This is a genomic window from Methylobacterium sp. 37f, from assembly GCF_023093475.1.
Classification (GTDB): Bacteria; Pseudomonadota; Alphaproteobacteria; order Rhizobiales; family Beijerinckiaceae; genus Methylobacterium.
On sequence record NZ_JAGHKN010000007.1, the window covers coordinates 57,672 to 114,683 of the forward strand.

The window sequence follows — 57,012 nt, forward strand, 5'->3', positions numbered from 1 at the left end:
GGCGTGAAGGGCGAGAACTCGGTCAAGATCTACGGCAACGACCTCAACGACCTGACGAAGACGGCGGAGGCGATCAAGGCCAGCCTGGCGAAGGTCCCCGGCATCACCGACCTCGCGGTGTTCGCCTCCCTGGGGCAGCCCACGGTGCGGATCGACATCGACCGGCGCAAGGCCGCGCGCTACGGCCTCTCGCCGGGAGACGTCAACACCACCGTGCAGGCGGCGATCGGCGGGCAGACGGCGGGCGACCTCTACGAATACGGCTCGGACCGTCACTTCCCGATGCGTATTCGCCTCGCCCCGCAATACCGGCGCAGCCTGGAGACCATCCGCAACATCACCGTCGGGGCGGCGAACCCGGCCGGCGGCGTGATCCAGGTGCCGCTGTCCGAGATCGCCACGGTCGAGCTCGTCTCGGGCGCCGCCTTCATCTACCGCGAGAACCAGGAGCGCTACATTCCGGTGAAGTTCTCCGTGCGCGGCCGCGATCTCGGCGGCGCGGTGCTGGAGGCCCAGGCCCGGATCGTCCAGGACGTGACCCTGCCGGCCGGGTTCCACCTCGAATGGGTCGGACAGTTCACCAACCTGCAGGACGCCGTGCAGCGCCTGACCCTCGTGGTTCCGGTGACGATCGGGCTGATCGCCCTGCTGCTCTACGTCAACTTCAGCTCCGTCACCGACATGGCGCTGACGCTCAGCGTGATCCCGATGGCAATGATCGGCGGCATCTTCGCGCTGGTCCTCACGCTGACGCCGTTCTCGATCTCGGCGGCGATCGGCTTCATCGCGCTCTTCGGCATCTCGACCATGGAGGGCGTCATCCTGCTGTCCTATTACAACCAGCTTCTCGAGGACGGCTGGGGGCGGGCCGAGGCGGTGTGGCAGGCCGCCAACGTGCGCATGCGGCCGGTGATGATGACCTGCGTGGCCGCCTGCGTCGGCCTGCTGCCGGCGGCGATCTCCACCGGCATCGGTTCGCAGGTGCAGAAGCCTCTGGCCCTGGTGGTGGTCGGCGGCATCCTGCTCGCCCCGATCCTCATCCTGGTGGTGGTGCCGATCCTGATCGCGCTGTTCTCGCGCCGGGTCCCGGCCGCGACCCTGTCGCCGACGGCCGCCCGCGCGGCCGCCCGGGTCGAGTCCGCATGAGGACGCGATCACGCTTCTCCGGGCCGGCGAAGGCCCGCGTTGACTTCGGTGCCGGCCCGGCACCTCTACCGCCTCGGACGGCGACAGGAATCTCCGACACCATGGCGGCATCCCCCGAGATCAAGCTCCGGCCAAGCCGGGCGCCGAGCCTGCGCCCGATGGTCCGCACCGGCCTCGCCGCCCTGGCCCTGAGTGCGGTCGGCGGCTGCATGGTCGGGCCGGACTACGTGCCGCCCGCCGATCCGCCCGCCATCCGCTACACCCGCGAGCCGCTCGGCAACCCCACCGCCGCCGACGCCGTCCGCACCGTCCACGGCGGCTCGGCCGACCAGACCTTCGTGTCCGGCGCCGACGTGCCCGGGCAGTGGTGGACCCTGTTCCGTTCGCCCGCCCTCGACCGCCTCGTGGCCGAAGCCCTGGCCAACAACCCGAACCTCGACGCCGCGCAGGCGTCGCTCCGGATCGCCCAGGAGAACGTGGAGGCGCAGCGCGGCACGTTGTTTCCGGTGGTCGGTGCCAACGGCCTCGGCTCGCGCCAGAAGGCGCCCGGCGGCGCCCTGCAGGGGCCGCTCAACGACACGCGGCAGCTCTTCTACAGTCTCTACACGCCGCAGGTGACGGTCTCGTTCACCCCCGACGTGTTCGGCGGCAACCAGCGCCAGATCGAGTCGCTGGAGGCCCAGGCCGAGAACCAGCGCTTCCAGCTCGAGGCGACCTACCTCACCCTGACCACGAACGTGGTGCTGGCGGCGATCCAGGAGGCGTCGCTGCGGGCGCAGATCGACGCCACCCGCAAGGTGATCCAGGCCCAGACCGAAGTCCTCACCCTCTACAACAAGCAGCTCTCCCTCGGGCAGATCGCCGGGGCCGACGTGGTGGTGCAGCAGGCCGCCCTCTCGGTCTCGATGCAGCTGCTGCCGCCGCTGGAGAAGCAGCTCGCCCAGCAGCGCAACCTGCTCACCGCGCTGGTCGGGCGCCTGCCGAGCGAGGAGATCGCCGCCACCTTCACCCTGGCCTCCCTGCGCCTGCCGACCCGCCTGCCCGTCAGTCTGCCCTCGCGCCTCGTTCAGCAGCGTCCGGACGTGAAGGCGGCGGAGGCCAACGTCCAGCAGGCCAGCGCCGCAATCGGCGTCGCGGTGGCCAACCGCCTGCCGCAATTCAACATCACCGCCAATGGCGGGGCCAGCGCGGTGCGGATCGCCCAGCTCGCGGCCTCGACGGCCTCGTTCTACGGCATCGTCGGCACCGTGGCCCAGCCGATCTTCGATGCCGGAACCCTGTTCCGGCGCCAGCGCGCGGCGGAGGAAACGCTGGCTCAGGCCCAGGCCCAGTACCGCGCCGTGGTGATCGGCGCCTTCCAGAACGTCGCCGACACCCTGCGCGCGCTCCAGTCCGATGCCCAGGCGGTGGCGGCCGCCTCGGCCGCCGAGCGGGCGACGGGCCAGAGCCTGGGGCTGATCCGCAAGCAATACGCCGCCGGCGCCCTCAACAGCACGCAGGTGCTGATCGCGCAGCAATCCTACCTCTCGGCCCTGGTGACGTCGGCCGGCGCCCGGGCCAATCAGTATGCCGACACCGCCGCCCTGTTCCAGGCCCTCGGCGGCGGCTGGTGGAACCGGTCGGACGTGAAGCCGGCCCCGTCGAACCCCGATCCCGCCAAGTTCCTCTGAGACCGCGGAGGGGCGTCCGGTCCCGGCCCGTCGCGGACCCGGAATTCTCCGGCCCTTCGCCCTGCGGCAGGTCCGCCCGCCCGGGAACACCGGTGGCGGTCACCGGTTCGGGTTTCCGGGGAATGTCTCCCCGGAGCATCCGTCCCTTGCCAGCATCGCCATCAGGGCTCCGCTTCCTCGTCGCCGAGAGCGAGCCGCCGGAGGCCCGCGAAGAGCGTCGCGACAGCGTCGGGCGCTCCTCCGGCGAGACCTACGTGGCGATGCTGAACCAGCTCGCCCCGGGGGCGACCTGCCACAGGATCAAGCCGGCCGATGCCGACGGCGCCCTGCCGTTCGGCGAGAGCCTAGCCGGCTACGATGCGGTCTTCCTGTCCGGCTCGCCGCTGCATCTCTATGAGGAGACGCCCGAGGTCCGACGGTCCCTGGCCTTCATGAGCGCGACCTTCGCGGCGGGAACACCCGCCTTCGGCTCCTGTGCCGGGCTGCAACTGGCGACGGTGGCGGCGGGGGGCACGGTCCGGCAGAACCGCAACGGCCCCGAGGCGGGGTTCGCGCGCCGCATCACGCCGACCGAGGCGGGACGGTCCCATCCGCTCCTGAAGGGGCGGCCCGCCGCCTACGATGCGCCCAGCATCCATACTGACGAGGTCGAGACGCTTCCGGACGGCGCCGTCCTGCTCGCGGTCAACCGCAGCACCGTGGTTCAGGCGGCCGAAATCCGGCACGATGGCGGGACGTTCTGGGGCGTGCAGTACCACCCCGAGATCGGCCTCGACGAGGTCGGCGGAGCCCTGCGCCGGCAGGCCGACGGGTTGGTCGAGGCCGGGCTGGCGCGCGACCGAAGCGCGATCGAGGCCCAGGCCGACTTGGTGGAGGCGCTGCATCGCGAACCCAACCGGCGGGACCTGGCCTGGAGGCTCGGCCTTGACGATCAGGTCACCGACGCCGCGCAGCGCCAAACCGAGCTGCGCAACGTCATCGAAGCATTGGTCCTTCCCACCCGCAGCCGGCGCCGCTGAGGGCCGGGGCGCGGGCTGCGGGTTTCAGGAGCCGGACCGCGCCGCGCCGGTGTCGTGATGCTGCAGGCGATTCGTCCGCTCCCGAGCCCGCCGGCGCTGGGCCGAGAAGCCGATCCAGCGGGTGACGAGCGGTCCGCGGCGACGGAGCGCCTGGGGTGCGTCCTCCCGCCCGGTGAACGTCGCGGACGCGTCGTCCCGGCCCGGGGCATCCGAGCGCGCATCGTCGTCGCTCGTCATGCCCATGTCGGCCTCGTCCATGTCCAGATCGTCCATATCCGCATCATACGGGCTCGCCTCGTTGGAGGACGTCTCCAGAGACCGGGTGTCCTGGGATAGGGAGTGGCGGGCGAATGCCTCGGGATGAGTCTGTTCCGTCACGATCGTAAGCCTTCTCCGAGCCTGCTGAAGGGTGCGAGACATGGCCGTGCCTGTGGGGGGCGTCGCGGGACGCAGTTGGGCGACGGCCCGATCCGACGCATGCGCCGCCGCTGGGGCCGCATCGGTGCCCGTCTTGCCGCCGCGCATCGGGATCGTGTGGATGTCCGCGCTCATGACGCCTTTTGCCATCTGCCGAGACCCAGCGTGATGCGCCACGCGCATCCATGATCTCGTCTTGCCGCGGGGACCCCGTTGCGGGACCGCCAGCCTCTGCAGCAACATAGACGATTGCGCGGCCAGGTTGAGTCGGCCGGCTGGTCTGGGAGTCCAAATCTGTTGTCTCGGCGTCCCAAACCGGTACCCGGACGTGCCGCGCCGAGCCCGGAGCGGAACCGGACCCGGCCGGGCGGGTCCGCCTCGGACGTCCCGCACGCTGGGAATCCGAGGCGGTGAATCCGAGACGGTGCATCGGGGTTCGGCGCCCGGCCGAATCCTCGCCCGGGCCGGACATCCCGCCGTCTCAGGCCGCGGCGGGCGCCTCGCCGGAGGCCCGCTCGTGGGCGAGCTTGACCACGCTGACCTGATCGACCTTGCCGGTGCCCAGCATGGGCACGCGATCGAGCACCACCACTTCGGCGGGGATCGCGATCTCAGGCGCGCCCTTGCCCTTGGCGAAAGTCTGGTAGGCGGCGCGGGTGGCGTCCTTGCGCTCGGTGAACAGCACCAGCCGCTCGCCCTTGCGGGCATCCGGCACGGCGGCGACGGCGCTCGGAGTGTCGGGCCAGAGTTCGGCCGCGATGGCCTCGACGCCGGCCAGGGACACCATCTCGCCGGCGATCTTGGCGAAGCGCTTGGCGCGGCCCTTGATCGTCACGAAGCCCTGGGCGTCGATGGCGACGATGTCGCCGGTGTCGTGCCAGCCTCCGGGCGGTGCCTCGATGGTGCCGGGGCGCTCGGGCCGGAGATAGCCCAGCATGATGTTGGGGCCGCGCAGCGACAGGCGCCCGCCCTCCTCGATGCCCGGCACCGGCTCCAGGCGCCAGTCCTGGCCGGGCAGCAGGCGCCCGACCGTGCCGAAGCGGTTGAACATCGGGGTGTTGAGGGCGACCACCGGGCCGCACTCGGTGACGCCGTAGCCCTCCAGGATGCGCAGGCCGAACTTCTCGCCCCAGGTCTTGCGGGTGGAATCCTTCACGGCCTCGGCCCCGGCCACGACGTAGCGCAGCGAGCGCAGATCGTAGGAATGGGCGGTCTTGGCGTAGCCGGCCAGGAAGGTGTCGGTGCCGAACAGGACGGTGGCGTTCGAGCCGTAGATGAGTTCGGGCACGATCCGGTAATGCAGCGGCGAGGGGTAGAGGTAGACCGGAACCCCGGAGACCAGCGGCAGCACCAGTCCCGCCGTCAGCCCGAAGGCGTGGAAGACCGGGAGCACGTTGAACACCTTGTCGCTCGGTCCGAAATCGATCCGGGCCGCCACCTGCGCGGTGTTGGCCAGCATGTTGCGGTTGGCCAGCGCCACGCCCTTGGGCGCCCCCTCCGAGCCGGAGGTGAACAGGATCGCGGCCGGGTCGTCGCCGGCCCTCGCCACCAGGGGGGCGCGCTTGGCGAGGAAGCCCCGGAGCTTGTCGCCCGTGCTGATCCCGGCCCGGATCTCCTCCAGGTAGACGAGGGTGACGGCGCCCTTGATCGCCTCGACGAGAGGGCCTAGGCGGCCCTTCTCGATGAAGGCGCGCGAGGTCAGGATGGTGTCGACCTCCGCGGTCCGGCAGGCCGACAGGATGTTGGCGGCCCCCGCCGAGAAGTTGATCATGGCCGGCACCCGCCCGGCCGAGGCCAGGGCGAACAGCGTCACCGCCGCGCCGTTGGCGTTCGGCAGCATCACGCCCAGCGGCTTGCCCGGGGCGCCGAGGCCCTGGAGCTTTCGCCCCAGGATGTTGGCGCCCATCACCAGGCGCGAATAGCTCAGGCGCCCCATGGGGTCCTCCACGGCGATGCGGCGCCAGCCGTGGCGGTCGCCCGCGTCGATGAGGGCCTGCATCAGGCCGCGATCGATGTCGGCGGTGCGGAAGACGAGGTCGGACATGATTCCGTACAAGGCGGCGCCCGCCGCCTGCCGGCGGGCCTTGCCCTTGAGGGCCGGGTCCACACTCAGGGCCACCGGCGACAGGATCGTGACGGTGACCTTCGGCCACCAGCGCCGCTTCACCTGGGTCTTCGACAGGCGCGAGAAGATCGTCTTCTCCAGGCCTTCGATCTTCACCGGCACCACCATGGCGCCGGACTTGTCGGCGATCAGCCCGGCGCCGTCATAGACCTTCATCAGGCTCCCGGTGACGGTGAGGCGCCCCTCGGGGAAGATGATCAGCGTCTCGCCGTTCTTGACCGCGTTGATCAGCGTGCGGGTGGCGAGCGGCCGGGTCGGATCCAGCGGCATCGCCTTCGTCATCGCCAGGAACGGCTTCACCCACCAGCGCTGCGCGATGCCGTGATCGACGGCGAAGACGGGTTCCTGGTCAAGGAGCGAGAGCGCCAGCGGCGCGTCAAGGAAGGAGACGTGGTTGAGGGCGACGATGGCGTTGGGGCCGGCCTTCTCGACATTCTCCAGGCCGCGCACCTCCAGGCGGTAGAAGGCCCGGAACAGGATCGACAGGAAATCGCGGAAGGGGCTCGTCGGCAGCACGGCCAGGATGACCGCGCCCGCCACGAGGTTGAGCACCCCGAGCAGGGCCAGCAGCGTGGCCATCGACCAGCCGGCGCCCTGCAGGGCGGCGAGACCCAGCGCCCCCGCCACCATGAAGGCGGCGGTGAGCACGTTGACGGCGCCGATGACGCGGGCGCGCTTGTCCTTGTCGGTCCAGGCCTGCACGGCGGCGAAGGACGGCACGATGTAGAGCCCGCCCGCCACGGCCAGCCCGAACAGGTCGAGGGTGACGCGCAGGCCCGTGCCCGTGGTGAGGAAGTCCCAGGCCCCCAGGGGAGCGCCGGAGACCGGGGGCAGGTGCGCCACCGTCCAGGCGAGGTCGAGGCCGAACAGGCCCATGAACAGGGCGCCGATCGGGGTCGGCAGCAGCACGATGCGGCCGCTGGCGAGCCAGGAGGCGAGGCCCGACCCCACCGCGATGCCGATGGAGAAGACCGCCAGCAGGGTGGTCACCACGGTCTCCGAGCCATTGAGGCTCTGGCGCACCAGGACGGGGAGCAGCGACAGGATCACGGCGCCCACGAGCCAGAACCAGCTCACGATCAGCGAGCCGCGCCACAGCCGCGTGTCGCCCCACAGGTCGCGCAGGAGACCGCCGGTGGAACGCGCGACATTGGGATCGATGCGCAGCGTCGGGGCGGCCTCGCCGGTGGAGGGGATCGCCCGGGCCGAGAGCCAGCACAGGATCGCGAACACCATGATCATGGTGCTGAAGGCCAGGGCTCCGCCGCCCATGGCGGTGGCGAGGCCCGCCACGATGGTGCCGAGCAGGATGGCCAGGAAGGTCGCGGCTTCCACCAGGGCGTTGCCGGCGGTGAGTTCGTCCCGGCGCAGATGGTCCGGCAGGATGCCGTACTTGATCGGCCCGAACAGGGCCGCGATCGTCCCGAACAGGCCGAGGGCCACGAACAGCACCGGCACCGAGTGCATCCAGAAGCCGAGGGCGGCGGCGGCGGCGGCGAAGATCTCGGCGAACTTCAGCCGCTTGGCGATCAGCGCCTTGTCGTAGCGGTCGGCCATCTGGCCACCGAGACCCGACAGGATGAAGAACGGGCCGATGAACACGGCGCCCGCCAGGGTCACCAGCATCGGCGAACCGCCGCCGGCGCCGCCCACCTGGAACAGGATGAGGAACACGAGCGCGTTCTTGAGGAAGTTGTCGTTGAAGGCCGAGAAGAACTGGCACCAGAACAGCGGTGCGAACCGGCGCGTCGTCATCAAGGTACGAAACATGGAGGTCTCCTCGGACGACGCAACGTTGAGACGAGGCGCGAGCGACGCGGCGCTGATCGAAACGAGGCATGACTGCCTGCCCGGCGCCATACCGTCAAATGCTGAACCGGACATTCTTTGTACGGTGTTCAAAACATATCTCGGTCACGGCCGGCGTTCAATCTGCGGATTGCACACCGTGCAATGCTGCGCGATGGTCCGGTGCGGAGACGCACGCGGTCCGGGATCGGCAGGGATCGGCGCAGATTGGAAGAGGAGGGCGAGCCGCGATGGCACGCGCAGAGAAGCGGGGGACCGGCCCGCGCGGTGAGCACAACCGGGAGGAATTCCTGGGGCTGGTGACGAAGGCGGCGGAATCCCTCGTGCGGCACGAGGGCCTGCGCGGGCTCGGCATGCGGCGGCTCGCCGGCGCCATCGGCTACGCGCCGAATTCGATCTACAACGCGGTGGGCGACCTCGACACGGTGGTGATGCGGGTCAATGCCCGCACCCTGGCGCGTCTGCATGCGACCCTGGAGGCGGCCGTCGCGCCCGAGGCGCCGCCGCTCGACGCGGCCCTGGGCCTGGCCGACGCCTACCTGGCCTTCGTGGCCGCCGATCCGCAGGTCTGGAGCCTCGTCTTCGAGCACCAGCTGGCCCCCGACAGCCGCTTCCCGGACTGGTACGCCGAGGCCCTGGGGCAGACCACCGACCTCGTCGACCGCGTGCTCGCTCCGCTGATCACCGACCCCGTGGAACGGCGCCAGGCCGTGGCCACCTTGTGGGCCGCCTTGCACGGCCTCGCCTCGCTCTCGACCTCGCGCAAGCTCGCGGTGCTGACGCCCGAAGCCCCGCGCGACCTCGCCCGCCTCCTGGTCCGGCGCTTCCTGGCGGATTCGGCGGGCCCGAGCCCGCACGACGTCTGAACGAGACCCGCAGGATCAGCGGGAAGACCCGCTGCGTCGCACGTGCAGGCCCTTGAACAGGGCCGGATGGGGATCGTTCAGGCCGCGCGGCGGCGGAAGTCTCAGCAGGGCATCGTCCGGGGCGATGCGCGTGAAGGTCTCCCGCTCCGCGTGCGCCACGACGCTGCGCCGCCCCTTGCGCGGGCGGATCAGCGTCCGGCGCGGCTCGGCCTGATCCGGGCCGAGGGCGGAAAGCAGCGACAGCCCCCCGAAGGCCAGGAGGCAGGCGAGGCCGATGCCCACCGAATGCCAGCTCGGCTCGGGGGCGGCCATCATGGTGATCACCCCCCCGAGGGCGACGGCCGAGGCGAGGACGCGCGGCGTGAGGATGTCGATGGCCATGGCGCCGATCCTCGTCCGCAGGCCATCACGAAGGCGTGAAGGGGACCGTTCCAATTGTCGGGATCGGCGGCGCCCCTGCGATCCGGGACGTCTCGTTGCATCACCGCCGGATACAGGCCTCGACAACATTCATCAGACCCTTCGGCGCGGATGCGCCTCGCGGGCAGCGACATCGGTCGTCACCGGCCACGCTCCGAGCCGATGTAACCTGAGCGATGATTTGGTTTGATTTGTAGTTTCCCAGAATGCAACCGATAGTAGAAAGTATCCATCTGCAAAAGCAATGTTTTAAGCTTTGCATGTCAGTTGTTCTCGGCCGCGCATGCAGATTCGAGCTGATCTGCCGTCGGGATGAGGTGGGTCGTGTCCTTCAAGAATATGTCCATTCGGGTCCGCCTGATCGCGGCGTTCTCCCTGCTGACAGTTTTCGTCGTCGGCGTGGGCGTCCTCGGACTTCTGGGAACCGAGCGCATGCGCGCGCGCGGCGTGGAGATCGAGACCAACTGGCTTCCGAGCATCCGGACGCTCGGCGAGATCGACACGCTGACGGCCCGGACCAGCGCCGTCATCCTGCGGCACGCGCAGGCCACCGAACCGCAGCTGGTCGCCTCGATCGAGGCGGATCTCGAGCGCTTCGACAAGAAGGTCGCCGAGAAGCGGGCCGCCTACGAGCCGATGATCAGCTCTCCGGAGGAGCGGGCGCTCTACGATGCGTATGTCCGCGCGTCGGCGAACTTCCTGGTGGTGCGTCAGGCCATCCTGGATCTCTCCCGCAAGGGGCAGAAGACCGAGGCCGTCACGTTATACGAGACCCAGGGCCTGCAGATCCGCCGGGCCGCCTCGAGCGCACTGGAGAAACTCACCACCCTGAACAATGACGGCGCCGATCAGGCCCAGGCCCGCAGCAAGGACGTCTTCGAGCAGACGCGGACGCTGGGCCTCGCCGCCGTCCTGCTCGCCGTCGTTCTGTCGGCTGTGTCCGCCTTCCTCATCATCCGCGGCGTGACGGGAGGCATCGGCTCCGTCGTCCAGCCGATGCAGGCGCTGGCGGCGGGCGACCTCGTCGTGACCATCCCGCATCAGGGGGCCCCGACCGAGATCGGCCGCATCGCCGACGCCGTGCAGGTGTTCAAGGACGGGCTGATCCGCATGCGGGTGTTGGAGGAGGAGACCGTCCTGGCCCGCGCCGGCGCCGAGGCCCAGCGCAAGGCCGCCATGCGGTCGATGGCCGATGGCTTCGAGGGCGCTGTCGGCGGCATCATCACCATGGTCACCAGCGCGGCCACCGAGCTGCAGGCGACGGCCCAGAGCATGGCCGGCACCGCGACCCAGACCGCCAACCAATCCACCAGCGTCGCGGCGGCTGCGGAGGAGGCGGCCTCCAACGTCAACACCGTGGCGGCGGCGGCCGAGGAACTCGGGTCGTCTGTGGAGGAGATCGGGCGTCAGGTCGGCAGTTCGGCGGCGATGGCCCAGACGGCCGTGGCGGAGGCGGCCCAGACGGCGGCCTTCGTGCAGAACCTGAATGCGGCCGTGGGCCGGATCGGCGACGTGGTCACGATGATCACCTCGATCGCCGGCCAGACCAACCTGCTGGCGCTCAACGCCACCATCGAGGCGGCGCGGGCGGGCGAGGCGGGCCGCGGCTTCGCCGTGGTGGCGGCGGAAGTGAAGGAGCTCGCCAACCAGACCGCCCGGGCCACCGAGGAGATCGGCGGCCACATCAGCCAGATCCAGGGCTCCACCGCCCAGGCGGTTCAGGCGATCAGCGGCATCGCGGCCCGCATCCAGGAAATCAGCGGCGTCGCGACCTCGATCTCGGCCTCGGTCGAACAGCAGGGGGCGGCCACCCAGGAGATCGTCCGCAACGTGGCCCAGGCGGCCATGGGCACCGGAGCCGTGACCTCTAATATCGCGGGTGTCGCCGGGGCCGCCGAGGAGACCGGGGCGGCGGCGAGCCAGGTCCTCGGGGCAGCCTCGGAGCTGTCGCGCCAGTCCGAACACCTCAACACCGAGGTGCACCGCTTCCTCGCCACCGTGCGGGCCGCCTAACAGGCGCCACCGTGCGGGCCGCCTGAAGGAAACTCCACGGATGGCGGCAACAGCGACGCGAAGGCCCGGAGCGATCCGGGCCCTCGCGTCGTATCGGCTCAGCGGTTGCCGCTGCCGGACTTCGTGCTGGCGGCGCCCGGCGCCGAGGTCGACCCCGTCTCGGACATGCCGGAGCGGCCGGTCGAACCGGTGGTCGTGCCCTTCTCCTGGCCCGGCGCGTAGCCGGAGGCTCCGGGGGAGCCGTACTGCGACCCGTTCTGCTGCATCTCCTGGCCGGGTGCATTGTTGGCGGAACCCGGACCGCTACCGGCGGCGAGGGCGGCCGTGCTGAGGGCGATCGTGCTGGCGAGGGCGAGCGTGACGGCTTTCATGAAGAACTCCTTGCACCACTGCATGCGACACCGAGATATCTGGTACCCAAAACCTCTCGTATCCGAGGTCTCTGATATCCGAGACATCTGGCATCTCTGCTTTCAGGGCCGGAAAACGTCCGCCTGACCGGAAGCGTTCCCGAAAGAAGCGGGTTGCCGCGCCGCGTTCGTTGCTGTGCTGCAAACAGAAAAGGCGGTCTCCGGTCTTGCGGAGACGCCGCCTACAGCGTGGCAATACCTTCGGCGCAGGGGGCGCGATCGCAGGACGTTACGGCAAGACGTTACGGCAGCGCGGCTTCCGCCTGGCGGTAGGCGACCCCGTGGGCGACATAGCCCTCGACCACGCGGGCCATCATCGTGCGCTTCTCGGCGTCGAGGGCACCGAGGATGCGGGCGGGCCGCCCGCCCCAGAGATGGCCGCCCTCGAGCAGCTGGCCCGGGTCGGTGGTGGCGCCGGCCGCCAGCAGCACGTCGTCCGCCACCACCGTGCCGGGGGCGACGACGCAGCCGATGCCGATGAGGCTGCGGGCGCCGATCCGGCAATCCGAGAGCCGGACGTTGTGCCCGATGGTGGTGTCGCGCCCGAGGACGACGCCCTCGCCCCGTGTCCGGATGACGGTGTTGTCCTGGATGTTGGTGTTGGCGCCGACCACGATGGGGCCGACCTCGGCATGGAGGTCGCAGGAGAACAGCACGCTGGACCCGGTCCCGAGGGCGATGCGGCCGCGCAGGCGTGCGGTGCGGGCGACGTAGACGCTGGGCTCCAGCTCGGCCGCGTCGGCGGGGAGCAGCGCGGGCAGGTCGCCGGAGGCCTCGCGCAGGCGCTCGGCCTGCTCGGCGATCTCCGGCAGGGTGATCGGACGCACCGGCTTGGCGGGGCTGCCCGCATAGGCGAAGCCGGCGGCGAGATGCGCCCGGGGAAACACGGTGGCGCCCGCCTCGATCAGCACGCCGCTCTCGACGCTCGCCCCGTCGAGCACGATGACGTCGTCCTCGATCACCACGTCCGAGCCGACCGTGCAGGCATGCACCACCGCGTTGCGGCCCACCGTCACCCGGTCGCCGACAACGGTGGGGTAGGTGTTGGTGGCGATGTGCACGGTGGAGCGGTGGCCGAGCCAGAAGCGCTCGCCGATGGTGATGCGGTCGCCGTCCGCCCGGATGACGCTGTTGTCGCCGAGCCAGGCCTGGGCCCCGAGGGTGGCGTCGCCGATCACCGTGCTGGCCCGGCCGCACCAGACCGGACGGGCCGAGAAGACCGGCAGGAGGCCGTCATGAGGCAGGATCAGCTCTGGCGTCACGGCGAAAATGTCCTTCGCATCCCGGTGGTGTCGCCGGGCATTCGGGGGCATAGAGCGCCCCTGCCCGTGAGGGCAGGTTCGTCGCCGTCCGTCAAGGGTTCCGTTTTCGCGCGCGGGTCCACCCGAACGACGGCCCGACGGGTCCGAAGCCTGCACGGAGGCGGGCGAACCGGTTTCGTCCCGCGGTCACGCGCGTTCAACGGGGAGGGTCCATGCCCGACGTCAGCATCCAGAGCGCGCCCTTCGATGCGAGCGCCGAGATCGCCCGCCTCACCCGCGACCTCGGGGGCCGGGCGGGCGCCATCGTCACCTTCACGGGCCTGTGCCGCGACGAGGGCGGACGCCTGACCGGGCTCGAACTCGAGCATTACCCCGGCATGGCCGAGGCCGAGATCGCCCGCGTGGTCGAGACGGCCCGGGCGCGCTGGCCGCTCCAGGGCGTGTGCGTGATCCACCGGCACGGCCTCGTCGCCCCCGGGGAGGGGATCGTCCTGGTGGTCACCGCATCGAGCCATCGGGTCGCGGCCTTCGAGGCGGCGAGCTTCCTGATGGATTACCTCAAGACGCGCGCCCCGTTCTGGAAGCGCGAGCACCTGGCCGACGGCACCACGGGCGGCTGGGTCGAGGCGACCGAGGCCGACGACGCGGCCGCCGCGCGCTGGGTGTAGAAACGCCAGTGCGGCGATCGGCCGATGCGGCCGCCGGCCGAGACTGCCGCTGGGCGAGACTCCCTCTGGGCAAGACTGCCGCTGGGCGAGACTGCCGCTGGGCAAGACTCGGGCGATCGTCGAAAGCCGGCGCTCGCCCGATCCGGGAGCGGAACTCAAGCGTGGCTGGCGACATCCCCCCGCCTGGGGATCCTCCACGGGTCCTCCACGAACACGCGTGCCCCAGGCACCCCAGGAGCCCGACCCGCCCATGGCCATCCCCTTCCTGCGACCGGATTCCGCCGGTCCGCGTCCGCAATCCTGGTCGCCCGCCGTGTCCGGCATCGCCGTCGTGGCTTTCGTCGCCGTGCTGGCCCTGGCCTGGATGGCGGCCTCGACCCTGCTCCTGGTCTTCGCCGGCATCCTCCTCGGGGTCTTTCTCGACGGCCTGACCCGTCTCCTCGGGCAGGTGCTGCCGGCGAGCCGGGGCCTGCGCCTCAGCCTCGTCAGCCTCGTGCTGGCGGGCCTGACCCTCGCCCTCATCGCCTTCGGCGGCGCCACGATCGTGCAGCAGGGCCGGGATCTCGGGCAGACGGTGGCGGCCCAGGCCGGCACGGTGCGGGATCGCCTCAAGGAATACGGCATCGACGTGCCCCAGATCGCACCCGGCAAGGGTAGTGGCGATGCCAAAGCCAGCGACGTCAAGGCTGGCGACCTGAAGGCCGATGGCGGCGACAAGGCGGCCGGCGACTCGGAGGCCCCGGAGGAGGCCGATGCCGGCGCGCCGGACCGGAAGCCCGGCGGCCTCGCCGGCCTTGCCTCGGGAGCGATGAAGAGCCCCGGTTCCCTGCTGTCGGATGCCGGCAGCGTGCTCGGACCGGCGGCCACCGTGGTGATCGGCCTGTTCAACGCGCTGGGCAACGCCCTGGTCATCGTCTTCCTGGGGCTCTCGGTGGCGGCCGATCCGGGCGCCTATCGCGACGGTCTCGTGCGCTTCGTGCCGCCGGCCCACCGGGAGCGGGCCACCGCTCTCCTCGACGGCATGGGCGAGACCCTGCGGCACTGGTTGTTCGGCCAGCTCATCACCATGGCGGTGATCTTCGTCTGCACCTGGGCCGGCCTCGCTTTTCTCGGCATCGGCGGTGCCCTCATCCTCGGCCTCCAGGCCGGTCTCCTGGCCTTCATCCCCACCATCGGCCCGCTGATCGCCGGCGTGGTGATCCTGCTCGCCTCGCTCGCTTCCGGCACCACGGCGCTCTTCGGAGCGCTCGGCGTCTATCTCGCGGTGCAGACCCTGGAGAGCTACGGCCTCACGCCCTTCATCCAGAAGCAGGCCCTCGACATCCCGCCGGCCACGATCTTCGCTGGCCAGCTCGTGCTCGGCGTGATCTTCGGCCTCTGGGGCATCGCGCTGGCCCTGCCGCTGATGGCGGTGGCCAAGGTGCTGCTGGCCCAGCTCTACATCGAGGATACCCTGCACGAGGAGGCGGAGGCCTGAGCGCCCGGCCTCACTCGTCCATCAGGGGGTGCAGGTCGCGGACCATGCTCTTCAGCCGCTCGTCGAGGACGTGGGTGTAGATCTGCGTCGTCGAGATGTCGGCGTGGCCGAGGAGTTCCTGGACGATGCGGAGATCCGCGCCGTTCTGGAGGAGGTGACTGGCGAAGGCGTGGCGCAGCACGTGCGGGCTGATCCGGTCGGCCCGGAGGCCGGCGGCGCTCGCCACGGCCTTCAGGTCCCGGGCGAAGGATTGCCGCGTCAGGTGCCCGCTCTCGCTGTCGGCGGGAAACAGCCAGGGGCCGTCGCCGGCGAGGTGGGCGAGGTGGTCGCGCATGGCGCCGCGGGCGATCTCGGTGAGCGGCACCAGCCGCTCGCGGCCTCCCTTGCCCTTGACCACCAGGTAGCGCTCCGTCGTGGAAGCGGCCGCGCGGGGTAGGGCGATCAGCTCGGAGACGCGCAGGCCGGTCGCGTAGAGCAATTCGATCAGGCACAGCATGCGGGTGCCGCGCGCATCCCCGGCCGCGGCCTCGCGCGCCACGGAGAGCAGCCGGTCGACCTCCGCCACCGACAGCACCTTCGGCAGGGCCCGCACCCGGCGCGGCCCACCGATCGGTGCGCTCGGGTCGTCCTCGGCGAGGCCCTCGGCATAAAGGAAGCGGTGGAAGCCCCGGATGCAGGACAGGCGCCGCGCCGCGGAGGCCGCCGACAGGCCGCGCGTCTCCAGGTCGGCGAGATAGGCGCGGAGGGGGGCGGCCTCCATCGCGACGGGGTCGTGGCCGCCGCGCGCCAGGGCGGCGAGATAGTCCGAGAGGTCGCGCCGGTAGGCCGCGAGGGTGTTGGCGGCCGCCCCGCGCTCGGCGGCGAGCATGTCGAGGTAGTCGCGGATGAGGCGTTCGCCGGGATCGGGCGTCGTGTCGGGCGTCGTGTCGGGACTGGCCCCGGATTCGGACGGGATGGCCCGGGTCACCGGTTCGGCGGCTGAAGCTTCGAGGCGGGAATGGTCACGCTCATCTCGCGCGGTGTCGGCACCACGAAGGTCGCCAGCGCGAACATCGCCGCGAAGGCGAGCCCGCCCAGGATGGCGAGGATGGCGAGGAAGCGGAACAGGGTCGGCACTCGGACGAACCTCGATCGTGCGGCGCTGAAGACGAAGGGCGCGCCTCGGGGGGCAGGTGGCTTCTACTGGCTTCAGCGGCCGCATGCCCGTGCAGGCCATGGGCGGCTGACGACGTGCGGCGGACGGCCAGCTTGGGGTTGCATCACGCGCGGGCGCCGATGGCAATGACTTCGCGGCCACAGGCGGCGCGGCATTCCCGTGCGCGACCGGCGCCAGACGCTTCGCCCCCACCGGAAAACGCGCTAAGACCCGCCCAACGATGTGCAGATGTCCGTGATGACCGAAGTCCCTTCTCAGGGCGGCGACCCGCCCCCGGGCGACCCGCCGGATGCCGCAACCGGCGGCGAGCCGATCGAACTGCGCCTGCGCCGGGCCCTCGGTCACCGGTCGATCGTGCTCGTCGGTCTCATGGGCGCGGGCAAGAGCACCGTCGGCCGGCGCCTCGCCACGCGCCTCGGCCTGATGTTCAAGGATGCCGACAACGAGATCGAGACGGCGGCCAAGCTGACGATCCCCGATATCTTCGCGATCTACGGCGAGCCGAGCTTTCGCGATGGCGAGGAACGGGTCATCGCCCGGCTGATGCGCGAGGGCCCGCTGGTGCTCGCCACCGGCGGGGGCGCCTTCATGCGCGAGACCACCCGCGCCCGCATCGCCGAGGGCGGCGTCTCGATCTGGCTCAAGGCCGAGCTCGACGTGCTGATGCGCCGGGTGCGCAAGCGCGGCGGGCGCCCGCTGCTCCAGACCGAGGACCCGGAGGAGACCCTGCGCCAGCTCATGGCCCAGCGCCATCCGGTCTACGCCACCGCCGACGTGGAGGTGATCTCCCGGGACGTCGCCCACGACCGAGTGGTGCAGGACGTCATGGAAGCCCTCGACGCCTATCTGAACCGACCCTCCCAGCCAGGAATCGCCGCCCAGTGACCGACCGCCTCACCGTCGGCGTGCCCCTCGACCAGGGGCGCGCCTACGACATTCTGATCGGGCGCGGCCTCCTCGACGAAGCCGGCCGCCACGTCGCGGCCCTCGGGGCCAGGGCGGCCGTGATCGTGTCCGACACCAATGTGGCCGCCCTCTACGGCGATAGGCTGCGGGGAAGCCTGGAGGCGGCGGGCCTGCGCTCCGGGCTCGTCACCGTGGCGCCGGGCGAGGCCTCGAAATGTTACGCCACCTACGCGGCGGTGTGCGACGGGCTGCTCGCCCATCGGGTCGAGCGCAACGATCTCGTGGTGGCGCTCGGCGGCGGGGTCGTGGGCGATCTCGCGGGGTTCGCGGCGGCCACGCTCCGGCGCGGCGTGCGCTTCGTCCAGGCGCCCACCTCCCTGCTCGCCCAGGTCGATTCCTCCGTAGGCGGCAAGACCGGCATCAATTCGCCCCACGGCAAGAACCTCATCGGCGCCTTCCACCAGCCCCGCCTGGTGCTGGCCGATACCGCCACCCTCGACACCCTGTCGGAGCGCGAGATGCGGGCCGGCTACGCCGAGGTGGCGAAGTACGGCCTCATCAACGACGCCGCCTTCTTCGATTGGTGCGAGGCGCACTGGGCCGGAATCTTCGCGGGCGGGCCGGAGCGCGACGAGGCGGTGGCGATCTGCTGCCGCTCCAAGGCCGGCGTGGTGGTGCGCGACGAGCGCGAGGACGGCGAGCGTGCCCTGCTCAATCTCGGCCACACCTTCGCGCACGCCCTTGAGCGCCTGACGCATTACGAATCCGCCCGCCTCGTCCACGGCGAGGCGGTGGCGATCGGGCTGGCGCTCGCCTTCCGCTTCTCCGCCCGCCTCGGCCTGTGCCCGGGCCAGGATGCCGGCCGCGTCGCCAACCACCTGGCGCTGGCCGGCCTGCCGACCCGGCTCCAGGCGGTGCCGGGTGGCTGCGGCGATGCCGACGCGCTCGTCGAGGCCATGGCGCAGGACAAGAAGGTCCGCGATGGGGCGCTCACCTTCATTCTGGCCCGCGGCATCGGACGGAGCTTCATCGCCCCCGGCATCGACGGCGCGGCGGTCCGCGCCTTCCTCGACGACGAATTGAGCGCCGCTTGAGCGCCGCCGACGTCGAGACCCTGCGCCGCCGCGTCGCGACGCTGGAGGCCGAGATCGGCCGGCTGCGCGAGCCGCCGCAGGCACAGGGCAAGCCGCCGAAGGCCCCCACCGAACCGGAACTGCGCTTCATCACCGACGCGCTGCCGGTGCTCGTGGCCTCGATCGACCGTGCGTACGTCTACCGCTTCAACAATCGCCACTACGAGGCCTGGTTCGGGCGCGACCGCGCGGACCTGACCGGCCGCCACGTGCGCGACGTGCTCGGGCCGGAAGCCTTCGCGGAGCGGCGCCCGTTCATGGACCGGGCGCTCGCCGGCGAGGCGATCATCGTCGACGGGTTCCTTCCGACCCGCGACGGCCGGCGCCGCGCCTGCACCATCCAGTACATTCCGCGCCGGACCGAGACCGGGATCGTGGAGGGGTTCTTTGTCCTCGCCATCGACATGGACGAGCGCCGGGCGGCGGAAGCCCGGCGGATCGCCGTGGCCGAACTCGGCGCTCGCCTGCGCGACCTCGACGACACCGCCGAGATCGCCTTCGCGGCCTCGGAGATCCTCGGCACCACCCTGGGGGTCAGCCGGGCCGGCTACGGCACCATCGACCCGGTGGCCGAGACCATCGTGATCGAGCGCGACTGGAACGCTCCCGGCATCCGGAGTCTGGCCGGAACCCTGCAGTTTCGCGATTACGGCTCGTATATCGAGGACCTCAAGCGCGGCGAGACCGTGATCTGCGTCGATGCCGATCACGACCCGCGTACCGCCGCCGGCGCCGAGGCCCTGAAGGCGATCAGCGCGCAGTCCTTCGTCAACATGCCGCTGACCGAGCACGGCGGCTTCGTGGCGCTCCTCTACCTCAATCACGCCACCGCCCGGTCGTGGTCGCCGGACGAACTCGCCTTCATACGCAACGTGGCCGAGCGCACCCGGGCCGCCACCGAGCGCAGCCGCGCCACCGCCGCGCGCCGGGCCAGCGACGCCCAGTTCCGCGCCTTCGCGCAGGCGGTGCCGATCCACGTCTGGGCCGCCTCGGCGGCGGGTGACCTCGACTGGTTCAACGCTCAGGTCTACGCCTATAGCGGCGTGGCGGAGGGGGGCCTCGACGGCGCCGCCTGGGCCGGGCTCGTCCATCCCGAGGACCGCGCCGCGGTGATCGCCACCTGGGGCGCGGCCCTGGCCGAAAGCCGGCCCTACGAGACCGAGTTCCGCATCCGGCGCAGCGACGGCGCCTATCGCTGGTTCCTGGTTCGGGCCGAGCCGATCCGGGCGCCGGACGGGACCATCCAGCGCTGGGTCGGCACCAACACCGACATCGAGGACCGCAAGGCCGCCGCGGCCGAACTCGCGCGCCTCAACACCAGCCTGGAGCGCCAAGTCGAGCGCCGCACCCGCGAGCGCGACCGCATCTGGGACACCACCACCGACCTGATGGGGACCGCCGGGCTCGACGGCTACCTCAAGACCGTGAACCCGGCCTGGGAGCTCACCCTCGGCTGGAGCGAGGCGGAGCTGCTCAGCCGGCCCTTCGCCGTGTTGATCGATCCCGCCGACCATGCCGAGACGGCCGAGGTGGTCGGGCGCCTCGCCCGCGGCGAGACCGTGACGGGCTTCGTCGACCGCGTCTTCACCAAGGCGGGCGAGCGCCGCATCGTGATGTGGACGGCGGCCCCCGACGGCGAGATCTTCACCCTCATCGGGCGCGACATCACCGACCAGCGCCGCACCGAGGATGCCCTGCGCCAGGCGCAGAAGATGGAGGCCGTGGGCCAGCTCACCGGCGGCCTCGCCCATGATTTCAACAACCTGCTCACCGGCATCTCGGGCAGCCTGGAGCTGCTCCAGACCCGGATGGCGCAGGGGCGGGTCACCGACCTCGACCGCTACATCAACGCCGCGCAGGGCGCGGCCAAGCGGGCCGCCGCCCTGACCCATCGCCTGCTCGCCTTCTCGCGGCGCCAGACCCTCGATCCGAAGCCCACCAACGTGAACGGCCTCATCGCGGGCATGGAGGATCTGGTGCGCCGCACGGTCGGCCCCCAGGTGACCATCGAGGTGGTGGGAGCGGCCGGGCTGTGGACCGCCCTGGTCGATCCGAACCAGCTCGAGAACGCCCTGCTCAACCTCTGCATCAACGCCCGCGACGCGATGCCGGAGGGTGGGCGCATCACCATCGAGACGGCCAATAAGTGGCTCGATGCCCGGGCGGCCCGCGAGCGCGAGTTGGAGCCCGGCCAGTTCCTGTCCCTGTGCGTGACCGATACCGGCACCGGCATGACCCGCGAGGTGATCGGCCGGGCCTTCGATCCGTTCTTCACGACGAAGCCCCTCGGCGAGGGCACCGGCCTCGGCCTGTCGATGATCTACGGATTCGCCCGCCAGTCGGGTGGCCAGGTGCGGATCTACTCGGAAATCGGCCAGGGCACGACGGTCTGCCTCTACCTGCCCCGCCATTACGGGGTGGCCGAGACCCGGGACGGGGAGGCCGATCTCGCCCATGCACCCCGGGCCGAGCAGGGCCAGACCGTGCTCATCGTCGATGACGAGCCCACCGTGCGCATGCTGGTCACCGAGGTGCTGGAGGATCTCGGCTACACCGCCATCGAGGCGGCGGACGGGGCGGCCGGGCTCAAGGTGCTCGAATCCGACGTGCGCCTCGATCTCCTCGTCACCGATGTCGGCCTGCCGGGCGGCATGAACGGGCGCCAGATGGCCGATGCCGGCCGCGTCGTGCGCCCCGGCCTGAAGGTGCTGTTCATCACCGGCTACGCCGAGAACGCGGTGCTGGGCAACGGCTACCTCGATCCCGGCATGCAGGTGCTGACGAAGCCTTTCGTGATGGAGGCGCTGGCCGGGCGTATCCGGGAGCTGATCGCCGAGGGGTGAGGGCGCCGAACCGCCGGCCCGCGCCGTCGTCGCGGGCGGCTCCGGCGCCGGCGGTCATCGCCCTTGGTTGTCCCTGTTGTGGTCGTCGACGGTTCCGGTCATCGATTCTGGTCATCGGTTCTTCTGGCTCAAACATCCTCCGGCATCGGCGCGCATGGAACCCCATACCGACCTCTGGCTGGCCGCGAGCATCGTGGTCATCTCGCTCCTGCTCTCGGCCTTCTTCGCGGGGGCCGAGACCGCCTTCACGGCCGCGTCCCGGGCCCGGATGCTGGCCCTGGAGAATGCCGGCGACGTCCGCGCCCGCCTCGTCAACACCATCCTGGCGAGCCGCGAGCGCTTCATCGGCGCCATGCTGATCGGCTACAATATCGTGGCGATCGGCGCTTCCGCCTTCACCACCAGCGTGCTCACCACCCTGTTCGGCAAGAGCGGCGTGCTCTACGCCACCTGCGTGATGTCGGTCCTGGTCATCATCTTCGCCGAGGTGCTGCCCAAGACCCTCGCCATCAACAAGCCGGACAACGCCGCGCTGGTCATGGCCCGGCCGGTGGCCTTCGCGGTGGCGGTGCTGGGGCCGGCGGCCCTGGCCATCGAGGCGCTGGTACGCGCCATGCTGCGGCCCTTCGGCATCCGGATCGGCGAGCGCCAGACCATCCTGTCGGCCACCGACGAGATCCGGGGCCAGCTGGCCCTGCTCCACCGCGAGGGCGGCGTCGCCAAGGCCGAGCGCGACATGCTCGGCGGCCTGCTCGACCTGTCCGACCTCACGGTCTCGGAGGTGATGGTCCACCGCACCAAGATGCGGACCATCGATGCCGATCTGCCCTCGCAGGAGATCGTGCGCGCGGTCCTGGCCTCGCCCTACACGCGCATGCCCCTCTGGCGCGGCACGACGGAGAACATCGTCGGCGTGCTGCACGCCAAGGACCTGCTGCGTGCCCTGGATGCCGCCGGCGGCGACGCCTCCGGCCTGCAGGTCGAGGCCCTGGCGCTGGAGACCTGGTTCGTGCCGGACACCACCTCCCTGCGCGACCAGCTCAAGGCCTTCCTCACCAAGAAGACCCACTTCGCCCTGGTGGTCGACGAGTACGGCGAGGTGATGGGCCTCGTCACCCTCGAGGACATCCTCGAGGAGATCGTCGGCGACATCGCCGACGAGCACGACGTGACGGTGTCCGGCGTCCGGCCGCAGGGCGACGGCTCGGTCCATGCCGACGGCAGCGTGCCGATCCGCGACCTCAACCGGGCCATGGACTGGGACCTGCCCGACGACGAGGCCACCACCATCGCGGGCCTCGTCATCCATGAGGCGAGGGCGATTCCCGACACCGGGACCGCCTTCAACTTTCACGGATTCCGCTTCCAGGTGCTGCGCAAGGCCCGCAACCGGATCACCGCCCTGCGCATCACGCCGCTGGGACCCGCCCCGCGCAAGCCGGAGCCGTAAAGCCCGAATCCTGACGCCGGAAATTTGCAACATCCGAAAGGTTTCACGGTCGGGGACCAGGATGTGGGCCGCCCGAAATCCAACGGACCGGGGCCGGCGTCTGGTCCTGCGGACCCTCCCGGATGTAAGGTGGAGCGCAACGGCCGGATTGTCGGCCCTATCGACGGCGCGATCGGCGCTCGTATCAGGAAACGGGCTGGGAACGAGACCGATCGATGCTGCTCGATGCCTCGACCCTGCTGCTGGTGACCGTGATCCTGACCTTCATGGTCGGGAGCCTGTTCCTGCTGTCGTGGAGCCAGGCACGCCACGTCCACGCCCTGGCGATCTGGGGCGTCGCCCACATCACCGGCGCGGTGGCGTCGGCCCTGCTCGCCCTGCGGGGAATCATTCCGGACGGGATCTCGATCGGCGTCGCCAACGGGGTGATGATCGGCGCCTACGGGCTGATCTGGAGCGGCACCCGCGCCTTCGAGGGACGACGGGCGCGGCCGGTGCCGGTGGCGGTCGCGGTGGCGCTCTGGAGCGGCGCCTGCCTGATCCCGGCCTTCTACGCCTCGCTGCCCGCCCGGGTCATCCTGGCCTCCAGCCTCGCCGCCGGGTTCTGCTTCCTGGCGGCGCGGGAGCTGTGGCGGGCGAGGGCCGAACCGCTGGTGTCGCGCTATCCCGGCATCGGCCTGCTGCTGCTCTACGCCATCGCCTACGGGATCCGGGTGCCGCTCGCCCTGGTCGCCCCGCCGCAGGTGGGGCCGAATTCGCTGCAATCGCCCTGGCTGACGATCCTGTGCCTGATCGGCATGCTGTTCACCCTGGCGATCGCCTTCGTGTTCATGTCGCTGACCAAGGAGCGGGCGGAGCACCTCCAGCGGCAGGCGGCGGATACCGACGCCCTTACGGGCGTCCTGAGCCGGCGCGCCTTCGTGGCCCGGGCCGAGGCCGCCCTCATCGAGAGGGGGCCCGCCGTCACCCTGCTGCTGTTCGACCTCGATCACTTCAAGCGCATCAACGACCGGCACGGCCACGCGGTCGGGGACGGCGTCCTCGTCGGGTTCTGCCACGCAGTGACGGCCCTGCTGCCGGATTCCGCCCTGTTCGGCCGGATGGGCGGCGAGGAATTCGCCTGCCTCCTGCGCAACCTCTCGCCGGAGGAGGCCCTGGCCAAGGCCGAGTTCCTGCGCCGCGCCACGGCCCGCATCGCCGTGCCGGAACTGCCGCAGCTCGCCATCAGCGTCAGCATCGGGCTGGCGACGGCGGAGGGGCCGTCCCCCCGCCGAAGCGCCGGGCGTCGGCTCGACGCCCTGCTCAGCCGGGCCGATGCGGCCCTCTACCGGGCCAAGCGCAACGGGCGGGGACGGACCGAGCCCGCCCCGCCCACCTTACGCCGGGTTGCCTGAGGCCCGGGGCCCGCGAGGACCCTTACGGAGCCTTCGGGGCGGGGGCCGGCGGCGCGGGCGCGACGGCCGGGGCGGCGGCGGTGCGCTCGATCTTGGCGCCCTCGCGCAGCTTCAGGATCAGGTCCTGCTGGGCCTTGCGGGTGAGATACTGGTCCACCTGCTCCTTCATCTCGTCGAAGGTCGGGACCGGCTTGGTGCGCTTCTCCTCGAGCTTGATCACGTGCCAGCCGAACTGGGTCTTGACCGGCTCGGACACCTGTCCGGGGCTCATCTTGAAGGCGGCCTCGGCGAAGGGCGCGACCATGCGCTCCCTGGTGAACCAGCCGAGATCGCCGCCCTCGGTCTTCGAGCCGGGGTCCTTCGACACCTCGGCCGCGACCTTGGCGAAGTCCTCGCCGCCCTTGATGCGCGCGGCGATCTTCTTGGCGTCGTCCTCGTTCTCCATGAGGATATGGCGGGCATGCACCTCCTCCTCGGGCTTCATCGCCTTCACGGTCTGGTCGTAGAGGGCCTTGGCCGCCTCCGGCGTCGCCGCCTTCTTGGCCTCGCGCTCCAGGTACTCGTCGAGCAGGAGCTTGTCCTTGAAGTAGGCGAGCTTGCGCTGGAAGTCCGGCGAATCGCCCACCTTGGCGGCGCTCGCCGCCTGGGCGCCGACCTTGAGGTCGATCATGTAGTCGACCAGGAGGTTCTTCTTCTGGGCGTCGTCCACGCCCGGCAGCGACAGGGCCGGGTCCTCGGACGCGATGGCGAGATCGCCCGCCGTGATCGGCGCCCCGTTGACCTTCGCCACCACCGTCTCGGGGGCCACGGGAGCGGCCGGCGCCGCTGACGGCGTCGCTGCGGGCGTCTGTGCTTGTGCCTGGGCCTGGGCCTGGGCGGAGGCCAGGGGCAGGCCGAGGGCGAGGGCCACGGCCCCCGTGCGCAGGAGGCCGGAACGCGAGAGGAACTTGGTCATCGTCATGGAGGCGTCCTTGGGAGCGCCGCCCGCGTCCCGGCAGGCCGGAGGTCGTCGCAGAGGCGGTCGGAGAAAGTCGGTCGCGAAGGTGTCGCGATGGTGAAGTGCGGCGGCAGGCCGCCGCGGTTCTGCCGCGACATCAGGTGGCGCGCGATCCCCGCGATGGCAAGCGCGGTCGTCGCGATGGGAAATCGCGGGCCCGGGGCCGGCCTGACGAATCCGGGCGCACCGGCCCGTCGATCGTCAAGGCACCACGCTCCCCAAGGCTTTTGCCGCGAGGGCGGAAGGCTCCGCCGCGAGGGCGGCCCGGACCGGCCATCACGATGCCGGGAGATCGCCGCACCGGTGACCCGCGCGGATCGAACGGGCCGGTTGCGGCGTTGGGGCCGCTGCCGGTGGCCGAGCGGCGCCGTGGGTGACGGACGGCGCGGGCGGGTCTGCACACGGCCCGGCTCTTTCGGATGCGCCGGTCCGTATTTACCTCTATAAGCCCGGCCAACATTCGCCTTCAGACTTATTCGATCGACCGTAGGTTCACGATGCTCGGTGCCCTCGCCAAGAAGATTTTCGGCTCGTCCAACGACCGGCGCGTGAAGGGCTATCGTCCCCGTGTGGCCGAGATCAACGCCCTGGAGCCGCAGGTCGCGGCGCTCTCGGACGACCAGCTCCGCGCCCGCACTGACATGCTGAAGGCCGAACTCGCCGCCGGCAAGAGCCTCGACGACATCCTCGTGCCCGCCTTCGCCACCGTGCGCGAGGCGGCCAAGCGCGTGCTCGGCCAGCGCCACTTCGACGTGCAGCTCATCGGCGGCATGGTGCTGCACGAGAGCGGCATCGCCGAGATGCGGACCGGCGAGGGCAAGACCCTGGTGGCGACCCTGCCGGTCTACCTCAACGCCCTGTCGGGGCTCGGCGTCCACGTGGTCACGGTGAACGACTATCTCGCCGCCCGCGATGCGGAGTGGATGGGCCGGGTCTACCGCTTCCTCGGTCTCACCGTCGGCACCATCGTGCACGGGCTCGACGACGGCCAGCGGAAGGAGGCCTACGCGGCCGACATCACCTACGGCACCAACAACGAGTTCGGGTTCGACTACCTGCGCGACAACATGAAGTACGAGCTCGGCCAGCTCTCGCAGCGCGGGCACAACTTCGCGATCGTCGACGAGGTCGATTCGATCCTGATCGACGAGGCCCGCACCCCGCTCATCATCTCCGGCCCGGTCGACGACCGCTCCGAGCTCTACGTCTCGGTCGACGCGCTGATGCCCCACCTGGAGCGCGAGCATTACGACCTCGACGAGAAGCAGCGCACCGTCTCGCTGACCGAGAGCGGCAACGAATTCGTCGAGGACCTCCTGCGCGGGGCCGACCTGCTCAAGGAGGGCGACCTCTACGACGCGCACAACGTCAGCCTCGTCCACCACGTGAACCTGGCGCTTCGCGCCCACACCCTGTTCACCCTGGACAAGGACTACATCGTCAAGAACGACGAGGTGGTGATCATCGACGAGTTCACCGGCCGCATGATGCAGGGCCGGCGCTACTCGGAAGGCCTGCACCAGGCCCTCGAGGCCAAGGAGCGGGTGACGATCCAGCCCGAGAACCAGACGCTGGCCTCGATCACGTTCCAGAACTACTTCCGTCTCTATTCGAAGCTCGCCGGCATGACCGGTACGGCCTCGACCGAGGCCGACGAGTTCGCCGAGATCTACAAGCTCGAGGTGGTCGACATCCCGACCAACAAGGAGGTCGAGCGCGTCGACGAGGACGACGAGGTCTACCGGACCGTCGATGAGAAGTACCAGGGCATCATCGCCGAGATCGGCAAGGCGCATGAGCGCCACCAGCCGATCCTGGTCGGCACCGGGTCGATCGAGAAATCGCAGCACCTCGCCGAGATGCTGGTCAAGGCCGGTTTCCGCCAGCTCGACTACTCGGACCCCAACGCCCTGACGGATGTCTACGCCGCTGCCCGCGAAGGCCGGGTGACCAAGCGCTTCGCCGTGCTCAACGCCCGCTTCCACGAGCAGGAGGCCTATATCGTCGCCGAGGCCGGCGTGCCCGGCGCCATCACCATCGCCACCAACATGGCCGGGCGCGGCACCGACATCAAGCTCGGCGGCAACGTCGAGATGCGGGTCGAGAAGGAACTGGCGGGCCTGCCCGAGGGTCCTGAGCGCGACGCGAAGATCGAGGCGATCAACGCCGAGATCGCCGAGAACCGCGCCAAGGTGCTGGCCTCCGGCGAGGCGGCCGACCCGGCCGCCGGCCGTAAGACCGCCCTGCCGGGCGGCCTCTACATCATCGGCACCGAGCGCCACGAATCCCGCCGCATCGACAACCAGCTGCGCGGCCGCTCCGGCCGCCAGGGCGATCCGGGCCGCTCGAAGTTCTACCTGTCGCTCCAGGACGACCTGATGCGGATCTTCGGGTCCGACCGCATGGACGGCATGCTGACCCGCCTGGGGCTCGAGCAGGGCGAGGCGATCATTCACCCCTGGATCAACAAGGCGATCGAGAAGGCGCAGCAGAAGGTCGAGGCGCGCAACTTCGACATGCGCAAGAACGTGCTCAAGTACGACAACGTCATGAACGACCAGCGCAAGGTCGTGTTCGAGCAGCGCCGCGACTTCATGGGCCAGGACAGCGTGCGCGACACCGTGGACGAGATGCGCCACGGCGTCGTCGACGACCTCGTGGCCGTGCACGTGCCCGAGAACGCCTATGCCGAGCAGTGGGACATCGAGGGCCTGCGCGAGCGGGTGCAGTCCCTGCTCAACCTCGACGTGCCGGTCGAGGACTGGGCCAAGGAGGAGGGCATCGCCGACGAGGAGATGCGCGACCGCCTGCGCCAGGCCGCCGACGAGGCCTATGCCCTGCGCACCGAGAAGAACACGCCCGAGGTGATGACCTATGTCGAGAAGCAGGTGCTCCTGCAGACCCTCGACCATCTCTGGCGCGAGCACCTCGTCACCCTCGACCACCTTCGCCAGGTGGTGGGCTGGCGCGGCGTCGCCCAGCGCGATCCCCTCAACGAGTACAAGTCCGAGGCCTTCGAGCTGTTCAACGGCCTGGTCGCCGCCCTGCGCGAGCAGGTCACCCAGCAGCTCTCGCGCATCGAGATCATGTACGAGGGCGCGGAGGGTGGCGCGGCGGAGGATCCCTTCGCCCAGCCCGCCCTGCCGCCGATGTTCGGCCAGCATCTCGATCCGGTCACCGGCGAGAACGAGATGGCCTCGTACGGCACCGGCAGCGACGGCGGTGCGGGACCGGCCTACGGCTACGCCGCCCGCGAGCTGTCCGCCGAGGGCGCCGTGCTGGAGCGGGACCCGCAGGATGCCTCCACCTGGGGGCGCGTCGGCCGCAACGAGCCGTGCCCCTGCGGCTCGGGCAAGAAGTACAAGCACTGCCACGGCACGCTGTCGGCCTGAACCATGTCTGACGCCGACACGTCCCAGCGCGACCCCTCCCGGCGCCACCCCTCCGGCGTCGTCTACGGCATCGAACCGAACCTCGACGCGGCGGAATTCCGCCGCGTCCTCGTCGAGTCGGGCCTCGCGCCCCGGCGCCCGTCCGACGACCTGCCGCGCCTCGCCCTGATGCTGGAGCGGGCCGATCTCGTGGTCACCGCCCGGCGCGACGGCGCACTGGTGGGGATCGCGCGCACGCTCACGGATTTCGAGTTCTGCGCCTACCTGTCGGACCTGGCGGTGAGCCGCTCGGTGCAGGGGCTCAAGATCGGCCAGGGCCTCATCGCCGCCACCCGTGCGGCCGTCGGCCCGCGGGCGTCGCTGCTGCTGACGGCGGCCCCGGACGCCATCACCTTCTACGATCACATCGGCATGCCGCGCGTGGCCGACGCCTTCCGCTACGACCGCGAGGCCTGACCCCACCCGCTCCGTTCTCCGCTTGCCCGAAAACGAACCCATTTGGCAGCCAAGCCACATGGACAAGCTTGAGGGAGCGAACGGACCGGCATGCAGGGATTCCAATCGGCGAAGACGTTGCCTGTTCTTGGGCTCATCCTGGCGGTCCCGGGTCTCGGCGGGTGTAATACCTACGGGCCGACTTCCGGAGGGACGGGTACGACCCTCGCCGCCAAGCCGGTTGCCGTCACCGACGAGGAGCGCGACTGCCTCGGCCGCGCCATGTACTTCGAGTCGAACCGCAGCGATTCCGAGGGGTTGCTCGCGGTCGGAACGGTGGTGATGAACCGGCTCGAAGCGGCGGCTTTCCCGAATGGCGGCATCTGCTCGGTGGTCGGCCAGCCCCGGCAGTTCGCTCCCGGCGTGCTGACGAAGAAGATGGACGAGCGGAGCCTGCAGAAGGTCGCCGAGGTGACCGATGCGGTGCTGGACGGCAAGCGCCACCCCAAGGTCGGCCGGGCGATGTACTTCCACACCGCCGGTCTGCGCTTCCCCTACAACAACATGCACTACGTGGCGGTGGCCGGCGGCAACGCCTTCTACGAGAAGCGCAAGCCCGGCGCCGTGGCGCAGGCCGCCCCTCCGACCGCCCTGGCCTTCGCCGCCGCCGAGCCGCCCGCGACGCCGGTGGCGACCTCCCCGACCCTGGTCGTACCGCCGGCCATCGCCCCCTCGGCCGCCGCCAGCCCTGCGCTGTCCGCGAGCCCTGCTGGAGCACCCAATCCTGCCGAGGCCATGAGTTCTGCTGGAGCCATGAATTCTGCTGGAGCCATGAGTTCTGCCGAAGCCATGAGTTCTGCCGCCGTTGCCGGTCCTGCGTCGGCGAGCCCAGAGGCCGGCGCCAAGACCGGGCACACGACTGCCGCGTCCAAGACTACCAACTCCAAAACCACCAACTCCAAGACCACCAACTCCAAGACCACCAACTCCAAGACTCCCAACTCCAAGATCGCCAACTCCAAGATGGTCGCCTCGAAGACGGCCGCCTCCAAGGACACCCCGTCCAGGACGCCCGAGCCCAAGGCCGTTGCGAAGGCGCATGGCGCGCGAAACCGGCTCGCCCTGACCCCGGCCGCCCTGGCGCCCGAGCCACCCCCGCCGCCGGTCCTCAACCTGCCCCGGCCGTAATCGGGGTCTCGCCCGCCCGAGGACGCATGGCGAAGCCGACCGGGGCCTGAAACCGCGCCGGTTCCGGCGCGCCCGTGCTGCTTTCGGTCGCGGGGATCGGCGGGGGCCTGCACCCTATCTGAGATCAGGCTTCTCCCTCTCCGCAGGCCTATCCCAGCAGGTCCCGATGAACATGCTTCAGCCGGTCGCCAACCTCGCAACGGCGTGCACGCGCGTGGTTGTCCGTGCCCTCACTCGGGGCTTCGATGCACTGACAGGCTTGGTCGGCCGCCTGAACGATCGCGTCGAGGCACGACTGCGCGATCGGACACCGCTGCTCAGGGCCTATTACGCGCGTCCGGCCCATCGGCTGGCCGCGCCGCTGCCCGACCTCGGCGGGCCGATCGACTTGGCGCTGCGGGGTGGCATTCGCGAGACCGGTCCGGGCCGAACGACGCAAGCCTCGGCGCCGTAATCCTCTGCCGTGACCTCGGCCCGGTGCCGCGACCGGGGCCAACGCTTTCGCGCAGCCCGGTCGACGCTTCGTCCGGATGCCCGGAACCCGCCCGGCGCGGCCCCCCGGACTTGGAAGCCCCGGTCGGCGCGTTCCCTAGACCGTCACCTGCGTTCCCACCTCGACCACGCGGCCGGTGGGGATCTGGAAGAAGTCCGTGGCGTCGTTGGCGTTCTTGGCCAGCGTGATGAAAATCCGGTCCTGCCACAGGGGCATGCCCGAATGGGCGGCCGGCCGGATCGAGCGGCGGGACAGGAAGAACGACGTCGCCATGATGTCGAACTTGAAGCCCTGCTTGCGCAGCAGCGTCAGGGTCCGGGGGATGTTCGGCGTCTCCATGTAGCCGAACTTCATCACCACCTTGTGGAAGTGCGGGCCGATCGGCTCGATGTGGATGCGGTCGGATTCGGCGGCGCGGGGCGTGTCCACGGTCTCCACGGTGAGCACCACGTTCTTCTCGTGCAGCACCTTGTTGTGCTTCAGGTTGTGCAGCAGGGCGGCCGGGGCGATGTAGGGATCGCTGGTGAGGAACACCGCGGTGCCGCGCACGTGATGCGGCGGGCTCTTCTCCAGCATGCTGACGAGTTCGGTCAGCGGCACGTCGGTCTTGCGCGTCTTGTTGATCAGGATGCCGACGCCGCGCACCCAGGTCCACATCATGACCATCAGGGCGCCGGCGAACAGCAGGGGCACGTAGCCGCCCTCGAACACCTTCAGCATGTTCGACAGCAGGAACAGGAACTCCACCGCCGCGAAGGGCAGGATCGCGAGGCCGGCGGCCCAGGGCGACCATTTCCAGGTCTTCCACAGCACCAGGAAGGCGAGGCTCGCGGTGATCAGCATCGTGCCCGTCACGGCGATGCCGTAGGCGGAGGCCAGGGCCGCCGAGGAGCGGAACAGGATCGCCAGGATCACCACGCCGACCATCAGCAGCGCGTTGATCTGCGGCAGGTAGATCTGGCCCGAATGCGATTCGGAGGTGTGGCGGATCTCCAGGCGCGGCAGCAGGCCGAGCTGGATCGCCTGGCGCGACAGCGAGAAGGCGCCGGTGATCACGGCCTGGCTCGCCGTGACGGTGGCGGCGGTGGCGAGCAGCACCATCGGCAGCAGGCCCCATTCGGGCACCAGCTGGAAGAACGGATCGGTGGTGTCGGGCTTCGACAGCACCAGGGCGGCCTGACCGAAATAATTCAGCACGAGGCAGGGGCCGACGAGGCCGAGCCAGGCGATCTGGATCGGGCGGCGCCCGAAATGGCCGAGATCGGCGAACAGGGCCTCGGCTCCCGTCACGGCCAGGAACACTGCGCCGAGCGCCACCAGGGCGCCGGTGCCGTGCCCAAGGAGATAATGCACCGCGTAATACGGGTTGAGGGCCCAGAACACGTCGGTGTTCGCCAGGATGTGGGGCACGGCGGCGAGCGCCATCGCGGCGAACCACACCACCATCACGGGGCCGAAGAACGAGGCCACCTTGCTGGTGCCGCGCACCTGGATGAGGAACAGCGGCACGATGATCGCGATCGTGATCGGCAGCACGTAGGAATCGAAGGCCGGGGTGACGAGCTTCAGGCCCTCCACCGCCGAGAGCACCGAGATCGCCGGCGTGATGATGGCGTCGCCGTAGAACAGCGAGGCGCCGAGCAGGCCGAACATGAACACCACGCGGGAGCCGCCGAGCGCACTGCGGGCCAAAGCCATCAGCGAGAGGATGCCGCCCTCGCCGTTGTTGTCCATCCGCAGCAGGATGACGACGTACTTGATGGTGACGATGAGGACGAGCGCCCACAGGATCAGCGAGGCGACGCCCAGCACCTCCTCGCGCAGGAGGATGCCGTCGGCCCGCGCCGAGACCAGGGCCTCGCGGAAAGCGTAGAGCGGGCTGGTCCCGATGTCGCCGTAGACCACCCCGACGGACCCGAGGACCAGCGTCCACAGGCCCGCCGGGCCGTGGGCCCGTGCGGTCTCGGGCGAGGCCTCACCGGCAGGCGAAGCCTCGCCGGCGGGAGAAGGCCCGGCGGCCGGAGGTGCTCCGGCGCCATCGGGTTTGGCGGCGGGCGCGCTCGAAGGGGCGGTTTGCGTCATTCGGCTCGATCGAGGCTCATGGCGAGCCCAACGTCCCGCGGCGCGGGTTGGGTCGCGCGCGGGAACGCCGGGGCCGGCCCGACGGGGTCGGGCGGCGGGGGACGGTCGCGTTCACGCTATCATGCGGCGCAGTACGCGAGAACGGCAACCTGGGACCGGTTGCCGTTCGTCGGAGTTCGGTCCGGACAGTGTCCGGGGATCTTTGCGCGTCCGGCCGCTACTCGGCGGCGGTGCGGGCCCCGTTGCCGAAGCGCCGCTCGATGTAATCGGTCACCACGGTCTCGAAATCCTTGGCCAGGGTTGGCCCGCGCAGGGTCATGGCCTTCTTGCCGTCGATGAAGACCGGCGCCGTCGGGGTCTCGCCGGTGCCCGGCAGGGAGATGCCGATATCGGCGTGCTTCGATTCGCCGGGGCCGTTGACGATGCAGCCCATCACCGCGACGTTGAGACCCTCGACGCCCGGATAGGCCTTCTTCCATTCCGGCATCGAGGTGACGATCCAGTTCTGGATGTCGCGGGCGAGCTCCTGGAACGTGGTCGAGGTGGTGCGGCCGCAGCCCGGGCAGGCGGCGACGAGGGGCACGAAGGTGCGGAAGCCCATGGTCTGCAGCAATTCCTGCGCGGCCTTGACCTCCACCGTGCGGTCACCGCCCGGCTCGGGGGTGAGCGAGTAGCGGATGGTGTCGCCGATGCCTTCCTGCAGCAGCACGCCGATGGCGGCGGACGCCGCCACCAGGCCCTTCGAGCCCATGCCGGCCTCGGTCAGGCCGAGATGGATGGCGAAGTCCGAGCGGCGCGCCACCTCGCGGTAGACCGCGATCAGGTCCTGCACCGCCGAGACCTTGGCCGACAGGATGATCTTGTCCTGCGGCAGGCCGAGTTCCACCGCACGCTCGGCCGAGCCGAGGGCCGACTGGACCATGGCCTCGCGCATCACCGCGCGGGCGTCGATCGGCCGGGGCGAGCGGGCATTCTCGTCCATCAGGTGCGTGAGCAGCGCCTCGTCGAGGGAGCCCCAATTGGCGCCGATGCGCACGGTCTTGTTGTAGCGGATCGCCTGCTCGATGATGGTCGAGAACTGCGTGTCCTTCTTCTCCTTGAAGCCGACATTGCCCGGGTTGATCCGGTACTTGGCCAGCGCCTCGGCGCAGGCCGGATGGTCGGACAGGAGCTTGTGGCCGATATAGTGGAAGTCGCCCACCAGCGGCACGTGCACGCCGATGCGGTCGAGGCGCTCGCGGATCTTCGGCACGGCGGCGGCGGCCTCGTCGCGATCGACGGTGATGCGCACGAGTTCCGAGCCGGCCCGGGCGAGCTGGGCCACCTGGGCCACGGTGCCGTCGATGTCGGCGGTGTCGGTGTTGGTCATCGACTGGACGACGATCGGCGCGCCGCCGCCCACCGTCACGGCGCCCTCGCCGGCCCCGATGGTGACGCCGACCGTGCGGTGCCGGGGGCTCGGTCCTGCGATCTCGGGGCCGGTGCCGCTGATCGGGTTGGCGGGGGTGGCGTCCATGATGTCCATCGTTGACTGTGCGCTCCGAGGAACGTCCGCCGGCGACCGGAGGCCGTCGACCGGGCCGGGCCGGGCGGCGGCCCGACGCCGCTGACAATACGCCCTCGATCGTTTAGCTGAGATGACGGCGGGCGGGCGTCAAGTCCGCTGCGTCACCCGAAGACCGGACGGCGCAGCGAACGCGCTGATCGTATTCGGCTTCTCCCATGTCCCATCCCGGCGGCGATGTCGAGGTTCGGGGTCGGTGTCGGGCAGCAGGCCTGCGCGCCGGACAGGGAACCGCCGCGTGTTCCAACGTGTTTGTGGCCTTGCGGCATCATATATTGCGGTGCAACATTCACGTCTGGAGTTCGCCATGCTCGATCCGCACCAGGAGCCGTCGATCGATTCGCTTCCCGATGTTCCGGTCGCGAGCGATCTGCCGATGCAGCCGGCCGTCGCCACCCGGGTGATGGCGGGGCCGCGCGCGGAGAAGACGGTGGCGCTGGCGCTGCAGGGCGGCGGGGCGCATGGGGCCTTCACCTGGGGCGTGCTCGACGCGCTGATCGAGGATGGGCGGCTCGGCTTCGAGGCGATCACGGGGGCCAGCGCCGGGGCCATGAACGCGGTCGTGATGGTCGACGGCTGGCTCGAGGACGGGCCGGACGGCGCCCGCCGCGCCCTGGAGCGGTTCTGGCGCGAGGTCAGCCTCGACGGCGACCTGTGGCCGGCCCAGCGCCGCGCCTTCAGCGGCCTGTTCGAGTTCTGGTCGAACAGCCCCGTCGCCGAATTCTGGGCCCGGGTGCTGAAGACCAGCCCCTACACGTCGAACCCGCTCAACTACAATCCGCTGCGCAAGGTCCTGGCCGCCCAGGTCGATTTCGAGCGTCTGCGCGCGGCCGAGACCGCGGCCGTGTTCGTGTCGGCCACCAACGTGTGGACCGGCAAACTCGCGGTGTTCGAGCGCGCATCGCTCAACGTCGACCATCTCATGGCCTCCGCCTGCCTGCCCACGGTGTTCCAGGCGGTGGAGATCGACGGCGTCCCGTACTGGGATGGCGGCTACCTCGGCAATCCGCCGCTCTATCCCCTCTATCGCGGCGCCGAGACCCGCGACATCGTCCTGGTGCAGATCAACCCGGTGGAGCGCCGCGAGACCCCGCGCACCCCGCAGGAGATCCAGGACCGCCTCAACGAGATCACCTTCAACGCCAACCTGATGCGCGAATTGCGGGCCATCGACTTCGTCGACCACCTGATCGCAGAGGGCGTGCTCGGGCGGGGCGAGTACCAGTCGCAATACGTCCACCGCATCGACGGCACCGGCGCCCTCGACGAGTACCAGGCCTCCTCGCGCCTCGATGCCCGCTGGCGGGTGTTCGAGCGCCTGCGCGACAAGGGTCGGGGCGCGGCCCAGGCCTGGATCGCCGAGAACTACGAGCAGATCGGCCGGACCTGCACCCTCGACCTCGAGGCGACCTATCGCTGAGGCCCTGAGGCTGGGGCTGAGGCGCCTTGCGCCTCGGGCGTGAGGATTTCGTCCCGCCCCGGTACGCCGGGCGGGATTAAAACGGCCTTCGCGCGCGTTATCCCCTCATGACGACCGAACCGAACCGGCCCGGCCCGACCGCCATCGTCGATCTGCTCGTTCCGCTCAGGCGCTACGCCCGCGCCCTGACGCGCGACACCCTGCGGGCCGACGACCTCGTGCACGATGCCCTGGTGCGCGCCCTCGAATCGGGGCAGGCGGCCCGGCCGAACACCAATCTGCGGACCTGGATGATGACGGTCCTGCACAACGTCTTCATCGACGACCAGCGCCGGAAGCGGGTCGAGGCCCGCCACGCCGACACGCTGGTCCAGATGAGCGAGGACATGGCGCCCCCGGCGCAGGAGGCGCAGGTCCGCCTCGCCCAGATCCGCCGCGCCTTCCTCACCCTGCCGGAAGAGCAGCGCGCCGCCCTCCACCTGGTCACCCTGGAAGGCATGGCCTATGCCGACGCGGCGGCCGTCCTCGGGATTCCGATCGGAACGCTGATGTCGCGCCTTGGCCGGGGCCGCGCCGCCCTGCGGGCCTTCGAGGAGGGCGAGCGCCAGACCAGCGGGGTCGCCGAGCGGCGCCAGCGCTTGGCCGCCGAGCGTCCGCGCCTCCGCCTCGTTGCGCAGGACGACGCGGACGAGACCGATTTTCGCCGGACCGGCCGGGCCGTCGGCGACACCTGACCTTCGAAGCGAATCGGGAGGAGCGGCCAGACGGTGCCGTGTCCGCCCCCAGCGTGGCCGGGACGTCTTGTCCAGGGACGCGCCCCCTGTATCTGACCGGAGTCGACGCCATGAACCAGACCGCGATGATCGATCCGATTACCGACGACGACCTCACCGCCTTCGTCGACGGACAGCTCGACGGATTGCGCCGCCTCGACGTGGAGGCGCATCTGGCGCGCAATCCCGAGACCGCCGCGCAGATCATGGCCGAGCTGCATGACCGCGACGCCCTGCGGCAGGCCTTCTCCGTCCAGCCCGGCCCGGGCCCCGAGCGGAACCGGGCAGCCGCGCGCCGCCTCGACCGGTCCCTGGCGTGGCGCCGGTTCGGCGACCGCCTGCGCCGGGCGGCCGTGATCGCGCTCCTGGTCGGCACCGGCTGGCTCGCCCATTCCGATGGCCCCTTCCTCGGCGTGCCGGACACCTTCGCCTCCCCGGTCGATCCGGCCCTGATGGCGGATGCGCGCCACGCCCGCGAGGCGGCGCAGGTGCGCGCCCGGATCGCCGCGCAGCGGGCCGATCAGGCCCCGGCCTACGATCGCGCCGGCATCGCGGCCGCCACCGGCATCGCCCTGCCGGACCTGCCCGCCGGCTGGACCGTGCGCGACGTGCAGATCGTGCCTGCCCGCAACGGAACCGGCGTCGAGGTAATGATTGACGCGGGCGCCCTCGGCGAGGTTTCCCTGTTCGCCACCCGCGGTTCCGACCGCGGCGTCGCCCCGAGCGAGATCACCAGCCCGGGTGACGGCGAGACCGCCTACTGGACCGCCGGCCACTCGGCCTATGCGCTCAGCGGTGGCCACGATCATGCCGGCCTGGAGAGCGCAGCCCGCAGCCTCGCGGATCGCACCGCCACCAAGCTCTGAACCCGGGGCGGTCACCCAAGACGATCCGTCACCCAAGTCTGTCCGTCAGCCAAGACGATCTGTCAGCCAAGACGATCCGTGGAGGCCGGCACCGGAGGCCGGCCGATCGCCCCCGGGGTTTCGTCGCGGGCGCGGGACCCTACCAGCCTTCGAGACAGCCCGCCGACACGGTCCCGGGGATCGGCCTTGGCCGCCGCCGCGCCGATGTCGCCGCACGGCGAGATTGTTCAGGAAACAGGGCGCGGTTCGGTCGACGTTCAGGTCAGGAATGCCACATGCCTGTTGTCTGGGAACCCTATAGGCCCGTGGCACTTGCTGTGTTCTGACCTCCGACCCGAGATGCCGATGGCCCGCCTGTCTCTTCTCCTGACATTTGCCGCGGCCATGCCTGCGGCCATGCTCGCCACGCTGCCGGTGGGCGTTCTGGCCCAGACCGCACCGGGTCAGCCTGCTCCTCCTCAGACCTCTCCTGTCCCCACTTTTCCCGCCACCACTGCTCCTGCGCCGAACAAGCCGGCCGAGGCTGCCCAGAAGCCCACCTCGGCCCCGGCCGTTTCCGCCGCTCCCCTGACGCCGGGCAAGCCCGCGCGGGCGCCCTACCTGTCGGATGCGCAGGCCCCCGACACCGTGGCGATCCTCGGCGCCCCGCCCCGGGGGCAGTCGGCGGCCGAGGCGGCCGACAAGGCCGCCTTCGTCGCCACCCGCGCCCTCAAGGGCACCCCACGCTGGGCCCTCGCCACCACGGATGTGGCCGATGGGGCCTCCGCGATCCTCGACGATTTCGCCTGCGTGATCGGCCAGCGCATCGAGCAGTCGCGCGCCCCGGCCCTCATGACCCTGATGGAGCGTGCGCGCCTCGACATCGCCCATGCCACCCGGGCGCCGAAGCTGCATTACCGCCGGCTGCGCCCCTTCGTCGGCAACGATGCCGAGATCTGCGTGGTCCGCACCTCCGAGCTGGGCAACGCCTTCAGCTTCCCGTCCAGCCACGCGACGCAATCCTGGACCTATGCGGCGATCATGGCGGCGCTGATGCCCGAGAAGGCGACGCAGTTCTTCGTCCGCGCCCGCTCGTACGGCGAGAGCCGCATCGTCTGCGGCCTGCACTGGGCCAGCGACATCGAGGCCGGCCGCACCGCCGGCAGCGCGGTCTTCGCCGCGCTCCAGGGCGATGCGACGTTCCGGGCCGATCTCGAGAAGGCGCGGGTGGAACTCGGCAAGCTCCTGGCCTCGGGCGGTGCCGCTCCGGATCAGGCGGTCTGCGCCCGCGAAGATGCCGCGGCGCGCGAGCCCATCCTGTAGTCCGCGATTCCATCCTGTAGGGCAAAAACCCAGGTCAGGACCTTTCCGACTGGGTTGCGGCGGGCGTGCGATCTCGGCGATCCCACCGTGTCGGACGTCGACTCACCCTCGATAGGCTCTGTCGTAAACGCCGAAGGGCCCGGCCGGTTTTCCGGTCGGGCCCTTCGAGTTTTCCCGTGAAACGTTAACCACGTTCGATCAGGCTTGGCCCCCGTCCCGCTTGAGGGGGCGGCCTGCCGGCGAGCTGGAGGTCGTGGTCGAAGATGGGCCGCGTCGCCGCCGCCGGGCCAGCATGTTCAATCCCTCCACGCCGGCCGAGAACGCCATGGCGGTGTAGATGTAGCCCTTGGGCACATGGGCGCCGAAGCCTTCCGCGATCAGCGTCATGCCGATCATGATGAGGAAGCCCAGGGCCAGCATCACCACGGTCGGGTTGGCGGCGATGAAGCGCGACAGCGGATCGGCGGCCAGCAGCATCACCGTCACGGCGGCGAGCACGGCCACCACCATGATGGGAACATGCTCGGTCATGCCCACCGCGGTGATGATGCTGTCGATGGAGAACACCAGGTCGAGGACCAGGATCTGTCCGATGGCTGCCGTGAAGCCGATGGCGGCCTTGCCCCCGAGGGTGTCATGCCCCTCCGGCTCCGGATCGACGGTGTGGTGGATCTCCTTGGTGGCCTTCCACAGCAGGAACAGGCCGCCCGCGATGAGGATGAGATCCCGCCAGGAGAAGCCCTTGCCGAAGACCTTGAAGACCGGCTGCGTCAGGGCGACGATGTACGCGATGGTGGCGAGCAGGCCGAGGCGCAGGATGAGGGCGAGGCCGATGCCGATGCGCCGCGCCTTCTGCTGATGCTCGGGCGGCAGCTTGTTGGTGAGGATCGAGATGAAGATGAGGTTGTCGATGCCGAGCACGATCTCCATCACCACCAGGGTGGCGAGGGCCGCCCAGGCGGTGGGATCGTTGGCGAGTTGAAGCAGGCTGTCCACGTTGGCCTCGTCGAGTCGGTCGGGCATGGCCGCGGATCGGTTCGCGTCGCGGAATGCCCCGGGAGAGGGGAGGGGCCGGCTCGGCCCCCGGAAGATTTCGAGAAGGGGCCATCGGCCCCGGGACGCCCTCCGCAGGTCTGCGCGATCAGGCCGGGAGGTCGGCGTGGTCCGCCGGCACGCCGGGTCGCTCGGCCGGCGCCGGGCTGAAGATCCGCACCGCCCTCGGCACTACCTTGAAATGGGCCGGCGTGTAGGTCGACAATTCGCCGTCGGTGTTCACTGGGCGCGGCTTCTTGGTCTTGACCACGATCTCGGTGGTGCTGAAGGCCCGCACGTCGGCCGCCTTGCCCTGGGTGCCCTTGCGCAGGGCCGGCAGCAGCATCAGCAGCCGCCACCAATGGGCGACCTCGAGGCTGTAGAAGTCGAGCTTGCCGTCATCGACGGTGGCCGTCTCCTCCACGGTCATGCCGCCGCCGTAGTGCCGGCCGTTGCCAACCGAGACCTGGATGGTGCGTACCGTCTCGGTCTGGCCGTCATGCTCGATATAGACCGTGAAGGGCCGCATCCGCCGCAGCACGCGGATCGCCGCGATGCCGTAGCCGAGGGTGCCCCAGGTCTTCTTCGATTCGGCCGTGAGGTCGCCGGCGAGATCCGCCGAGAAGCCGATGCTGGCGACGTTGAAGTAGTAATGCCCGTTGACGCAGCCGAGATCGGCGGGCCGCGCCTCCGCCTCCGTGATCAGGCGGGCCGCCTCGACGGGATCGACCGGCAGTCCGAGCGAGCGGGCGAGATCGTTGGCGGTGCCGAGGGGCAGGATGCCGAGGGGCAGGCCCGTCTCCACCAGGGCGGGAGCGGCCGCGTTGAGGGTGCCGTCGCCGCCGCCCAGGATGACGAGGTCGCAGCCGGCGGCGTGGCGCTTGATCACCGCGGAGCAATCGGCGTCGCCCGGCGGCTCGTAGGGCTCGATTCCCCCGGCACGCAGCACGTCGCGCACCGCGTCCAGGGAGAAGCCGCCGTTGCGAGCCTTCGGGTTGACGAGAAGAAGCGCCTTGCGGGACGGCGCGCTCATCGGAGCGCTCCCATCCGGCGCGACTGGGCTCGGCCCGGCAAGGTTCGGCCCGGCAAGGTTCTGCCCGGCTCAGGATCGTGGGGAAGACCGGGACCTTGAAGACAACGATGAACCATGAGGTCTGAAACCCTCCGGTGCGTTCGCGCCGCGTCAGCGCAAAAGCATGGAAGGGTCCGACATCACGGTCAACGCCTCGACCGCCAGAGGGGCCCGGACCCGCACCACAAGTTGGGCGCAGGCTTGGCAATGACAAGAGCCCCGGGCGATCACAAGAGTCCCTGCCGTCACAAGAGCCCCCGCCATCACAAGCCCCCCATCACAAGAGCCCCGGCGATCGCCAGAGCCCGCCGATGCCGCGTGCCCCCAGGCCGATCGGACGCCGGTGCGGGCCGGTCCGGTGGAAGCGGGACCGGATCGCCGGTCGATCGATGCCCGCAATCCCCGCACCCTTCCACAGGGACTGATGGAAACGGGGGCCAACCGGCGGCATGTGGCGCCGGGTTCAGGGAAACTTAGCGGGCGCACCCGACGTTTCATTTCGGTCGACCGGTCCGACACCCGCCTTTCCGAAATCCAGGCCGCGACCCCGGTGATGATGCCATGCGCCACGGTCCACGCTTCCACGGAATCGGCTTCGGCCGACGCGACGTTCCCGGACTCGATTCGGGCCGGCATGATCTTTTCGGTCGGCATGATCTTTTGGGTCGGCATGATCTTGTGAGTCGACTCGGCCTGCTGTCGTCGGCCGTGCTGATGAGCGCTGCCTTTTCCCTCGGACCTGCCCAGGCCCAGAGCCGTCCGGGCTGGGTCGATCCGCCGGCACGCCAGCCGGCACAGGCCGAGACGCCGGTCGCCGACAAGCCTGCATCCGGGAAAGCGGGAGTCGGAACCTCCTCGGCCGGGACCTCCTCGGCCGAGACACCGACCCTCGCCGACACCCCGCCCTCGGCGCGGGCGCAGGCGGCGGCACCCGCCCGGGACGGCACCCGGTCCGAGCGGACGCCGATGGCCTCGCCGCGCCGCCGCCTCGCCGCGCCCGCGCCCGAGGGCCGGCGCGCGCCCCGGATGCGCGAGAGCCGATCCGCCTCCGATCGCCTGCACATTCGCCCGCGCCTCGCCGAGACGCCGATGGCGTCTCCGGCCATCGATTCCGAGGCCCGCTTCCCCGAATGGGCGATCGCGGCGACCCGCCTGACCGAGCGCTACCTCGACACCGTCTCGGCACCGGGTGACGCGATGGTGTCCGCCGCGCCCCGCTTCTACGCGGAGCGCGTCCGCTTCCATGGCCGCACCGTCTCGCTGGCGGCCCTGATGGCGGAGAAGCGGCGCTTCGTCCGGCGCTGGCCGGAGCGGCATTACGCGACGCAGGGCGGCACCACCCGGACGGCCTGCCACGCGGCCAGCGCCACCTGCGTCGTCCGCACCACCTTCGATTTCCGCGCCGACAATCCGGCGCGCGGCGTGCGCTCGCAGGGCGTGTCCGAACTGACCCTCACCATCAGCTTCGCCGGCGAGCGCCCCCTCATCGTCGCCGAATCGAGCCGGGTCGTGCGCCGCTATGGTGCCGGGCCGCAGAGCGCTATAGCGGGGGCTCCGCGCGGTGCCTGAAGCCGGCTCGCCGCGGGCGATGCGTCATGTCCGGAGTTGTTCGCGTCTTGGATGAACGAAATCCACCCTCGCCGGTGTCGAGCGACGCCCGACGGGATGCGACGAATCCGGACCGCGCGGCCCTGCGCGCCGGGATCGCGGACGAGATCGCGCGCCAGGGCGTCCATCCGGTGGCCGAACGGACGCTGGCCCTGCTGGCGGAAGCGGCGCTCGTCGCGACCCCGGCGCCCCCGGGCTACCGGGTGATCGACCGGACCGGTGCCCCGCGCCACATCACCGACCCCGACGGCAATCCGGTGCCGATGGATGTCGCGGCCCTGTTCGCGGAATTCCGGGAGCGTCATCCCGCCCTGTTCCGACCCGTTCCCGAACCGGAGCCGGAGCCGGAGCCCGTCGTGGTTCCGCCCCCGGATGTCCGGGCCGCGACCGCGCGATTCGTGGCGGCGCAATCGGTGCGCGTCCGCGCCCTGGCGGATGGGGCGGCCCGGCGCGGTCGCACCCTCGGCGCCGCGTTCGGCGGTCGGCTGGCGACGCTGCGGCGTGATCGGGCGGCGCGTTTCGCGTCGGGTGACGCGACCTCGGCGTATACCAGCGCGTCGGATTCCGAGGTCGATGCCCCGGTCCCAGTCCCGGTCCCTACCCTTGCGCCGGGCCGGGCCGGCCTCGTCGCGGACCGGGTCCGGGACGGCGCGCGCCGCGCCGGCGGCTACGCCCGCGGCCGGATCGCCGACAACGCGTCCCGCCTGCGCGAAGTCACCCGCGACCGCAACGTCCTGCGGGACGCCCTGTCCCGCCCCGCCCTGCTGCTCGGCATCGGCGCCATCGCCCTGGTGAGCCTGGCCGCCCTGCTCGGTGGACGAATCACGGCCCCCGATACCGCGCCCTCCGACGCCCCGCCCGTCGAGGCTGGAAGCTCCGCGCAGCCTCCCTCCCAGACCTCCGCCGCGACGCCGTCGCCCAGTGCGCCGGACATGAGCCCGGCCCCGGCCGAGGAGGCCCCTCCGAAGCGGACCGCCACCAACGAGATCAGCGGTCCGGTGGAGGTCATCGACACCGCCACCCTTCGGGTCGGCGGCAAGCTGGTGCGGCTGTTCGGGGTCGAGTGGGTGCGCGGCGGACAGGCCGACGAACTCATCCGATATCTCGCCGGGCGCACCGTGACCTGCCAGCCGGTGGCCGGCAGCGAGGCCCGGCTCTGCGCGGTGGACGGGCGCGACCTTTCGGAGGTGGTGCTGTTCAACGGCGGTGGCCGCGCCTCCCCCGAGGCGACCCCCGACCTCGTGGCGGCCGAGGATCACGCCCGGGCCGAACGTCTGGGCGTCTGGGCGCGCTGACCGCGATCCCCGACGGCGTGCGACGAACCGGCTGGTTCGTTCGCCACCAGCGTTTGCTTCCGCTTGCGTCCACCGATCCCGGCGGTCTCAATGTCGGCGGGAATCGGGGGCTTGAAGAATGGATCTGTCAGTGGGGGTGAGCATCGCGGCGGTGGTGCTGGTGGCGCTTGTCGTCGTCACGCTCGCCATCGGCATCAACATCGTGCCGCAGGGCCACGTCTACACCGTGGAGCGGTTCGGCAAATATCATCGCAGCCTGGAGTCCGGGCTCGGGCTGATCGCGCCCTACGTCGAGCGCATCGGTCGGCGGGTCAACGTGATGGAGCAGGTCATCGACGTGCCGAGCCAGGAGGCCTTCACCCGCGACAATGCCGGGGTACGGATCGACGCGGTGGTCTTCTATCAGGTGCTCGATGCGGCGCGGGCCTCCTACGAGGTCTCGAATCTCGAAGTCGCCATGATGACCCTGACCATGACCAACATCCGGACGGTGGTCGGTTCGATGGACCTCGACCAGTTGCTCTCCCACCGCGACGAGATCAACGAGCGCCTGTTGCGGGTGATGGATGCGGCGGCCTCGCCCTGGGGGGTGAAGATGACCCGCATCGAGATCAAGGACATCGTGCCCCCCGCCGACCTGGCCGGCGCCATGGCCCGCCAGATGAAGGCCGAGCGCGAGAAGCGCGCCTCGGTTCTGGAAGCGGAAGGCCACCGGCAGGCGGATATCCTGCGCGCCGAGGGACGCAAGCAATCGGCGATCCTGGAGGCGGAGGGCCGCAAGGAGGCGGCGTTCCGCGATGCGGAGGCGCGCGAGCGCGGCGCCGAGGCCGAGGCGCGGGCGACGCAGCTCGTCAGCGAGGCCATCGCCAAGGGCGACATCGCGGCGGCGAACTTCCTGGTGGCCGAGAAGTACGTGGAGGCGGTGAAGGCGATCGCCACGGCCCCGAACCAGCGCGTCGTGGTGGTCCCGATCGAGGCGGCAGCCCTGGCCGGCACCCTCGGCGGCATCGCAGAAATCACCCGCAGCGTCTTCGGCGAGGGCGCCCAGGCCCGAAAGAGCACCGGCTTGCCTCCGAATGTCGGGGGGGCCGGCCGATGATCGCCGCGTTCGTGGCAGCGATCGGGCCAGCCTGGACCTGGATCCTCATCGGCCTCGTGCTGATGGGAGCCGAGCTCATCGCATCCGGCGTGTTCCTGCTCTGGCTCGGCCTCGCAGCCCTCGTCACGGGCCTGCAGATCCTCCTCGTGCCGTTGCCCTGGCAGGGCCAGCTCCTGCTGTTCGCCGCATTGTCGGTGGCTTTCGCCGTGGTTGCGAGCCGCCGCACCCAGGCCGGCGCCAATGCCTTGAATCAGGGCGCTCAGGGCCTCCTCGGGCGCGACTACCCGCTCGCCGCCGCCATCGTCGATGGCGAGGGGCATATCCGCGTCAACGACACGCTCTGGCGCGTCGCGGGGCCCGACGCGCCCCTCGGCACGCGGGTCCGGGTGACGGGGGTCGAAGGCACCCTGCTCACGGTGGTGGCTCTCCCGGCCCCCGTGTGACGCGGCTGTGCTTTGCGCCGGCTGACGGGGGCGTTCCGGCGTGTTCCGGTTTGCCTCGGGGTTGCCTTTCGTCGGCCAGCCCACTCATGAAGCCGAAGCTGGCGTCGGTCGGGCGCAAGAGCCGCGATGGCTGCCCGGCGCAGCCCGATACCTAAAGGAACCCGAGCAATGCAGAGTTTCGTCCGCGCCAAGCTGCACGGCATCAGGGTCACGGGGGCCGACCTCAACTATCACGGCTCGATCACGCTGGACGCGGATCTCTGCCGGGAGGTCGGGCTCGATCCCCTCGAGTTCGTCGAGATCTGGAATAAGATGTCGGGCGCACGGATCAGCACCTACGTCATCTACGGACCGGCCGGCTCGGGCTGCTGCATCCTCAACGGCGCGGCCGCCCGGACCTGCCAGGTCGGCGACGAAATCATCATCGCCTCCTCGACCTATGGCACCGTCGACGACGTGATGGCGCGCAAGCCGCAGGTCCTGATCTTCGGAGACGGCAACACCGTCACCGATCGCGTGGTCTACGACGTCTTCCGCGACGCGGAGGGACGCATCGACATGCGGATCATCGAACCGTCACAGGACGCCTCAGCGAAGCCGCAGATCGCGCATCGTATCCGGTTCACCTGAGGGCCGCGGAGCCCGCGCCTCAGCGCCCCGCATAGGCAAAGTGCTCGCGCCGGCGCTCGATCGAGGAGGGAATTCGCAGAGATTCCCGGTATTTCGCCACGGTACGGCGAGCGATGTCGATGCCTTCGTCACGGAGCTTCTGGACCAGGGCATCGTCCGACAGCACGTCGCTCGGGGCCTCGCCGTCGACGAGTTGCTTGATGCGATGGCGCACCGCCTCCGAGGAATGAGACGCGGTGCCGGCCGCGCCCGGAATCGCCGCGGTGAAGAAGTACTTCATCTCCAGCGTGCCCCGGCTGGTGCCGATCGACTTGTTGGAGGTCACCCGCGAGACGGTGGATTCGTGCATGCCGATGGCCTCGGCCACGGTCTTCAGGTTGAGCGGGCGCAGGTGCGCGACGCCGTGCAGGAAGAAGGCATCCTGCTGGCGCACGATCTCGGAGGCGACCTTGAGAATGGTGCGGGCCCGCTGCTCCAGGCTACGGGTCAGCCAGTTGGCGGTCTGAAGGCATTCCGACAGGAAGGCCTTGTCGCCCTCGGCGGCCGCTCCGCGTGAGACGCGGGCATAGTAGCTCTGGTTGACCAGGACCCGCGGCAGCGCCTCGGCATTGAGTTCCACGAGCCAGGAGCCGTCCGGCGCGGCGCGCACGAACACGTCCGGGATCAGCACCTCGACGGCGCGGGCCCCGAAGGCGCGGCCGGGCTTGGGATCGAGCCGGCGCAGCTCCGCCAGCATGTCGACGAGATCCTCGTCATCGACGCCACAGAGCCGACGAAGCGCCGCGAAATCGCGTTTGGCCACGAGGTCGAGGCGCGAGACCAGCGCCTGCATGGCGGGATCGAAACGGTCGCGGTCGCGCAACTGGAGTGCGAGGCATTCGGCGAGATCGCGCGCAGCGATCCCCGCCGGCTCGAAGCTCTGGACGAGCTTCAGCACGCGGGCGACCCGGTCAAGCGAGGCGCCGAGGCGCTCGGCCACCGCGTCGATCGATTCGCGCAGGTATCCGGCATCGTCGACGGCGTCGATGAGAAATCCGCCGATCAGGCGGTCCATCGGATCGCGGGTGGCGAGGTCGAGCTGGGCGCCGAGATGTTCGCGAAGAGAGACCTCGGCGGTCAGCGTCGCCTCGAAGTCGGGGGCCTCCCCCTCGAAGCTTCCGCCGGTGTTGCCGTAGGGAGCCGGCGTCAGCGAGAGCATGTCACCGGAGGCCGCTTCGCGCGCATGGCTCGGATTCTCGTCCGAGAAGACATTGTCGAGGCGGGTGTCGAGGGCACTTTCCATGTCGGCGCCGCTCGCCGTCAGCGTCGTGGCGATCCATGGCTCGTCGCCACCGTCGTAATCGCCATCCTCGCCATCTCCGGCCCGATCGACGGAGGATTCGGAAGGTGTCTCACCGGGGGGACGTTCGATCTCGGCTTCGCCCTCGGCGCGTTCGAGGAGAGGATTGCGCTCCAGTTCGGCATCCACATAGGCGGCGAGATCGAGCTGGGACAGTTGGAGGAGCTTGATCGCCTGGAGAAGCTGAGGCGTCATCACCAGGGCTTGGCCCTGGCGCATTTCCAGCCGTTGCAGCAGACTCATGGTTGTGGCCCCGGAGTGAGTCGCGCCTTAGGCCAGCCGCGCACGTCGCCGTGAGCCCCGCCTCGGCACAGATCTTGCTTCCTTTTCGCAGTTCCCAGGTGTAGCGCCAACCCGAGCACACGTCAAAGCGTGCCGGGGAACATTTGCTCGCAAATTAGGCACGTCACCGAAACACCACAGGCGTCCGACGCTCCGGCGAGGGCTGAACCTCGCATTGTGCACGCTAACAAAAGCTTGTTGCGATAGGGAAAGTCGGCGTCGCGCCAGACCCGGGCCGAATTGGTCCCGCCACGGGATCGGGTGAAAAAATCTGCGGGAGATGCCGGCGGCATCTTGTTCTGCCGGCCAATCGCGAAGGGCTCACCCGGAGCGAGGGCGTGCCTAGAGGCGAAAGTCTTCGCCGAGATAGAGGCGGCGCGCTTCGGGGTTAGCCACGATCTCTTCCGGCGTCCCCTCGGTCAGAATACGGCCGGAATGGGCAATGTAGGCCCGGTCGATCAACCCGAGGGTTTCGCGCACGTTATGGTCGGTGATCAGCACACCGATGCCGCGCTGCTTCAGGTGTTTTACCAGATCCTGGATATCGCCCACCGCAATGGGATCGATGCCCGCGAAAGGCTCGTCGAGAAGCATGAAGCTCGGTGAGGAGGCCAGCGCCCGCGCAATCTCGCAGCGCCGTCGCTCGCCCCCCGAGAGCGCGATCGACGGCGACTTGCGCAGGCGCGCGATGTCGAACTCCTCAAGCAGCGATTCGAGCTTGCGACCGCGCTCCTTGCGGTCGGGCTCGACCACTTCGAGCACGGCGCGGATATTGTCCTCCACCGTCAGGCCGCGGAAGATCGAAGCCTCCTGCGGGAGATAGCCGATGCCGAGGCGGGCGCGCTGATACATCGGCAGCCGGGTGATCGGCAGTCCATCGAGGGTGATCGTGCCGCGATCCGCCGTGACGAGACCGGTGATCATGTAGAAGATCGTGGTCTTGCCGGCGCCGTTGGGGCCAAGCAGGCCCACCGCCTCGCCGTTGCGGACGGTCAGGCCAGCCTCGTGCACGACGGTGCGGGCGCCATAGCTCTTGCGCAGCCCGCGCACGCAGAGGATGCCGGGGCCGCCCCCCTCCTCGGCAATGGCGGCGGCCTCCGCTGCACGGCGGCGCGCGCGTCCACCGAAGAGGCGACCGAACAAGGACGTCGGGCGCCGTGCGTCCGCACCTTCAGAGGAGCGCTCCGCCAGGGCGGGCGCCGGTGCTGCGGCACTCAATTCGTCTGAGCCCGGGGCTTGCCGGCGGGCTTCTCGGCGGATGCTTCCGTGGGCTTGTCAGCGGAGGCTTTATCGGCAGACGGCCTATCAACCGGCGGCTTCGCGACGCGCCCGGCGATGGGAGCCTGCGAGCATCCTTTGCCCTTGGCGCCGTCCTCCTTCTGCGGAACCAGCAGCGCCGAAACGCGCCCGCCCGCCACAGGGTCCATGTTTGCCCGGCCGGTGGCCATGTCATAGACGAGGCGCGAACCCCGGGTGACGTTCTGGCACTGGCTCAGGATGACGTTTCCGGTAACCACGATGCGCTTGGCCTCCTGATCGAACACGGCGTTGTCGCCGGTGGCGATCTGGTCCTTCTGCACCACCGTGACCGGGCCGGCGCATTCCACGCGCTGGATGCCGTTCTCGTTCAGGCCGGCGGCGCGCTCGGCCTGGCTCGCGGTCTCGGCCGCAGCCTGTGCCGGCTCCTTCTTGTCCTTGCCGCGCTTGTAGCGCACCGTCATGCTGGAACAGCGGATGGTGCTGTCGCCCTGGACCGCCACGACGTTGCCGGCGAAGATCGCCTTGTTCTCGCGGTCGAACACGTCGAGACGGTCCGCGTCGATCTTGATCGGCTCCTTGCCGCCGCCCCCGAGACTGCCCAGGGGAGAGGCGGTCTTCTCCTTGCGGGGAGAAGCGGGCGCCGTTTGCGCGGAGGCGCTGCTTGCGAGCATGACGGTCACGACGGACAGGGCAAGGAGGCTTGCGCGCCGGGGCAGGCCGGCTCGGGTCGCCGCAGACTGCGTCACGGACGACGCCCCCCGTCTTCCGGCTCGGCCGACGTCGTGCGGACGCGCGCCGCCCGATCGTTCAAGCGCGCGACCTGCAACGCATCGCCGGAGGCTTCGGACTTGTCCTGCTGATGCAGGACCGTATGCACGTTGCCGACGAAGGAGATCACGTGCCCGCTGTCGATCACCTCGAGGGAATCGGCCACGATGGTGCCGCTCGGCATTGAGACCTTGACCGTGTCACTCGACTTGACGCTGCCGGCCTTGAAGTCGACGGCGGCGGTCTTCAGACGAACTTCCTCGCCCTTGTCGGTCCAGAGGCGGATATCGCGATCGAGGTTCAGCGACTCGCGCGACGAATCGAACACGCCGGCGGCGGCTTCGAGGTGGAGGAGGCCCCCCTTGTCGTCGGTGTTGAGCTGGCCCTTCATCGCCTGAAGCTCGATCACGCTGGGCTTGCGCACATCCTGAAAGGCGGCGGTGGCGGTCACCTCGTAGCCCCGGTCACCCTTGCGGAAGCCCGACAGCCGGGGGTTCTCCATCTTCACCTTGCTGCCCGACAGGCTGACCTGACCCATCGACACGTCCGGCAGGCTGGAACCGAACGGATTGAACAGGGTGACGACCGCGAGCGCCAGAACGGCGGTTCCAGCGGCCAGGGGGATGATTCGGCGCAGGGCGAGCACATGGCTGCTGTGGCTGCGCGCACGCGCATGGGCGCGAGTCCGGCGCGCATCCGCGCGACCCTCGTTCGTCCGCCCCGTCTCGATCGCCGCGCCCACCTGCATGACATTCCCAACATCGTGCCCCGGCGGCGTCGGCACTCGCGAGGGGCGCGCCGCGGCTGGGTCGGCCGCCGGATGCCCGGGGGCGGTGGCGAAGTTATGACGGGAAGCTTGCCAAAGCATCAAGCCTCCGGCCGATCGATCGTCGGAATGAAGCCGGGTGCCACCGCGAAGATGTGCGGCGGCGCACGACCACCGTCACACGGGCACTCAGACAGGCATTCAGGTATGCGCGAAGATGTCGGCCTCGGCCCAGCCGGCCAGATCGAGGCGAGCACGGGTCGGCAGGAAGTCGAAGCAGCTTCTGGCGATCTCGGTGCGCCCCTCCCGCTCCAGCATCGCGTCGAGGCGCGACCGTGCGGCGTGCAGGTAGAGCACGTCGGACGCGGCATAATCCACTTGCGCCTGGCTGAGGGTGTCTGCCCCCCAATCGGAGGATTGCTGCTGCTTGGAGAGATCAACGCCCACGAGTTCCCGGACGACGTCCTTCAGCCCGTGTCGGTCGGTGTAGGTGCGGGCCAGCTTCGAGGCGACCTTGGTGCAGTAGACCGGCGCGGGCATGACCCCGAGACCATGGAACAGCACGGCGAGGTCGAAGCGTGCGAAATGGAAGATCTTCAGGGTGGCGGGATCAGCGAGGACGCGCAGGAGCGTCTCGGCCGCCGGGTCTCCGGGAATGATCTGGACCACATCGGCGGTGCCATCGCCGCGCGAGATCTGAACCACGCACAGCCGGTCGCGATGCGGGTTGAGGCCCAGCGTCTCGGTGTCGATGGCGATGGCCGGGCCGGCGACGTAATCGGCTGGCAGGTCGCCGCGATGCAGGCGGATGGCGGGATGCGGCGGCATGGCGGACGGGCTTCTGCGCTGGGATCTGTGGCGGGCCAAGAACGGCGTTTTCGAGCGGTGTTTTCGCGTGTGATCCCCGGCGCCTACCACCCGCTCCCGCCCCCGACAAGGGAGGCCCACAGGGGTGAGACGGACAAACAATCCAGGATGTGCACGCGGCGCGCGACACGAGGCGCGCCGCGCCGGCCGCTACTTCTGTTTGGCGATGACCTTGTCCTTGATGCCGTCATAGGCGTTCTGCGGGATGATCTTCTTGGACAGCAACTCATCCTTGCCGCGATAGGGACGGCCCTTGATGATGGCGGCGGAACGGGCCGCGCCGATGCCCGGCAAGGCGTCGAGTTCGGCGGCGGTGGCGCTGTTGATGTCGATCAGGGCGGCCTTGTGCGCGGCAGCGGGGCTCTCGACGGTAGGCGCCTTCGGAGCGGTGGGCGCGGTCGGCGCCATCGTCTTTGGCGAGGGCGAGGGCGAGGGCGAGGGCATGGTCGGGCTCGGCGTTTGGGCCAGAGCAGGGCCGGCGGCCAAGCACGTCAGCACAGCGAGGGTACGTAGCAGGGATGAGGACATGGACGTCTCCCGAAAGCATCGCTCTCCGCGCGATGCGGCAGCGACCCTGCTTCCGGAATAGAAGTCCCAAGTTGAACCGCAGCTTAAAGTCCTCGCGCGCGTTCAGGCTCGGATCGAACTCGGATCGAAGGGGCGACCGGGCAGAAATCCCGACCGGGTCAGGCTGTATAGCGGCTTGTCTTGGCGAACGCTTGAGAGCTTCACCGTGCGGATGTCGGTCAGGAGGTTCGGCACGCGCGGTCGCCGTCGAACCGGGGTCGGTCTCTTGCGCCGGACCGCTCTAGCCAGAAGCGGCGTCTGGCGTTATAGAGCCGCCAGCGAATCTCCGTTTGACCACGGTGCCGAGGCGGCTTTCCCCAGGAAGTCGCGCCAGCGGTGCCTTTTTTGCCGTACAGGACTCTTCCGATGGCCGTTCCGAAGCGAAAGACCTCCCCCTCGCGTCGCGGCATGCGCCGCTCCGCCGACGCCCTCAAGGCCCCGACCTACGTCACCGACAAGGATTCGGGCGAGCTGCGCCGTCCCCATCACATCGATCTGAAGACGGGCATGTACCGGGGCCGTCAGGTCCTCAAAGTGAAGTCCGCAGAGGCCTGAGCTTCGCGGGACGCCAGACGGGCGCCCGACGGACGGCGATCGATTGCGACGCTTAAAAGCCGAGACCCCTATCAGCGGGTCCGGCTTTTTTCGTTGCGCGGGCCACCTTCGGCCGTGTGCCCGATTCGGAAGAACCTGTCAGGCGCGGCGTGCCGCCTCGGCGTAACGGGCTGCGGCCGAGCGCGTGCGCTCGATGCGGGAAGGGCGCAGGGTCGGCTCCGTGCTCACGATCAACTGAGCGAGGAACCCTGCCATGGGGCGGGCAGGGATGGGACGCAGGCTCAACGGGGCCGAATCGTCACGGCCGGCAATCACGAGGAGATCCCGGCGCGTAAGCGTTCCGTCGTCGGGGGGCGACTTTGATTCGGGGCGCTCCATGGCATCCATTCCCCGCGCCCGCGCGGCGCCTGGGAACAGAAATGGTCGACGTTAAGGGTTCGTCAACCTTCCCTCCGGCCGAAGCGGCGCGGAAGACTACGCGCCACGGCCGACACGGGAATCGGGAATTCGCGAAACCAGGCGTGATGGCAGGCGTGGAGGGCGTCTCCGGCGCGCCTACTTCTTGGCCAGATCCTCGAGGCGCGACTGCATCTCCGCCATCTGGCGCTTGAGGTCATCGAGATCCGTGCCGGCTCCGGCCTGCGAAATCGTGCTCGAGGACGTCGTGCTCGGAACCGGGACGTTCGCGCCGGACTTGCCGGCCGAAGAGGGGTGCGTTCCCATGCCCGAGAGCGGGCCGGTGCCGAAGGCGGTGAACATCTTCATGGCATCGCCGAAGAAGCTCATGTTGGCGCGGACCTGCTCTTCCATCGCGCTCTGGAAGGCCGTCGGCGCGAAGCTTTGGGTCATCTTCTCGCGAAGGCCCTCCTGGTCGCGAGCGAAGTTCGCCATCGAGAATTCAAGGAAGCTCGGCACCATGGTGCGCATGCTGTCGCCGTAGAAGCGGATGAGCTGGCGCAGGAAGGCGACCGGCAACAGATTGTCGTCCCCGGCCTTGTTCTCCTGCTCGAAGATGATCTGCGTCAGCACCGAACGCGTGATGTCGTCGCCGGAGCGCGCGTCGTAGACGAGAAAATCCTCGCCGTTCTGGACCATCGTCGCCAGGTCTTCGAGGGTGACGTAGGTGGACGTCCCGGTATGATAGAGGCGCCGGTTGGCGTATTTCTTGATGACGGTGTGATTGGACTTGCCGTTATCCGCCATCTCTGGGCGCCTCTCCCAACACGTTCGTGCCCACACGCGATCTTGACGAAGCGGCTGGGACCAGTGCCCGATCTCGCGGCGCACAAGTTCATCTTAAGGCGTTCGCGTGCCGACGAAAACAGCAATTTACCGCTCATCCCGCGGAATACCACGCATCGACGTGTTCGCTGTTACGGTAGGCCCCTGAAACAACTCCTGGATGCCTTGACTTCGCGAGGTCGACGGCTTTCATCCGAGGGAACGGCACAAAGGCGCCCACGCTCAACCCAGGAGCGTCAAGGGAGCGCCTGGCCGGGATGAGGAGAACGTCACCATGGCAGCAGAAGATATCGTCATCGTCGGCGCGGCACGCACCGCCGTCGGTTCGTTCGGCGGGGCGTTCAACACCGTGCCGGCACATGACCTCGGCGCCGTGGCGATCAAGGCCGCCCTCGAGCGCGCCGGCGTGCCGGCCGACGACGTGGACGAAGTGATCTTCGGCCAGGTGCTCACCGCCGGTGCCGGACAGAACCCGGCCCGTCAGGCGGCCATCAAGGCCGGCATCCCCGAGAAGGCTACCGCCTGGGGCGTCAATCAGGTCTGCGGTTCGGGCCTGCGCACGGTCGCCATCGGCATGCAGCAGATCGCCAACGGCGACGCCACCGTGATCGTGGCCGGCGGTCAGGAATCGATGTCGCTCTCGCCCCACGCGCAGTACCTGCGCGGCGGTCAGAAGATGGGCGACGTCAAGCTCATCGACACGATGATCAAGGACGGCCTCTGGGACGCCTTCAACGGCTACCACATGGGCCAGACCGCCGAGAACGTGGCCCAGGCCTTCCAGCTCACCCGCGAGCAGCAGGACCAGTTCGCAACCGCCTCGCAGAACAAGGCCGAAGCCGCCCGCAAGGAGGGCCGCTTCAAGGAGGAGATCGTTCCCGTGACGGTGCCGGGCCGCAAGGGCGACGTCATCGTCGACACCGACGAGTACATCCGCGACGGCGCCACCCTGGAGGCCATGGCCAAGCTCAAGCCGGCCTTCACCAAGGACGGGACTGTCACCGCCGCCAACGCCTCCGGCCTCAATGACGGCGCCGCCGCCATCGTGCTGATGTCGGCAGCGGAAGCCGAGCGCCGGGGCATCAAGCCGCTGGCCCGCATCGTCTCCTGGGCCACCGCCGGCGTCGACCCGAAGGTGATGGGCACCGGCCCGATTCCGGCCTCGCGCAAGGCTCTGGACAAGGCTGGCTGGAAGCCCTCCGACCTCGACCTGATCGAGGCCAACGAGGCGTTCGCCGCCCAGGCGCTCGCGGTGAACAAGGACATGGGCTGGGACACCGACAAGGTGAACGTCAATGGCGGCGCCATCGCCATCGGCCATCCGATCGGCGCATCCGGTGCCCGCGTCCTCGTCACCCTTCTGCACGAGCTGAAGCGCCGCGATGCCAAGAAGGGCCTCGCCACCCTCTGCATCGGCGGCGGCATGGGCGTCGCCATGTGCATCGAGCGCGTTTGAATCGATCTCCTGCGGCGGTGGTCCGGAGCGGGTGATCCAGTTTTCTTGACACCGCCGCAAATTTAAATCGGTCGCGCGACGGCCGGAACGCCAGCTAAAGCCGCGCTCGACCCACTTCGATCGTCACGCCCCGGTCGCAGGACGTTCGGTTTCGACCCAAAAAATCTTAAAATTTCTGGAGGAAATCATGGCTCAGGAACGCGTTGCACTCGTCACGGGCGGCACGCGCGGCATCGGCGCCGCCATTTCGCAGGGCCTGAAGGCAAAGGGCTACAAGGTTGCGGCCAATTACGGCGGCAACGACGAGGCCGCCAATGCCTTCAAGGCTGAGACCGGAATCCCGGTGTTCAAGTTCGATGTGGGTGATGCCGCCGCCTGTGAGGCCGGCATCAAGGCGGTCGAGGCCGAGGTCGGCCCGATCGACATCCTCGTGAACAACGCCGGCATCACCCGGGACGGTGCCTTCCACAAGATGACCTTCGACAAGTGGCAGGCGGTCATCAAGACCAACCTCGACTCGATGTTCACCTGCACGCGGCCCGTCATCGAGGGCATGCGCGCCCGCAACTTCGGCCGCATCATCCTGATCTCGTCGATCAACGGCCAGAAGGGCCAGGCCGGCCAGACCAACTACTCCGCCGCCAAGGCCGGCGTGATCGGCTTCGCCAAGGCGCTGGCCCAGGAGAGTGCCTCGAAGGGCATCACCGTCAACGTGATCGCACCGGGCTATATCGCCACCGACATGGTGATGGCGGTGGCGGAGGACATCCGCAACAAGATCATTGCGACGATCCCGGTCGGCCGCCTCGGCGAGGCCGAGGAGATCGCCCGCGCGGTGGAATATCTCGCGGCCGAGGATTCGGGTTTCATCACCGGCTCGACCCTGACGATCAACGGCGCCCAGTACATCGCCTGATCTCGAAACACAGCGAGGGCGGCGCGCGTCGCCCCCGCTGCGGCGGGAAGGGTCCCTGTCGGTTGACGTTGCTCAATTCCGAGACGCGCCCCGATCCATGGACACGCCTCAGCCCATGCAGGCGTCCTCGCGCTTCCTGAATGATTCGGATTTCGGTTCGTGCTCGGCAGGACGGCCGCGACCGATGACGCCGTCCGCCCGTGCCCGCAGGTAGACGTAGATGTCGTCGATGTAGCACATCACGTTCCGGTTATCCCCGAAGGCCGGCATCACCAGTTGCTGCGCAGAATTGACGTCCTTCTTGCCACCCGCGACGATGCCCACGAAGGTCGCGTAATCGTCGCGCTTCAGGGCCTCGACCAGGGATGGTGCATAGGTCGAACCTGCGCCGTCGGGACCGTGGCAGACGATGCAATTCGCATTGTAGCGCACGTAACCGGACATGGCCGGCCAATCGACCATCTTGCCACCCTCGGTGACGTGGTAGGTCGGCGTGCCGTCCTTGTCCGTATAGCTCCCGTCGTCAACCTTGGCCGGCTGAGTCGGACCCTCGCTCTTCAGGGACGAATGGGCGGCGGACGGCGGCGGGTCTGCCCACGCGCCCTTGGTCCCGAGCAGAAGCAGGGCCGACGCGAGCGACGCGGCGACAGGGGGAGCGGGGCGACGCATCGGGAGATTCCTGGGTTGCAACCGGAGCCCTGAAAGCGCCTTATAACGCGCCCTGGCAAGGGCCATCGGCACAAAGTTGCTACTTCTCGTTGAGGAAGTCGCGAGTGGCTCCAAGTCGAGGCGTTGGACGCCAATCCGGCGGCGCCATCTCGAAGCCGGCGAAGTCGAAGGCCGGGGAGACCGTGCAACCGACCAGCGTCCAGGCGCCCAGACTGGTGGCGGTCTGCCAATGGCCCGCCGGAACCACGATCTGCGGCTGCTGGCCTCGGGCGAGGTCCGGACCGAGATAGGCCGCCACCGCATCGTGCCCGTTGGGGCTGACCGTGAGCACGAGCGGAGCGCCCGCGTGCCAGTGCCAGATCTCGGCCGCGTCCACCCGATGCCACTCGGACACCTCACCGAGATCCAGAAGGTAGTAGATCGCGCTGCCGACCGAGCGCCCCTCGATCG

At 69.8% G+C, this 57,012-nt stretch carries 50 protein-coding genes (2 of these 50 running past the window's edge); 28 read left to right on the plus strand and 22 right to left on the minus strand.

Annotated elements, in window-relative coordinates; genetic code table 11:
• From J7U37_RS06830 to J7U37_RS06840, 3 genes are all read left to right on the plus strand, one after another.
• Positions 1 to 1,146, plus strand: the final stretch of a protein-coding gene (locus tag J7U37_RS06830; RefSeq protein ID WP_247635233.1) for a CusA/CzcA family heavy metal efflux RND transporter. 2,016 nt of this gene lie to the left of the window's left edge; only the last 1,146 of its 3,162 coding nucleotides appear in the window; the start codon falls outside the window, past its left edge; the stop codon is at positions 1,144 to 1,146.
• 101 nt (positions 1,147 to 1,247) lie between these two features.
• Complete coding sequence (locus J7U37_RS06835; RefSeq protein WP_247635234.1) at positions 1,248 to 2,816, plus strand: efflux transporter outer membrane subunit; 1,569 nt, start codon at positions 1,248 to 1,250, stop codon at positions 2,814 to 2,816.
• Between the two features lie 146 nt (positions 2,817 to 2,962).
• Positions 2,963 to 3,835, plus strand: a complete 873-nt coding sequence (locus tag J7U37_RS06840) for a type 1 glutamine amidotransferase (RefSeq protein ID WP_247635235.1) — start codon at positions 2,963 to 2,965, stop codon at positions 3,833 to 3,835.
• Positions 3,836 to 3,859: 24 nt separating this feature from the next.
• Here the strand turns inward: J7U37_RS06840 and J7U37_RS06845 are convergent, their stop codons facing one another.
• Both J7U37_RS06845 and J7U37_RS06850 read right to left on the minus strand, forming a co-directional pair.
• Entirely contained in the window at positions 3,860 to 4,435 is a 576-nt protein-coding gene (locus tag J7U37_RS06845) for a hypothetical protein (protein WP_247635236.1), read from the minus strand.
• 298 nt (positions 4,436 to 4,733) lie between these two features.
• Positions 4,734 to 8,147, minus strand: coding sequence for an acyl-[ACP]--phospholipid O-acyltransferase (locus J7U37_RS06850; RefSeq protein ID WP_247635237.1), 3,414 nt, complete (start codon positions 8,145 to 8,147; stop codon positions 4,734 to 4,736).
• A gap of 269 nt (positions 8,148 to 8,416) precedes the next feature.
• Here J7U37_RS06850 and J7U37_RS06855 point away from each other — a divergent pair, with 269 nt between their 5' ends.
• A complete protein-coding gene (locus J7U37_RS06855; RefSeq protein WP_056187771.1) occupies positions 8,417 to 9,052 on the plus strand; it encodes a TetR-like C-terminal domain-containing protein in 636 nt (211 codons plus the stop codon).
• Between the two features lie 15 nt (positions 9,053 to 9,067).
• Here J7U37_RS06855 and J7U37_RS06860 read toward each other — a convergent pair whose 3' ends face one another.
• The gene (locus tag J7U37_RS06860; protein WP_056187774.1) at positions 9,068 to 9,433 is read right to left on the minus strand and encodes a hypothetical protein; all 366 of its coding nucleotides are present in this window, start codon (positions 9,431 to 9,433) and stop codon (positions 9,068 to 9,070) included.
• 363 nt (positions 9,434 to 9,796) lie between these two features.
• Here J7U37_RS06860 and J7U37_RS06865 point away from each other — a divergent pair, with 363 nt between their 5' ends.
• Entirely contained in the window at positions 9,797 to 11,485 is a 1,689-nt protein-coding gene (locus J7U37_RS06865) for an MCP four helix bundle domain-containing protein (RefSeq protein WP_247635238.1), read from the plus strand.
• Positions 11,486 to 11,583: 98 nt separating this feature from the next.
• Here the strand turns inward: J7U37_RS06865 and J7U37_RS06870 are convergent, their stop codons facing one another.
• Both J7U37_RS06870 and J7U37_RS06875 read right to left on the minus strand, forming a co-directional pair.
• Positions 11,584 to 11,856 (minus strand): hypothetical protein, encoded by a 273-nt coding sequence (locus J7U37_RS06870; RefSeq protein WP_247635239.1) that lies wholly within the window; start codon positions 11,854 to 11,856, stop codon positions 11,584 to 11,586.
• A 281-nt stretch (positions 11,857 to 12,137) separates the two neighbouring features.
• Positions 12,138 to 13,157 carry a gamma carbonic anhydrase family protein gene (locus tag J7U37_RS06875; protein ID WP_056188081.1) on the minus strand — a complete coding sequence of 340 codons (1,020 nt, stop codon included), beginning with the start codon at positions 13,155 to 13,157 and terminating at the stop codon, positions 12,138 to 12,140.
• Positions 13,158 to 13,369: 212 nt separating this feature from the next.
• Between J7U37_RS06875 and J7U37_RS06880 the strand changes: the two genes are divergently transcribed.
• Positions 13,370 to 13,825 (plus strand): molybdenum cofactor biosynthesis protein MoaE, encoded by a 456-nt coding sequence (locus J7U37_RS06880; protein WP_056485779.1) that lies wholly within the window; start codon positions 13,370 to 13,372, stop codon positions 13,823 to 13,825.
• Positions 13,826 to 14,075: 250 nt separating this feature from the next.
• The gene (locus J7U37_RS06885; RefSeq protein WP_056187783.1) at positions 14,076 to 15,302 is read left to right on the plus strand and encodes an AI-2E family transporter; all 1,227 of its coding nucleotides are present in this window, start codon (positions 14,076 to 14,078) and stop codon (positions 15,300 to 15,302) included.
• 10 nt (positions 15,303 to 15,312) lie between these two features.
• On the opposite strand, the gene J7U37_RS06890 is transcribed toward J7U37_RS06885, so the two are convergent.
• Together J7U37_RS06890 and J7U37_RS06895 are read right to left on the minus strand one after the other, a co-directional pair.
• A complete protein-coding gene (locus tag J7U37_RS06890; protein WP_348772981.1) occupies positions 15,313 to 16,188 on the minus strand; it encodes a site-specific tyrosine recombinase XerD in 876 nt (291 codons plus the stop codon).
• 77 nt (positions 16,189 to 16,265) lie between these two features.
• Positions 16,266 to 16,418 (minus strand): hypothetical protein, encoded by a 153-nt coding sequence (locus J7U37_RS06895; protein ID WP_056187786.1) that lies wholly within the window; start codon positions 16,416 to 16,418, stop codon positions 16,266 to 16,268.
• 268 nt (positions 16,419 to 16,686) lie between these two features.
• Here J7U37_RS06895 and J7U37_RS06900 point away from each other — a divergent pair, with 268 nt between their 5' ends.
• The 5 genes from J7U37_RS06900 (at position 16,687) to J7U37_RS06920 (ending at position 24,184) form a co-directional block, all read left to right on the plus strand.
• Entirely contained in the window at positions 16,687 to 17,343 is a 657-nt protein-coding gene (locus J7U37_RS06900) for a shikimate kinase (protein ID WP_247635240.1), read from the plus strand.
• Positions 17,340 to 18,458: a 3-dehydroquinate synthase gene (gene aroB / locus J7U37_RS06905; protein WP_056187789.1), complete on the plus strand. Its 1,119-nt coding sequence runs from the start codon at positions 17,340 to 17,342 to the stop codon at positions 18,456 to 18,458. The genes J7U37_RS06900 and aroB overlap by 4 nt, the downstream gene beginning before the upstream one ends.
• A complete protein-coding gene (locus tag J7U37_RS06910; protein WP_247635241.1) occupies positions 18,455 to 21,340 on the plus strand; it encodes a PAS domain S-box protein in 2,886 nt (961 codons plus the stop codon). The genes aroB and J7U37_RS06910 overlap by 4 nt, the downstream gene beginning before the upstream one ends.
• Positions 21,341 to 21,494: 154 nt before the next feature.
• Complete coding sequence (locus J7U37_RS06915; RefSeq protein WP_247635242.1) at positions 21,495 to 22,790, plus strand: HlyC/CorC family transporter; 1,296 nt, start codon at positions 21,495 to 21,497, stop codon at positions 22,788 to 22,790.
• Between the two features lie 215 nt (positions 22,791 to 23,005).
• Entirely contained in the window at positions 23,006 to 24,184 is a 1,179-nt protein-coding gene (locus J7U37_RS06920) for a GGDEF domain-containing protein (RefSeq protein WP_247635243.1), read from the plus strand.
• A gap of 22 nt (positions 24,185 to 24,206) precedes the next feature.
• Here J7U37_RS06920 and J7U37_RS06925 read toward each other — a convergent pair whose 3' ends face one another.
• On the minus strand, positions 24,207 to 25,145 hold the full coding sequence (locus J7U37_RS06925) for a peptidylprolyl isomerase (RefSeq protein WP_247635244.1): 939 nt from the start codon (positions 25,143 to 25,145) through the stop codon (positions 24,207 to 24,209).
• A gap of 533 nt (positions 25,146 to 25,678) precedes the next feature.
• Here J7U37_RS06925 and secA point away from each other — a divergent pair.
• The 4 genes from secA to J7U37_RS06945 all read left to right on the plus strand — a co-directional run bounded on the left by secA (position 25,679) and on the right by J7U37_RS06945 (position 30,650).
• Positions 25,679 to 28,573, plus strand: a complete 2,895-nt coding sequence (secA, locus tag J7U37_RS06930; RefSeq protein ID WP_247635245.1) for a preprotein translocase subunit SecA — start codon at positions 25,679 to 25,681, stop codon at positions 28,571 to 28,573.
• A gap of 3 nt (positions 28,574 to 28,576) precedes the next feature.
• Positions 28,577 to 29,029: a GNAT family N-acetyltransferase gene (locus J7U37_RS06935; protein ID WP_247635246.1), complete on the plus strand. Its 453-nt coding sequence runs from the start codon at positions 28,577 to 28,579 to the stop codon at positions 29,027 to 29,029.
• 90 nt (positions 29,030 to 29,119) lie between these two features.
• Positions 29,120 to 30,196: a cell wall hydrolase gene (locus tag J7U37_RS06940; RefSeq protein WP_247635247.1), complete on the plus strand. Its 1,077-nt coding sequence runs from the start codon at positions 29,120 to 29,122 to the stop codon at positions 30,194 to 30,196.
• 172 nt (positions 30,197 to 30,368) lie between these two features.
• Complete coding sequence (locus tag J7U37_RS06945; protein WP_247635248.1) at positions 30,369 to 30,650, plus strand: hypothetical protein; 282 nt, start codon at positions 30,369 to 30,371, stop codon at positions 30,648 to 30,650.
• A gap of 135 nt (positions 30,651 to 30,785) precedes the next feature.
• On the opposite strand, the gene J7U37_RS06950 is transcribed toward J7U37_RS06945, so the two are convergent.
• Positions 30,786 to 32,771 carry a potassium transporter Kup gene (locus tag J7U37_RS06950; protein WP_056485800.1) on the minus strand — a complete coding sequence of 662 codons (1,986 nt, stop codon included), beginning with the start codon at positions 32,769 to 32,771 and terminating at the stop codon, positions 30,786 to 30,788.
• Positions 32,772 to 32,988: 217 nt separating this feature from the next.
• On the minus strand, positions 32,989 to 34,296 hold the full coding sequence (gene ispG / locus J7U37_RS06955) for a flavodoxin-dependent (E)-4-hydroxy-3-methylbut-2-enyl-diphosphate synthase (protein ID WP_056187816.1): 1,308 nt from the start codon (positions 34,294 to 34,296) through the stop codon (positions 32,989 to 32,991).
• A gap of 346 nt (positions 34,297 to 34,642) precedes the next feature.
• Between ispG and J7U37_RS06960 the strand changes: the two genes are divergently transcribed.
• The 4 genes from J7U37_RS06960 to J7U37_RS06975 all read left to right on the plus strand — a co-directional run bounded on the left by J7U37_RS06960 (position 34,643) and on the right by J7U37_RS06975 (position 38,696).
• Positions 34,643 to 35,755, plus strand: coding sequence for a patatin-like phospholipase family protein (locus tag J7U37_RS06960; protein WP_247635249.1), 1,113 nt, complete (start codon positions 34,643 to 34,645; stop codon positions 35,753 to 35,755).
• Between the two features lie 107 nt (positions 35,756 to 35,862).
• Positions 35,863 to 36,489: a sigma-70 family RNA polymerase sigma factor gene (locus tag J7U37_RS06965; RefSeq protein WP_247635250.1), complete on the plus strand. Its 627-nt coding sequence runs from the start codon at positions 35,863 to 35,865 to the stop codon at positions 36,487 to 36,489.
• 110 nt (positions 36,490 to 36,599) lie between these two features.
• Complete coding sequence (locus tag J7U37_RS06970) at positions 36,600 to 37,394, plus strand: anti-sigma factor (protein ID WP_247635251.1); 795 nt, start codon at positions 36,600 to 36,602, stop codon at positions 37,392 to 37,394.
• 345 nt (positions 37,395 to 37,739) lie between these two features.
• Entirely contained in the window at positions 37,740 to 38,696 is a 957-nt protein-coding gene (locus J7U37_RS06975) for a phosphatase PAP2 family protein (protein WP_247635252.1), read from the plus strand.
• 198 nt (positions 38,697 to 38,894) lie between these two features.
• Here the strand turns inward: J7U37_RS06975 and J7U37_RS06980 are convergent, their stop codons facing one another.
• Both J7U37_RS06980 and J7U37_RS06985 read right to left on the minus strand, forming a co-directional pair.
• Complete coding sequence (locus J7U37_RS06980; RefSeq protein ID WP_247635290.1) at positions 38,895 to 39,692, minus strand: TerC family protein; 798 nt, start codon at positions 39,690 to 39,692, stop codon at positions 38,895 to 38,897.
• A gap of 145 nt (positions 39,693 to 39,837) precedes the next feature.
• The gene (locus J7U37_RS06985) at positions 39,838 to 40,761 is read right to left on the minus strand and encodes a lipid kinase (RefSeq protein ID WP_056187824.1); all 924 of its coding nucleotides are present in this window, start codon (positions 40,759 to 40,761) and stop codon (positions 39,838 to 39,840) included.
• A gap of 753 nt (positions 40,762 to 41,514) precedes the next feature.
• Between J7U37_RS06985 and J7U37_RS06990 the strand changes: the two genes are divergently transcribed.
• The 5 genes from J7U37_RS06990 to panD all read left to right on the plus strand — a co-directional run bounded on the left by J7U37_RS06990 (position 41,515) and on the right by panD (position 45,875).
• Positions 41,515 to 42,369 carry a hypothetical protein gene (locus tag J7U37_RS06990; protein WP_247635253.1) on the plus strand — a complete coding sequence of 285 codons (855 nt, stop codon included), beginning with the start codon at positions 41,515 to 41,517 and terminating at the stop codon, positions 42,367 to 42,369.
• A gap of 47 nt (positions 42,370 to 42,416) precedes the next feature.
• Complete coding sequence (locus tag J7U37_RS06995; protein WP_247635254.1) at positions 42,417 to 43,703, plus strand: hypothetical protein; 1,287 nt, start codon at positions 42,417 to 42,419, stop codon at positions 43,701 to 43,703.
• Positions 43,704 to 43,821: 118 nt separating this feature from the next.
• Complete coding sequence (locus tag J7U37_RS07000) at positions 43,822 to 44,802, plus strand: SPFH domain-containing protein (RefSeq protein ID WP_056187830.1); 981 nt, start codon at positions 43,822 to 43,824, stop codon at positions 44,800 to 44,802.
• The gene (locus J7U37_RS07005; RefSeq protein WP_247635255.1) at positions 44,799 to 45,245 is read left to right on the plus strand and encodes an NfeD family protein; all 447 of its coding nucleotides are present in this window, start codon (positions 44,799 to 44,801) and stop codon (positions 45,243 to 45,245) included. The genes J7U37_RS07000 and J7U37_RS07005 overlap by 4 nt, the downstream gene beginning before the upstream one ends.
• A 168-nt stretch (positions 45,246 to 45,413) precedes the next feature.
• Positions 45,414 to 45,875, plus strand: a complete 462-nt coding sequence (gene panD, locus J7U37_RS07010; RefSeq protein WP_247635256.1) for an aspartate 1-decarboxylase — start codon at positions 45,414 to 45,416, stop codon at positions 45,873 to 45,875.
• Between the two features lie 19 nt (positions 45,876 to 45,894).
• Here panD and rpoN read toward each other — a convergent pair whose 3' ends face one another.
• From rpoN to J7U37_RS07040, 6 genes are all read right to left on the minus strand, one after another.
• Complete coding sequence (gene rpoN / locus J7U37_RS07015; protein ID WP_082504127.1) at positions 45,895 to 47,457, minus strand: RNA polymerase factor sigma-54; 1,563 nt, start codon at positions 47,455 to 47,457, stop codon at positions 45,895 to 45,897.
• 381 nt (positions 47,458 to 47,838) lie between these two features.
• Complete coding sequence (lptB, locus tag J7U37_RS07020; protein ID WP_244477003.1) at positions 47,839 to 48,639, minus strand: LPS export ABC transporter ATP-binding protein; 801 nt, start codon at positions 48,637 to 48,639, stop codon at positions 47,839 to 47,841.
• 71 nt (positions 48,640 to 48,710) lie between these two features.
• The gene (locus J7U37_RS07025; RefSeq protein WP_247635257.1) at positions 48,711 to 49,427 is read right to left on the minus strand and encodes an LptA/OstA family protein; all 717 of its coding nucleotides are present in this window, start codon (positions 49,425 to 49,427) and stop codon (positions 48,711 to 48,713) included.
• A gap of 71 nt (positions 49,428 to 49,498) precedes the next feature.
• Positions 49,499 to 50,272 carry a lipopolysaccharide-assembly, LptC-related protein gene (locus J7U37_RS07030; protein WP_247635258.1) on the minus strand — a complete coding sequence of 258 codons (774 nt, stop codon included), beginning with the start codon at positions 50,270 to 50,272 and terminating at the stop codon, positions 49,499 to 49,501.
• Positions 50,273 to 50,491: 219 nt separating this feature from the next.
• The gene (locus tag J7U37_RS07035) at positions 50,492 to 51,118 is read right to left on the minus strand and encodes a ribonuclease H-like domain-containing protein (RefSeq protein ID WP_247635259.1); all 627 of its coding nucleotides are present in this window, start codon (positions 51,116 to 51,118) and stop codon (positions 50,492 to 50,494) included.
• Between the two features lie 189 nt (positions 51,119 to 51,307).
• Positions 51,308 to 51,685 carry a helix-hairpin-helix domain-containing protein gene (locus J7U37_RS07040; RefSeq protein WP_247635260.1) on the minus strand — a complete coding sequence of 126 codons (378 nt, stop codon included), beginning with the start codon at positions 51,683 to 51,685 and terminating at the stop codon, positions 51,308 to 51,310.
• Between the two features lie 405 nt (positions 51,686 to 52,090).
• Here J7U37_RS07040 and rpmF point away from each other — a divergent pair, with 405 nt between their 5' ends.
• Positions 52,091 to 52,279, plus strand: coding sequence for a 50S ribosomal protein L32 (gene rpmF / locus J7U37_RS07045; RefSeq protein ID WP_056187853.1), 189 nt, complete (start codon positions 52,091 to 52,093; stop codon positions 52,277 to 52,279).
• Positions 52,280 to 52,417: 138 nt separating this feature from the next.
• Here the strand turns inward: rpmF and J7U37_RS07050 are convergent, their stop codons facing one another.
• A complete protein-coding gene (locus J7U37_RS07050; protein WP_156634229.1) occupies positions 52,418 to 52,564 on the minus strand; it encodes a hypothetical protein in 147 nt (48 codons plus the stop codon).
• Between the two features lie 270 nt (positions 52,565 to 52,834).
• Positions 52,835 to 53,482 (minus strand): polyhydroxyalkanoate synthesis repressor PhaR, encoded by a 648-nt coding sequence (gene phaR / locus J7U37_RS07055; protein WP_056485845.1) that lies wholly within the window; start codon positions 53,480 to 53,482, stop codon positions 52,835 to 52,837.
• Positions 53,483 to 53,795: 313 nt separating this feature from the next.
• Between phaR and J7U37_RS07060 the strand changes: the two genes are divergently transcribed.
• Complete coding sequence (locus J7U37_RS07060) at positions 53,796 to 54,977, plus strand: acetyl-CoA C-acetyltransferase (protein WP_056187861.1); 1,182 nt, start codon at positions 53,796 to 53,798, stop codon at positions 54,975 to 54,977.
• 187 nt (positions 54,978 to 55,164) lie between these two features.
• The gene (phbB, locus tag J7U37_RS07065) at positions 55,165 to 55,893 is read left to right on the plus strand and encodes an acetoacetyl-CoA reductase (RefSeq protein ID WP_247635261.1); all 729 of its coding nucleotides are present in this window, start codon (positions 55,165 to 55,167) and stop codon (positions 55,891 to 55,893) included.
• Positions 55,894 to 56,001: 108 nt separating this feature from the next.
• On the opposite strand, the gene J7U37_RS07070 is transcribed toward phbB, so the two are convergent.
• The gene (locus J7U37_RS07070; protein WP_247635262.1) at positions 56,002 to 56,562 is read right to left on the minus strand and encodes a c-type cytochrome, methanol metabolism-related; all 561 of its coding nucleotides are present in this window, start codon (positions 56,560 to 56,562) and stop codon (positions 56,002 to 56,004) included.
• 79 nt (positions 56,563 to 56,641) lie between these two features.
• A protein-coding gene (locus J7U37_RS07075; protein ID WP_247635263.1) for a cupin domain-containing protein crosses the window boundary here: on the minus strand, positions 56,642 to 57,012 show its 3' portion. The gene runs 130 nt beyond the window's last position; the window shows 371 of its 501 coding nt (coding positions 131–501); its start codon lies beyond the right edge, outside the window; it ends in the stop codon at positions 56,642 to 56,644.

Bases quoted from the DNA above. Each gene is read 5' to 3' on its own strand.
- J7U37_RS06965 (WP_247635250.1), top strand. From the start codon at position 35,863: ATGACGACCGAACCGAACCGGCCCGGCCCGACCGCCATCGTCGATCTG.
- J7U37_RS07040 (WP_247635260.1), bottom strand. From the start codon at position 51,685: ATGTCCTCATCCCTGCTACGTACCCTCGCTGTGCTGACGTGCTTGGCC.
- rpmF (WP_056187853.1), top strand. From the start codon at position 52,091: ATGGCCGTTCCGAAGCGAAAGACCTCCCCCTCGCGTCGCGGCATGCGC.
- J7U37_RS06990 (WP_247635253.1), top strand. From the start codon at position 41,515: ATGAGCGCTGCCTTTTCCCTCGGACCTGCCCAGGCCCAGAGCCGTCCG.
- J7U37_RS06880 (WP_056485779.1), top strand. From the start codon at position 13,370: ATGCCCGACGTCAGCATCCAGAGCGCGCCCTTCGATGCGAGCGCCGAG.
- J7U37_RS06845 (WP_247635236.1), bottom strand. From the start codon at position 4,435: ATGCGCGTGGCGCATCACGCTGGGTCTCGGCAGATGGCAAAAGGCGTC.
- J7U37_RS06860 (WP_056187774.1), bottom strand. From the start codon at position 9,433: ATGGCCATCGACATCCTCACGCCGCGCGTCCTCGCCTCGGCCGTCGCC.
- J7U37_RS07000 (WP_056187830.1), top strand. From the start codon at position 43,822: ATGGATCTGTCAGTGGGGGTGAGCATCGCGGCGGTGGTGCTGGTGGCG.
- rpoN (WP_082504127.1), bottom strand. From the start codon at position 47,457: ATGAGTCTGCTGCAACGGCTGGAAATGCGCCAGGGCCAAGCCCTGGTG.
- J7U37_RS07060 (WP_056187861.1), top strand. From the start codon at position 53,796: ATGGCAGCAGAAGATATCGTCATCGTCGGCGCGGCACGCACCGCCGTC.
- phaR (WP_056485845.1), bottom strand. From the start codon at position 53,482: ATGGCGGATAACGGCAAGTCCAATCACACCGTCATCAAGAAATACGCC.
- J7U37_RS06900 (WP_247635240.1), top strand. From the start codon at position 16,687: ATGTCCGTGATGACCGAAGTCCCTTCTCAGGGCGGCGACCCGCCCCCG.
- J7U37_RS06920 (WP_247635243.1), top strand. From the start codon at position 23,006: ATGCTGCTCGATGCCTCGACCCTGCTGCTGGTGACCGTGATCCTGACC.
- J7U37_RS06940 (WP_247635247.1), top strand. From the start codon at position 29,120: ATGCAGGGATTCCAATCGGCGAAGACGTTGCCTGTTCTTGGGCTCATC.
- J7U37_RS07070 (WP_247635262.1), bottom strand. From the start codon at position 56,562: ATGCGTCGCCCCGCTCCCCCTGTCGCCGCGTCGCTCGCGTCGGCCCTG.
- panD (WP_247635256.1), top strand. From the start codon at position 45,414: ATGCAGAGTTTCGTCCGCGCCAAGCTGCACGGCATCAGGGTCACGGGG.
- J7U37_RS06850 (WP_247635237.1), bottom strand. From the start codon at position 8,147: ATGTTTCGTACCTTGATGACGACGCGCCGGTTCGCACCGCTGTTCTGG.
- J7U37_RS06945 (WP_247635248.1), top strand. From the start codon at position 30,369: ATGCTTCAGCCGGTCGCCAACCTCGCAACGGCGTGCACGCGCGTGGTT.
- J7U37_RS07030 (WP_247635258.1), bottom strand. From the start codon at position 50,272: ATGCAGGTGGGCGCGGCGATCGAGACGGGGCGGACGAACGAGGGTCGC.
- J7U37_RS06885 (WP_056187783.1), top strand. From the start codon at position 14,076: ATGGCCATCCCCTTCCTGCGACCGGATTCCGCCGGTCCGCGTCCGCAA.
- J7U37_RS06960 (WP_247635249.1), top strand. From the start codon at position 34,643: ATGCTCGATCCGCACCAGGAGCCGTCGATCGATTCGCTTCCCGATGTT.
- J7U37_RS06835 (WP_247635234.1), top strand. From the start codon at position 1,248: ATGGCGGCATCCCCCGAGATCAAGCTCCGGCCAAGCCGGGCGCCGAGC.
- phbB (WP_247635261.1), top strand. From the start codon at position 55,165: ATGGCTCAGGAACGCGTTGCACTCGTCACGGGCGGCACGCGCGGCATC.
- J7U37_RS06925 (WP_247635244.1), bottom strand. From the start codon at position 25,145: ATGACGATGACCAAGTTCCTCTCGCGTTCCGGCCTCCTGCGCACGGGG.
- J7U37_RS06970 (WP_247635251.1), top strand. From the start codon at position 36,600: ATGAACCAGACCGCGATGATCGATCCGATTACCGACGACGACCTCACC.
- secA (WP_247635245.1), top strand. From the start codon at position 25,679: ATGCTCGGTGCCCTCGCCAAGAAGATTTTCGGCTCGTCCAACGACCGG.
- J7U37_RS07035 (WP_247635259.1), bottom strand. From the start codon at position 51,118: ATGCCGCCGCATCCCGCCATCCGCCTGCATCGCGGCGACCTGCCAGCC.
- J7U37_RS07025 (WP_247635257.1), bottom strand. From the start codon at position 49,427: ATGCTCGCAAGCAGCGCCTCCGCGCAAACGGCGCCCGCTTCTCCCCGC.
- J7U37_RS06985 (WP_056187824.1), bottom strand. From the start codon at position 40,761: ATGAGCGCGCCGTCCCGCAAGGCGCTTCTTCTCGTCAACCCGAAGGCT.
- ispG (WP_056187816.1), bottom strand. From the start codon at position 34,296: ATGGACATCATGGACGCCACCCCCGCCAACCCGATCAGCGGCACCGGC.
- J7U37_RS06915 (WP_247635242.1), top strand. From the start codon at position 21,495: ATGGAACCCCATACCGACCTCTGGCTGGCCGCGAGCATCGTGGTCATC.
- J7U37_RS06950 (WP_056485800.1), bottom strand. From the start codon at position 32,771: ATGACGCAAACCGCCCCTTCGAGCGCGCCCGCCGCCAAACCCGATGGC.
- J7U37_RS06975 (WP_247635252.1), top strand. From the start codon at position 37,740: ATGGCCCGCCTGTCTCTTCTCCTGACATTTGCCGCGGCCATGCCTGCG.
- J7U37_RS06855 (WP_056187771.1), top strand. From the start codon at position 8,417: ATGGCACGCGCAGAGAAGCGGGGGACCGGCCCGCGCGGTGAGCACAAC.
- J7U37_RS06935 (WP_247635246.1), top strand. From the start codon at position 28,577: ATGTCTGACGCCGACACGTCCCAGCGCGACCCCTCCCGGCGCCACCCC.
- J7U37_RS07005 (WP_247635255.1), top strand. From the start codon at position 44,799: ATGATCGCCGCGTTCGTGGCAGCGATCGGGCCAGCCTGGACCTGGATC.
- J7U37_RS06870 (WP_247635239.1), bottom strand. From the start codon at position 11,856: ATGAAAGCCGTCACGCTCGCCCTCGCCAGCACGATCGCCCTCAGCACG.